Raw genomic sequence first — 57,671 nt, forward strand, 5'->3', positions numbered from 1 at the left:
GCAGGAGATATCTCTGCTTATATCGCAACCAACGTGATTTCAATCACAGATGGTCAAATCTTCCTTGGCGATGGTCTCTTCAATGCGGGTATTCGTCCAGCTATTGATGCGGGTTCATCTGTATCTCGTGTAGGTGGTTCTGCACAAATCAAAGCTATGAAGAAGGTTGCTGGTACACTTCGTATCGACCTTGCTTCATATCGTGAGTTGGAAGCCTTCACTAAGTTTGGTTCTGATTTGGATGCGGCTACTCAAGCTAAGTTAAATCGTGGACGTCGTACCGTTGAAGTTCTGAAACAACCAGTTCATAAACCATTACCTGTTGAGAAACAAGTAACCATTCTTTATGCTTTGACACATGGTTTCTTGGATACGATTCCTGTAGATGACATTGTTCGTTTTGAGGAAGAGTTTCATGATTTCTTTGATGCACAACATCCAGAGATTTTGGAAACTATTCGTGAAACAAAAGACTTGCCAGAAGAAGCAGTCTTGGATGCTGCGATTACAGAGTTTCTCAATCAATCCAGCTTCCAATAAGAATAGAGGTGTCAAATGGCAGTATCTCTAAATGATATTAAAACAAAAATCGCCTCAACAAAAAATACTAGTCAAATCACCAATGCCATGCAAATGGTATCGGCTGCCAAGTTAGGTCGCTCTGAAGAAGCAGCACGTAACTTTCAAGTTTATGCTCAGAAGGTTCGTAAGCTTTTGACGGATATTCTGCATGGTAACGGATCTGGTGGTTCTACCAATCCGATGCTCATTAGTCGCCCAGTTAAGAAAACAGGCTATATCGTTATTACTTCAGACCGTGGCTTGGTTGGAGGTTATAATGCTTCCATCCTTAAAGCTGTGATGGAGCTGAAAGAAGAATACCATCCAGATGGTACAGGTTTTGAGATAATCTGTATTGGTGGTATGGGAGCTGATTTCTTTAAGGCTCGTGGCATTCAACCAATCTATGAACTACGTGGCTTGGCCGACCAACCAAGTTTTGATGAAGTTCGTAAAATTATTTCAAAAACGATTGAAATGTATCAAAATGAACTTTTTGATGAACTCTATGTTTGTTACAACCATCATGTCAATACTCTCACAAGTCAAATGCGTGTGGAACAAATGTTGCCGATTGTTGACTTAGATCCAAATGAAGCGGATGAAGAGTATAGCTTGACCTTTGAGTTGGAAACGAGTCGTGATGAGATTCTAGAGCAGTTGTTACCTCAGTTTGCAGAAAGTATGATATACGGGGCTATCATCGATGCCAAGACAGCTGAGAATGCTGCAGGTATGACAGCCATGCAAACGGCGACTGATAATGCCAAGAAAGTCATCAATGATTTGACAATCCAGTATAACCGTGCCAGACAGGCGGCGATTACACAAGAAATTACAGAAATTGTAGCGGGGGCTAGTGCCTTAGAATAAGGCTTGCCTCCCTCGTATTAAAATGAACTTAGGCCCTAGGTGAACTAGGAACCGAAAGTATCTTATATAGAATAGGAGAAGGAGATGAGTTCAGGTAAAATTGCTCAGGTTATTGGACCCGTTGTCGACGTCTTGTTCGAAGCAGGGGAAACACTTCCTGAGATTAATAATGCACTTGTCGTCTACAAAAATGACGAAAGAAAAACAAAAATCGTCCTTGAAGTAGCCTTGGAGTTGGGTGATGGTATGGTTCGTACGATCGCCATGGAATCAACAGATGGTTTGACTCGTGGAATGGAAGTTTTGGACACAGGCCGTCCAATCTCTGTTCCAGTAGGTAAAGAAACTTTGGGACGTGTCTTCAACGTTTTGGGAGATACCATCGACTTGGATGCTCCTTTCGCTGAAGACGCTGAGCGTCAGCCAATTCATAAGAAAGCTCCAACTTTTGATGAATTGTCTACCTCATCTGAAATCTTGGAAACAGGGATCAAGGTTATCGACCTTCTTGCCCCTTACCTAAAAGGTGGTAAAGTTGGACTCTTCGGTGGTGCCGGAGTTGGTAAAACTGTCCTGATCCAAGAATTGATTCACAATATTGCCCAAGAACACGGTGGTATTTCCGTATTTACCGGTGTTGGGGAACGTACTCGTGAGGGGAACGACCTTTACTGGGAAATGAAAGAATCAGGCGTTATCGAGAAAACAGCCATGGTATTTGGTCAGATGAATGAACCACCTGGAGCACGTATGCGTGTTGCCCTTACTGGCTTGACAATCGCCGAATATTTCCGTGATGTAGAAGGCCAAGATGTGCTTCTCTTTATTGATAATATTTTCCGTTTCACTCAGGCTGGTTCTGAAGTATCTGCCCTTTTGGGTCGTATGCCATCAGCCGTTGGTTACCAACCAACACTTGCTACTGAAATGGGTCAATTGCAAGAGCGTATCACATCAACCAAGAAGGGTTCTGTAACCTCTATCCAGGCTATCTATGTGCCAGCGGATGACTACACTGACCCAGCGCCAGCAACAGCCTTCGCTCACTTGGATTCAACAACAAACTTGGAACGTAAGTTGGTACAATTGGGTATTTATCCAGCCGTTGATCCGTTGGCTTCAAGCTCTCGTGCCTTGGCACCTGAGATTGTTGGTGAGGAGCACTATGCAGTTGCTGCTGAAGTCAAACGTGTCCTTCAACGTTACCATGAATTGCAAGATATCATTGCTATCCTTGGTATGGATGAACTCTCTGATGAAGAAAAGACCTTGGTTGCCCGTGCCCGTCGTATCCAGTTCTTCTTGTCTCAAAACTTCAACGTTGCCGAACAATTTACTGGTCAACCTGGTTCTTATGTACCAGTAGCGGAAACAGTTCGCGGCTTTAAGGAAATCCTTGAAGGAAAACATGACCATCTACCGGAAGATGCCTTCCGTGGTGTCGGTTCAATCGAAGACGTCATTGCTAAGGCTGAGAAAATGGGATTTTAAGAGGTGATCTATGGCTCATTTAACTGTCCAGATCGTGACACCAGATGGCCTCGTCTATGATCACCATGCCAGCTTTGTATCGGTACGAACTCTGGATGGTGAGATGGGGATCTTGCCACGACATGAAAATATGATTGCGGTTTTAGCGGTTGATGAAGTAAAGGTAAAACGAATCGATGACGATACTCATGTGAACTGGATTGCAGTGAACGGAGGAATTATCGAGATTGCCAATGACATCATTACTATTGTAGCAGACTCAGCAGAACGTGCTCGTGATATCGATATTAGCCGTGCCCAACGTGCTAAACTTCGTGCTGAACGTGAGATTGAAGAAGCACAAGATAAACACTTGATTGACCAAGAACGGCGAGCTAAGGTTGCTTTGCAACGTGCCATTAACCGTATCAATGTCGGAAATAAATTGTAAAATAAAAATGAACTTGCTTAAGCAAGTTCATTTTTATTTTACATTAATGTTTAAATGTGATGCAAACGGCTTCGGGAACTCGGAAATCGTTAGAAAGCTCAGCTAATCGACCAGTTTTAGGATTACGTTTAAAGACGGTTGCATTATCTGAATCTTGGTGAACTGCAATTAGAAATTCTTGGTCAGGAGTTAGATCGAAATCACGTGGTGTTTTACCATGACTTGGAACAATCTCTAATAATTCCAAACTACCATCAGCTAGGATGCTAAATACAGCAATGGAATCATGACCTCGGTTGGATGCATAGAGGTATTTGCCGTCTTTTGAAAGACGAATGGCAGCAGTAGCATTAAATTCCTCATATCCATCTGGCAAAGTCGAAATGACTTGCATGCGTTCAAATTCACCAACACCATCGTAAATCAAGACTTCAATGGTACTGTTGAGTTCACAGATGAGGTAGGCAATCTTATAATGATGATGGAAAACGATGTGGCGAGCACCTGCTCCAGCTTGGCTGTGATAAGTGTAGAGTTTACTTAGTTTTCCTTCTGGGCTAACATCGTAGGTCGTTACTTCATCCGTTCCTAGATCACATGTGACGAGATACTGGTCAGGTGTTAGATCCGTAAAGTGTACATGTGGGGAAGATTGGTTTTCATGAGGACCTTGTCCGCTATGCTGATCTAGATCTGTTTGGATGAGTCTACCATCCGATTGACGTTTATAAACTAGAACTTGACCTTTATGATAGTTGGCCCCATAAACGAGACCACGTTTTTCATCTACTGTCACATAACAATGAGGAGCGCCTTCTTCCACCACATGATTTAACAAAGTGCCGTCGGTCTTGTAAGCAGCGATTCCACCCAAGCCATCCTGGCTCCCTACGGTGTATAAGTGTTGCTGTTGGTCAAAGGCAAGGTAGGTCGGACTTGGTTCAGCAGCAAAGAGTTCAAGATTTGCAAGCTGGCCTGTTTCTGTATTAAAATCAGCTTTGTAAATCCCTTTAGATAAGCGACGAGTGTAAGTTCCAAAATAAACAGTTTCTTTCATGTCCATACCTCTTAATAATGATAAGTTCATTATACCACAAAATGAAATTCTTAACTGACTTTCATCATTTTTTGAAAATTACAGAAAACATCTTAGGGAGATTTATTTAGTTTTTACCTTGCTTTCAAAAATCAAAGTGATATAATAATGATATATTTGATTTAAAGGAGTGTCTTATGAAAAAACGTATTTTTCTAATGGCTGCAGTAGCAGTGTTGTCATCAGCACTACTAGCAGCTTGTTCGTCTGGTGGTAAAAACGCCAACCAACCTGTGACTTATACTTATGTCTTCTCATCGGATCCTGCAACTTTGGACTATACAGTTTCTGGAAATTCCAGTACCAAACAGGTGACTGGGAATGTCATCGATGGTTTGCTTGAGAATGACCAATATGGAAATCTTGTGCCGTCTGTAGCAGAGGACTGGAGTGTTTCTAAAGATGGTTTGACTTACACCTATAAAATCCGGAAAGGGATTAAGTGGTACACTAATGAAGGCGAGGAATATGGTGAAGTAAAGGCTCAGGATTTCGTGACAGGTTTGAAACATGCTGTCGCTAAGAAATCACAAGCCCTCTATCTCGTACAGGATTCAATCAAAGGGTTAGATGATTATATTAACGGGAAAACAAATGATTTTTCTACTGTTGGAATTAAGGCGACAGATGATTATACTCTTGTTTATACGCTTAATAATCCTGAATCTTTCTGGAATTCCAAGACAACGATGGGTGTTTTGGCACCAATCAATGAAGACTTTTTAGCCTCTAAGGGGGATAATTTTGGTAAACCTACTGATGTTACAAGTATTCTATACAATGGTCCTTACCTTCTGAAAGGTCTCACATCGAAATCTTCAATCGAGATGACAAAAAACCAAAACTATTGGGATAAAGGAAATGTCTTTATTGATGATATAAAATTGACCTTCTTTGATGGTCAAGATGCAGACTCTCTTGGTCGTGGTTTTGATGAAGGCCACTACCCAGCAGCTCCCCTCTTTAAGAATTCTGCAAACTATGAGCGATTCAAAGAAAAATACAAAGACAACATTGTGTATGGTCAACAAAGAGGAGGTAGCTACTACATTTCAACTAATATTGACCGTGTAGCCTATAACCATACTTCTAAAACAACGGACGAAGAAAAGACATCTACTAAGAAAGCTTTGTTGAACAAAGATTTCCGCCAAGCTTTGGCTTTTGGAGCAGATCGTAAGGCTGCTGTCTCTCAAGTATTTGGTGATGAAGTTGCCCCTCGTAAATTACGTACTAGCTTTACACCTCCAACGTTTGTTCAAATTGGAGATCAATCTTTTGGTCAAGTAACAAAAGCAGAACTTGACAAGTTGGATACTGCTTGGAGCGATGTTAGCCTAGATGATGCACAAGATTCACTTCATAATGTAGAGAAAGCTAAAACCAAACTTGAAGCGGCTAAGAAAACTCTTCAAGCCGACGGTGTTCAGTTCCCTATTCATTTGGACTTGCCAGTTTCCTCTACTCAAACAGATTTTGTACGTCAAGCTCAATCGTATAAACAATCAATAGAGGAAGCTCTTGGAGTTGAAAATGTGGTGGTTGATATCCAACAAGTTTCTGATGATGAATTGGGAAGTATGACCGTTCTTGCAACTTCAAAAGACAATATCGACTGGGATATCAATCCTAACAGTGGATGGAGCCCAGACTATGCAGATCCATCAACCTATCTTGATGCATTTGATCCAACATCTGGACCAACTCTTCTTGGAGCACTTGGTATTGCACTAGGATCAGATAGTTCAGCCATTAAGGCAGTAGGATTGGATAAATACAAAGAATTACTTGATGATGCTAACAGTGAGAAAACAGATCTCGAAAAACGTTATTCAAAATATGCTAAAGCTCAAGCATGGTTGACAGATAGTGCTCTAGTTATTCCTGTACACTCAGACGGTGCCCAAATGCTTGTTACAAAGAAAGTTCCAGGAACAGGAGCAGATGGTTGGGTCGGTGATAAAACAGGCGAAAACAGTTATAAATATCTGAAGATTCAAGATAAGATTGTGACAAGTAAAGAAATGGAAGAATTTCGCAAGAAATTTGCTGAAGAAAAAGCAAAATCAAACGAAGAATACCAAAAACAACTATCAAGTCATATTAAAGATTAAATAAATCTCCTCAATTGAGGAGATTTTTCTTTTTGTCTATCTATGTAAGCACTTAAAAAAAGAGTTATTTTAGTCTAAAAATGGTATAATGAAAGAATGACAGAAAGGATGTATTTATGGAACATAAAGAGAAACATTTTAGCCTATCTTGGTTTTTTAAGTGGTTTTTAGATAATAAAGCTATTACTGTATTCTTAGTGACCTTGTTACTGGGCTTGAATCTTTTCATTCTAAGTAAGATTAGTTTTATCTTTTTACCGGTTTTGGATTTTCTAGGAGTTGTCATGTTGCCAGTTATTTTATCTGGTTTACTTTATTACCTCCTCAATCCGATTGTGGACTGGATGGAGAAGCACAAAATTAATCGTGTGCTTGCTATCAGTATTGTTTTTGTCATTATTGGAATTTTTATCATTTGGGGTCTGGCAGTCGCTATTCCAAATCTTCAACGCCAGGTCTTAAATTTTGCAAAGAATGTGCCTAGTTACCTCGAAGATGCTGACCGTGTTATCAATGATCTTGTAACCAAACGCTTGCCAGATGATTTTAGACCTCAGTTAGAGCAAGTACTTGCAAATGTTTCTACAGAAGCGACGATGTGGGCCAGCAAAATCTCTTCTCAAGCTGTTAACTGGGTTAGCGCCTTTATCAGTAGTGTTTCCCAGGTCATTGTAGCGGTTATTATCGTACCATTCATGCTCTTTTATCTTTTGAGAGATGGGAAAGGCTTGCGAGATTACCTAACTAAATTCATCCCAAACAAGTTAAAAGAACCTGTTGGACAAGTTTTGTCAGATGTCAATAAACAGTTGTCAAACTACGTTAGAGGACAGGTTACTGTTGCTATTATCGTGGCAATTATGTTTATTATCTTCTTTAAGATTATTGGTCTCAGATATGCTGTGACTCTTGGTATTACGGCTGGTATCCTCAATCTAGTACCTTACCTGGGTAGTTTTCTAGCGATGTTGCCTGCTTTGGTTTTGGGCTTGATTGCAGGACCTGTCATGCTTTTGAAAGTGATTATTGTCTTTATTGTTGAACAAACGATTGAAGGTCGCTTCGTTTCTCCGCTTATTTTAGGTAGTCAGCTAAACATCCATCCGATCAATGTCCTCTTTGTTCTCCTAACTTCAGGCTCCATGTTTGGTATTTGGGGAGTCTTGCTGGGAATTCCTGTCTATGCCTCTGCCAAGGTCGTTATCTCAGCTATCTTTAACTGGTATAAAAAAGTCAGCGGACTGTATGAAGAAGAAGGGGAGGAAATCAAGAGTGAACAATAGTCAACGCATGCTCCAGGCTCTGGATGAACAGGATTTAACCAAGGCGGATCAGTATTATCACAAAGCCCTCGAAACAGATTCAAGTGAAGTTCTTTACGAACTAGCAAGCTATCTAGAGGGAATTGGCTTTTATCCTCAAGCAAAAGAAATTTACCAACATATCGTTACAGAATTCCCAGAAGTGAATCTGAATTTAGCAAGCATTGCTAGTGAGGATGGCAATGTTGAGGAAGCCTTTGCTTACCTTGAGGAAATCACACCCGAAAGTGACTGGTACGTATCGGCCTTGGCCTTGAAGGCAGACCTCTATCAGTTGGAAGGATTGACAGATGTTTCGCGTGAAAAGTTACTGGAAGCCCTAAACTACTCAGACGATTCCTTATTAGTTTTTGGTTTGGCTGAGTTGGATAGCGAGTTAGGGAATTATCAGGAAGCCATTCAGGGCTATGCTCAGTTGGATAATCGCTCCATCTACGAACAAACAGGTGTATCAACCTACCAACGAATTGGCTACGCTTATGCCCAGTTAGGCAAGTTTGAAGCTGCAACTGAGTTCTTAGAAAAAGCCTTAGAACTAGAATACGATGACCAAACTGCCTTTGAACTGGCTAGTCTTTACTTTGATCAAGAAGAGTATCAAAAATCTGTTCTTTACTTTAAGCAGATTGATACCATTTCACCAGATTTTGAAGGATATGAGTATGGTTATAGTCAAGCCTTGCATAAGGAACATCAGGTGGAAGAGGCCCTTCGTACCGTTAAACAAGGTTTGGAGAAAAATCCATTTGAAACTCGGCTCTTACTAGCTGCTTCTCAGTTTTCGTATGAATTGCATGATCCTAGTGCTGCAGAGCAGTTTCTCCTTACTGCTAAAGAAGATGCAGAGGATACAGAAGAAATTTTTCTTCGCCTCGCAACCATTTATATGGAACAAGAGCGGTATGAAGATATCATCGCTCTCCAAAGTCAAGAACCTGAAAATCTTTTGACCAAGTGGATGATTGCACGCTCTTACCAGGAAATCGAGGATTTAGATAAGGCCCATGAGCTCTATCAGGAACTATCGCCTGACCTCAAGGATAATCCCGAGTTTTTGGAGCAGTATACTTATCTTTTGCGTGAATTGGGATATTTTGAAGAAGCAAAGGTACAAGCTGAAGCCTATTTAAAACTCGTTCCAGATGATGTTCAGATACAAGAACTCTTAGAAACACTTTAAAAGTTATCTCTCTAAAAATGTATCCGTCAATTTGGCAGATACGTTTTTTTGGAAGAAATAGAATTTTTTTTCAATTACTCTTGCTAAATTGTTTATTTATGCTATAATAGGAACAATTATTTTTAGGAGGTGCAGTATGTCTTATATGTTTGAGATATTACCAAGTTTGTTAAACGGTGCAAGTATGACACTTCAGGTCTTTGCTCTGGTTTTAATTTTTTCAATTCCCTTAGGTATTGTCGTTGCCTTTGCTTTACAAGTCCGCTGGAAACCCCTCCATTATCTCATTGACCTTTATATTTGGGTGATGCGAGGGACTCCTTTGCTCTTGCAATTAATCTTTATTTACTATGTTCTTCCTAGCATTGGGATACGTTTAGATCGTTTGCCTGCTGCTGTGATCGCTTTTGTATTGAACTATGCAGCCTACTTTGCAGAAATCTTTCGTGGTGGGATTGAAACCATTCCCAAAGGGCAGTATGAAGCCGCAAAAGTGTTAAAATTTAGCTCCTTTGATACAGTTCGCTATATCATCCTTCCTCAGGTTACAAAGATTGTCTTACCGAGTGTCTTTAATGAAATTATGAGTTTGGTCAAAGATACTTCTTTGGTCTATGCTTTGGGGATTTCAGATTTGATTTTGGCTAGTAGGACTGCAGCCAATCGAGATGCCAGTCTTGTTCCTATGTTTTTAGCTGGAGCTATTTATTTAATCATGATTGGTCTTGTAACCATTATAGCGAAAAAACTTGAGAAGAAGTACAGTTATTACAGATAGGAGGATTGCTATGTTAGAATTACGAAATATCAATAAAGCCTTTGGTGGCAAACAAATCTTAACCAATTTCAGCCTATCAATTCCTGAAAAGCAAATCCTCGCAATCGTAGGTCCTTCAGGAGGAGGCAAGACCACCTTGTTACGTATGCTAGCTGGACTGGAAACCATCGATTCTGGAGAAATCTACTATAACGGCGAATCGTTAGCTATAGACGAACTCGAAAAGCGCAATCTTCTGGGATTTGTTTTCCAAGATTTTCAACTCTTTCCGCATTTGTCAGTTCTAGAAAACTTAACTCTGTCGCCCATAAAAACCATGAGCATGGAGAAGGAAGTTGCTGAGAAGAAGGCGCGTGGTTTGTTAGAACAACTTGGGTTAGCTGGGCATGCAGATGCCTTTCCTTTCTCATTATCTGGTGGGCAAAAACAACGGGTGGCCTTAGCACGCGCCATGATGATAAAGCCAGAAATTATTGGATATGATGAACCTACATCGGCCTTAGACCCAGAATTGCGATTAGAAGTAGAAAAACTTATCCTTCAAAATAAAGAGCGTGGGATGACCCAGATTGTTGTGACGCACGACCTTCAGTTTGCAGAAAATATTGCTGATCAGATCCTTAAGGTTGATCCAAAGTAGGAGGTGTCTATGAAGAGAAAGAAAATTGCCCTTGCACTTGCTCTGTTCTTTAGCTTCTTCCTGACGGCTTGTACTCAGAAGGCAAGTGATCCAAATCAGGATAACTGGGCCAAATATCAAAAGCAGGGTAGCATTACTATTGGCTTTGACAATACCTTTGTTCCCATGGGATTTGAGGAAAAGAATGGCCAGTATGCGGGCTTTGATATTGACCTAGCCCAAGCTGTCTCTGAAAAGCTAGGGATTCAGATTAAATTTCAACCCATCGACTGGGATATGAAAGAAACCGAACTACAAAATGGTACCATTGATGCCATCTGGAATGGCTATACAGCTACAGATGAACGGAAAGAGAAGGTTGCATTTACTATTCCTTACATGGAAAATCAACAAGTTTTGGTCTCTAAAAAGTCTCAAAATATCCACTCAATTCAGGATATGACAGACAAAATTTTAGGGGCCCAGGCTGGATCTTCTGGCTATTTGAATTTTGAAGGACAACCAGAACTACTCAAGAACCGAGTGAAAGACCAGAAGGCTAATCAATACCAAAGTTTCAATGAAGCCTTAATTGATTTGAAAAATGACCGGATTGATGCCTTGTTGATTGACCGAGTATATGCCAATTATTATCTCCAGTCTGAAGGGATATTAAGCGACTACAATGTCTTTTCAGCTGGATTTGAAAGTGAAGCTTTTGCAGTGGGTGTTAGACCTGCTGATAAAACTTTGTTAGCCGCTTTGAACCAAGCCTTTATCTCACTATACCAAGAAGGAAAATTCCAGGAAATCAGCCAGAAATGGTTTGGGGAAGATGTAGCCACCAGTCAAGTTAAAAATCAAGAATAAGAAAAGAGATTGAGTTTTTCCTCAGTCTCTTTTTGTATCGAAAAATCCTCTGGCAAGTACCAGAGGATAAGGGTTTATACTCAATGAAAATCAAAGAGCAAACTAGGAAGCTAGCCGCAGGCTGCTCAAAACACTGTTTTGAGGTTGTAGATAAGACTGACAAAGTCAGGAACATATATCTACGGCAAGGTAACGCTGACGTGGTTTGAAGAGATTTTCGAAGAGTGTTATTTCATTGTTGGGAAGAGCAATACATCACGGATAGTGGTTGTATCAGTGAGGAGCATGCAGAGACGGTCGATACCGATACCCAAACCACCTGTTGGTGGCATACCGTATTCAAGAGCCTCGATGTAATCGTAGTCAATGCCAGTTGCTTCGTCGTCACCAAGTTCTTTAGCTTTCGCCTGGGCTTCAAAACGGCTAAGTTGGTCGATTGGGTCGTTCAACTCAGTAAAGGCGTTACCGTACTCCTTAGTCATGATGAAGAGCTCAAAACGGTCAGTAAAGCGTTCGTCTTCAGGATTTTTCTTCGCGAGTGGAGAGACAGCTACTGGATGTCCGTAGACAAAGGTTGGTTGGATCAAGGTTTCTTCGACAAATTCTTCAAAGAAGGCATTGATGATGTGACCAACTTCAGTGTAGTGTTTCTCAACTGGAACTTTCTTCTCAGCAGCGATAGCTTTAGCTTCCTCGAAAGTTAGATCTTGCCAGAAATCTACACCAGTAATTTCTTTGATAGCATCCACCATGTGAACGCGTTTGAATGGTTCGTTGATTTTGATTTCAGTTCCTTGATAGTTTACTGGACCATCACCTTTGACGGATTTAGCAGCGTGTTGGATAATACCTTCCGTCAAGTCCATAATATCTTGGAAATCTGCATAAGCTTGGTAAACTTCGATTGAAGTGAATTCAGGGTTATGAGTAGCATCCATTCCTTCATTACGGAAGATACGGCCAATTTCATAGACACGTTCCATACCACCAACGATAAGACGTTTTAAGTGAAGCTCAGTTGCGATACGAAGCACCATGTCAATGTTTTGGGCATTGTGGTGAGTGATAAATGGACGAGCAGCAGCACCACCAGCTTCATTATGAAGAACAGGTGTTTCTACTTCAAGAAAACCTTTTTGATCAAGAAAACGACGGATTTCAGAGATGATTTTTGAACGAGTGACAAAGCGCTCAAAGCTTTCACGGTTCGAAATCAAGTCCAGGTAACGTTTACGATAGATGGTTTCAACGTCTGTCAAACCGTGGAATTTCTCTGGAAGTGGGCGAAGTGCTTTAGACAAGTGTGTAATATGAGTTGCCTTGATAGAGAGCTCTCCCATATCTGTCCGCATGACTTCACCTTCGACACCGAGGAAGTCTCCTAGGTCAGCCTTCTTAAAGATTTCGTAGTTTTCTTCACCCACAGCATCTTTACGAACATAGATTTGGATTTGGCCATCACGGTCTTGTAAATGAGCAAAGCCGACTTTCCCTTTCCCACGTTTACTAACTAAACGTCCAGCGATAGTAGCAGTTTCGTTTAATTCATGTAATTGTTCTTTATCGAGTTCTGCAAATTTGTCTTTTAGTTCTTGAGAGTTAGCAGTACGTTCAAAACGTTTACCGAAAGGATCAATTCCTTGTTCACGGAGCGCAGCCATTTTTTCACGGCGAACGATCTGCTGGTCATTTAGTTCTTCCATATGTTCTGTAGACATGGGTTCCTCCTAATTTTTAATCAAATTTTGAAATAATAAATCAATTTTTCACGATACTCCCATTTTATCATAAATAGTCAAGAAATTCACGGATATTCTATAAAAACTAAAAAGAACTTGACCATTAAGATCAAGTTCTTTATTGATAAGAGGTATCATTCCAAGTATCAAGAGTGAATGTTTCAAAATCATGGGTTTCAAGAATTGTCAGGCTGGCATTTGCTAGACCGCCATCTTTACGAAGAAGAGGTTCTTTATAGCCTAGAAGAGTACGAAGACTGGCAGTGAGATTTGCACCATGACCAACAATTAGAACTCTCTCAGCCTGACTCTTCTTCAGAGATTTGATAAATTGAATGGTACGTTGAGTTGTACTGTAGAGGGATTCCGCTTCAAACATTCTTGTATCGAACTTAGCTAAGTTTGTACGGAAAGCCGTGATTTGTTGTGGGTAGATGGCATTGAGAGTTGCGATTTTTAAACCTTCAAGTTTCCCAAGATGCCATTCACGTAGGTCAGGAATAGTCTCTAAAGGACATTGCGTCTGGAGTTGGCTTTGGATAATTTCAGCAGATTTGACCGCTCTTGGTAAATCACTTGAATAAATCTCATCGAAAGGAATATTGCTGAGATATTGACCGAGAGCCTTTAAGGTATCAATAGACTCAGGAAGAAGAGGTGAGTCCCCTCCGGCACCTTGGAAACGTCCTTCAAGATTCCAGATAGTTCGGCCATGACGCACAAAATAGAGTTTCATCAGTTGTTTTCCTCCAAGATATCTGCAAAATCTGCTTTCACAAAGCTAGCCAAGTCTTGTGGAGCAATAATGATACTATGCCCGACTTCCCCAGCAGAGACGATCATTTTGTCTAAATCTAAAGCTGTTTTATCAATAAAAATAGGATAGTTGTGTTTTTGGCGAATGCCGACGGGGTTATTAGCTCCATGAATGTAGCCTGTCGTTTTTTCTAGGTCTTTTTGTGGAATCATACTCACTTTTTTATTACCAGAAACCTTTGCTAATTTTTTTTCAGCGAGGTGTTCTGTTATGGGGACGATTCCGATAATTGGGCCTGTCTTGTCCCCCAGCAGAGCCAAGGTTTTAAAGATATGTGTTCGATCATATTCCGAAGGAAGTTCACCCTCAAGCGCATTGATTTGAATCCCTGTATGCTCAATTCCTGCTTTGGTTAAGATTTGCTCGACAAGAGTTTTTTTAATTTTTACTTTTTTTGCCATTATTTATACTTATCCTCCAATTGACTCATCCAGATACCAAGCCAAATGCCAAGCGCAAAGAAGAAGGCGATGAGAACATAGCTCACGATAGAAAGTCCAGTGTAATGGATACTTTCAGCACTTCCAGCATTTGGAATCAAAATCAAGAGAGTGCTTGATAGCACAATCCCAATAATAAAGTGATAAACACGGGAGTGGTAATTGTTCAAGGCATGGTCCATTAATTTTGAAAAGATAATGAGAGTTGCTCCTGCACCAATCCCGATAGGAAGGAAGGTACCAAATAAATCAAAGGTCTTAAAGCCAGTTAGCATTGGAGCGTACAGTCCTAAAATCAAGAGTAGATTTGATGGACTTAAACCAGGCACCAAGACACCAAGAGCTAAAAGAACACCTGCCAAGATGAAACTAGCGAAACTGGCGCTGAGAGATCCAACAACAAAGTTTAGCGCGTAGAGCCCTAGACCTGAAAGGATAAAGGTAGTCCAGAACCAGACTAGGTCAATCTTGTCACGATCAGATTCTCGAGTAGATTCTCTAAGGAGGCTAGGAACTGTACCGATGATAGCTCCAGCAAAGCTCCATAAAACATAGACTTGGTAATTTTCTAGCAAATACTCAATCGGATAGGAAAACAAACCAATACCTAGCAACATCCCGATAGCTACTGGGATAAAGTATAGGACATTCTCTTTAAAATCCTTAAAGGGATGAGCCAGAAAACTAATCATTCGCTCGTAAATTCCCAAAATCGCTGCTAGAACACCACCAGAAATTCCGGGTAGGATAAATCCTAAGGCGATGACGATTCCTTTGATAACTCTTGCAATCCATGAAAACATATTAGACTCCTCAATTTCATAAATTTCTTTCTCTGTCTTATCAATTATAACACAGACAGCAAAAAAATGAAAAAGCAAGTGAAAAAGTTGCGATTTTCACTTGCTTTATGGTCTTAAAAATAGCTTTCGGAAGGTTTCTTCTTTTTCCTTATCAGTAGAAATGAGATTGATGTCTAGGTGATGTTCAAATCCTGCAATTTTTCCTTTAGAAGTATACTGATGGAGGTCATAGTCTAAATCAGTATTGGGTGTGGCCTCAAAGTAGCCTGAGTCTGTCCCATAAGAAGGAATCCAGACGGCAGAGAAATTTTCCGTATTGATGCTATGTTCTTGCATGAAATAAACACCAATGTAAATCCCGATATTTTTAGCGCCCAGCGATTCAAGTTTAGCCCGAAAAGCTTCGACTCCGTCATTCATATCGGCCATTGTTTTTTCCTCAACGTCAAGCCAGTAATAACTAGGATTGTATGGAGAAGCAGCGTTGTAGAAGACTTCAGCAGCTTTTTCCATTTCTTCTTTGTTCGTACCAGTTAGATAAGCATAAACGGCTACGGGGACATTGCGCTTTTGAAATTCTGAAATATGATTTTTATAGGATTTATCAACTCCGTTGATAAAGGCTGCATCATTTGCTTCCATGTGTTGAGTACCACTGTGCACGCGAACAATAGCTCCAGAAATATTTTGAGATAAAATATCGTAGTTTATCTCCTCCGGTCTTTGCCAACCAGAAATGTCAATAATGGGTTTATCAAGATTATGCAAGGCCTGGTTTTCAACTTGGACAGTGTTGCTTTTTGACTTGATCGAATGGTCTTCATAAGCTGGTTTATTAAAGATTAAAATAGCTATAACAATGGTGAATAGACTAAAAATAATAGCTGGATGAATCTCTTTTCTCATATCTAATTAGTTTAACGTAAATAGATAAAAAAATCAAAGAAAACGTTGAAAAGATGAATGAACTAGCATGTTTTCCCCTATTTCTCTGTTTGTTTACTCCTAAGGAAGTAAATTATGGTATAATATAAGGGAATTTTTACAGAAAAGAGAATAGTATGTCAAATTATGCCATTATCTTAGCAGCGGGTAAAGGTACTCGCATGAAATCAGATCTTCCAAAGGTACTTCATAAAGTAGCAGGAATTTCGATGTTGGAACATGTTTTTCGTAGTGTTAGTGCTATTCAACCTGAAAAAACAGTCACTGTTGTGGGACACAAGGCGGAGCTAGTTGAGCAAGTCTTGGCTGGACAGACAGACTTTGTCACTCAATCGGAACAACTGGGCACAGGGCATGCTGTCATGATGGCAGAACCTATTCTCCAAAACCGCTCTGGGCACACCTTGGTTATCGCTGGAGATACTCCTCTGATTACAGGTGAAAGCTTGAAAAGTCTCTTGGATTTCCATATCAATCACAAAAATGTGGCGACTATTTTAACAGCTGAAGCAGCTGATCCTTTTGGATATGGTCGTATCGTCCGTAACGATAATGCTGAAGTTCTTCGCATTGTGGAGCAGAAAGATGCCACAGATTTTGAAAAACAAATTAAGGAAATCAATACGGGAACGTATGTATTTGACAATGAACGTCTTTTTGAGGCCCTTAAAAACATCAACACCAACAATGCCCAAGGTGAGTACTATATTACTGACGTGATTGGTATTTTCCGTAATGCGGGTGAGAAGGTTGGGGCCTATACTCTCAAGGATTTTGATGAAAGTCTTGGAGTAAACGACCGTGTGGCACTTGCCACTGCGGAGGCAGTGATGCGCCGCCGTATCAATCAAAAGCACATGGTTAATGGTGTTAGCTTTGTCAATCCTGAAGCAACTTACATTGATATTGATGTCGAGATTGCACCTGAAGTCCAAATCGAAGCCAACGTTACCTTGAAAGGTCAAACGAAGATTGGGGCGGAAACTGTTTTAACAAATGGAACTTATATCGTGGATAGCGCTATCGGAGCTGGAGCTGTGATTACGAATTCCATGATTGAGGAAAGTACAGTTACAGATGGTGTGACAGTCGGTCCGTATGCTCATATTCGTCCAGGCTCAAGTCTTGCTTCTCAAGTTCACATTGGAAACTTTGTTGAAGTAAAAGGATCTTCAATCGGTGAAAATACTAAGGCAGGTCATTTGACCTATATCGGAAACTGTGAAGTGGGTAGCCATGTTAACTTTGGTGCAGGTACGATTACAGTTAACTACGACGGGAAGAATAAGTACAAGACTGTCATTGGCAATAATGTCTTTGTTGGATCAAACTCAACCATCATTGCTCCAGTGGAACTTGGTGATAATTCACTAGTTGGAGCTGGTTCAACGATTACAAAAGATGTTCCAGCTGACGCCATTGCTATTGGACGTGGACGTCAAGTTAATAAAGATGAATATGCACTACGTTTGCCTCATCATCCTAAGAATCAGTAGGAGTCTATCATGGAATTTGAAGAAAAAACGATTAGCCGGAAGGAAATCTATCAAGGTCCTATTTTTAAGCTAGTGCAAGACCAGGTGGAACTACCAGAAAGGAAGGGAACTGCCCAACGTGATCTGATTTTTCACAATGGAGGCGTATGTGTTCTAGCTGTAACAGCTGAGGACAAAATCGTCCTTGTTAAGCAATACCGAAAAGCTATTGAAGCTATCTCTTATGAAATTCCTGCTGGTAAACTAGAACTTGGTGAAAATGCAGATCCCATGTCGGCGGCCCTTCGTGAATTGGAGGAGGAAGTTGCCTATACGGGTAAGTTAGAGCTTCTATATGATTTCTACTCTGCTATTGGTTTTTGTAACGAAAAATTAAAACTCTACCTCGCTAGAGATTTAACTAAGGTGGAAAATCCTCGTCCGCAAGATGATGATGAAACCTTGGAAGTTCTAGAGGTCAGCCTTGAAGAAGCAAAAAACTTAATTCAGTCTGGCCATATCTGTGATGCCAAGACCATTATGGCAATCCAGTACTGGGAATTGCAAGAGAAATAGAGGAGTAGCCCATGGGAAAACCTTTGTTAACAGATGAAATAATCGAACGTGCCAATCGTGGGGAGAAAATCTCTGGGCCACCTCTTCAAGATGACGAGGAAACTAAAATTTTATCAACTTCTTCACAAAACTTTGGTTATTCACGTTCTAGAGACTATAATTCTATTCAAGATACTTTAACAATCAAAGTAGAGCCAACGATTCATAAGAGCCGTCGCATTGAGAATACCAAGAGAAATGTTTTTAACTCAAAATTAAATAGAATCTTATTTACAGTCATCCTACTCTTGATTTTACTTGTGTTGGCGATGAAACTTTTGTAATAGAAAAGGAAATAAAATGAAAATTGGAATCATTGCTGCCATGCCAGAAGAACTCCTATATTTGACTCAGAATTTGGACAAACCTAAAGAAGTCCAAGTCCTTGGAAATACTTACTACACTGGCTCTGTTGGCAATACAGAAGTCGTTCTAGTTCAGAGTGGGATTGGAAAGGTCATGTCGGCTATGAGTGTAGCTATTCTAGCTGACCATTTTCAGGTAGAAGCTATTATCAATACAGGATCAGCAGGTGCTCTTGCCGAAGGGATTGCTGTTGGAGATGTAGTGATTGCGGATAAGTTGGCTTACCATGATGTGGATGTGACTGCTTTTGGCTATGCTTATGGCCAAATGGCGCAACAACCTCTTTACTTTGAATCAGACAAAACCTTTGTAGCCAAAATCCAAGAGAGTCTATCTCAGTTGGACCAAAACTGGCACCTAGGCTTGATTGCTACAGGAGACAGTTTTATAGCTGGAGATGATAAAATTGCTAGTATCAAAACCCACTTTCCGGATGTTTTAGCAGTTGAAATGGAAGGGGCAGCCATTGCACAAGCGGCTCAGGCTCTTGGTCTACCTTTCCTAGTCATTCGTGCCATGAGTGACAATGCCAATCACGAAGCCTCTATCTCTTTTGATGAATTTATTATCGAAGCTGGACGTCGTTCTGCCCAAGTCTTACTAGCCTTTTTAAAAGCCTTAGATTAAGCGGAAATTTGACAGTTTATCTAGCTTATGATAAGATTTAAATAAAGAAAAGCTAGAAAACGTTTCAGAGGATATTATGAGTATTGAAATGACCGTCAGTGAGATTGCAGAGGTCTTAGGACTATCTCGTCAAGCAATCAACAATCGTGTCAAAGAACTTCCAGAAGAGGACACGAAAAAAAATGACAAAGGTGTAACTGTAGTTACTCGAAGTGGCTTGATCAAGCTAGAGGAAATCTACAAAAAAACGATTTTTGAAGATGAACCAGTCAGTGATGATGTCAAACAACGTGAACTGATGGAAATCTTGGTTGATGAGAAAAACGCTGAAATTCTTCGTTTGTACGAGCAGCTCAAGGCAAAAGACCGCCAGTTATCAGAAAAAGATGAACAGATGCGTATCAAAGACCGACAGATTGCTGAAAAGGACAAACAGTTGGACCAACAGCAACAGTTAACTCTTCAAGCCATGAAGGATCAAGAAACCTTGAAACTCGAGTTGGACCAAGCAAAAGAAGAAGTCCAAGCAACCAAAAAAGGCTTTTTTGCTCGCCTTTTTGGAGGAAAATAAAGAAGCTGTTTGGGTTACTCACTAACCTAATGGCTTCTTTTATTATTTATAGTTTAGTTTGGGTAGTAATTGAGGTAAATAATGGAAAAATTAAGAGATTATATCTCCTTTGATTTGGAATTCAATCAACACGAGGGGGTTACCCATTTAATTCAAGTATCGGCAGTCCGCTTTCAAAATGGTCAAGAAATAAGTGCCTTTGATTCTTATGTTCATACTACAGCACCTTTGAAGAGTTTTATCAATGGCTTAACTGGAATCACAGCTGAAACCTTGAAAGATGCGCCAAAGGTAGAACAAGTTTTAAGAGATTTTCAGACCTTTGCTGGTAATTTACCTATGGTTGGTTACAATGTGGCCAAGAGTGATCTGCCTATTCTCTTGGAGCACGGTATCGATTATCGTGACCAGTATAAGGTTGATCTATATGATGAGGCTTTTGAACGGCGTAGTTCTGACCTACACGGGATAGCTAATCTTAAATTACAAACTGTCGCGAATTTTTTAGGTTTTCACGGGAAGTCTCATAACAGTTTAGAGGATGCCCGCATGACGGCGCGTGTTTACGAAGCCTTTTTAGAATCGGATGAAGGAAAGCTATTAATAGAAGACCAGAGTAGTTTTTCTCTGAATAATCCTTTCGGTGGCTTAGATTTATCTCAATTTTTAGACTAGGAGTGCCTATGAAACCTGAAAAACCTAAAAAGCTAGGTTTTAGGAAGATATACTATAATCTAGATAAAATACTATTTCTATTTTTCTTGATATTTATGATGGTTGAGTTTGTCTGGCTACCATTGAATTCATGGATTGCTGGCATCCTTCTGAGACAAACAGGTTACTTGTTTATCTCCTACAATAACTTTTGGGCGATTATACAAGGCTCGCCTTTTATCAGTTTAGCCTTTCTCATCTTAATTGCAATCAATCTCCTGGTCGCCTATTTCCAGATTTGTCTTTTGTTTATCGGGGCTCGCCACCTTCTCTATCATGAAAAGAGAACCCTGATTGAATATAGTCGAAAAGTCTTTCACCAGAGCTTTCTATTTGTCAAACGATTGAGCTTTTGTAAGATGGCCTTTGTCTTCTTTTATGTAGCTCTACTTTTTCCTTTTATTAGGAAAATTTTAAAAATCTACTATCTCAATAAGATTATTATCCCTGATTTTATCGTTACATACCTAGAAGATAAGAACTGGCTGGTAGGGCTGTTGATCATAGCATCCGCTTGGATCTTTCTCTACATTTCTGTTCGTTTCATGTTTGCCCTTCCTAAGATTCTCTTTGAAAGAAAGACAGTAAGAGAAAGTGTGAAATATAGTCTCCAAAAGACGAAGAAAAACGTTCTTTTCTTCTCTTGGCATCTCCTACTCATTATCATTAAAACCTATCTCTTCTTCTTTGTCTTGTTAATTCCCTTGCTCTTTGCTCAGGCGGTAATGGATAACTTTACTCAAAAAGAATCCTTGATTCTTGGTGTGATTAATTTTATCTTGATTAAAAACCTCCATTACATGACTCTGACTTATTTCCTAGTGAAGTTTGTTTCCTTCCTGACGGGAGAAGAGTTGGAGATCATGCCAAGGCGAAAAAAAGATCATCTGATGAGATGGGGTGTCATGGGGTGTGCAAGTATCTTCTTTGCTTTAGAAGGTTACATCTATTTGGAGTCTCCGGATACCAATACACCTTTAGTGATTTCGCACAGAGGAGTAAGTAATAAAAATGGTGTTCAAAATACTGTGCAGTCTTTGGAAAAAACAGCTCAACTAAAACCAGATCTCATTGAAATGGATGTTCAGGAAACGAAAGACGGTCAGTTCGTGATGATGCACGATGCTAACCTTAAATCGCTAGCAAGAATTAATGCTACACCGCAAGACTTAACTCTGGATGAATTAACAAATACAGATATTTACGAGAATGGTTATCAAACAAAGATTTCAAGTTTTGATGCCTATTTAGAGCGAGCAAATGCTTTAAACCAAAAATTGCTGATTGAGATTAAAACCAGTAAAAAAGATAGCCCACAAATGATGGACCATTTCCTTGAAAAGTATGGAACGACGATTAAGAAATATGGCCACCAGATGCAGTCACTAGACTATCATGTGATTGATAAGGTCTTGGCTTACGATCCTGAAATTCCAGTGTACTTCATTCTGCCATATAATAGTGTGTTTCCGAGAACCAAGGCGACTGGTTATACCATGGAATATTCAACTTTGGATGAATACTTTGTCAATAAACTTTGGACAACAGATCAGAAACTATATGTTTGGACTGTGAATAGTTCTGAGTCCTTTGATAAGGCAGTCAGACTTGGAGCAGATGGAATGATAACGGATGATCTTGAAATGGTCCAGTCACAAGTCACAATGGCTCAAGATGATCCGGAATACACGGAATTACTCTTAAAGAAAGCAATGGAATTCTTTGATTTCTAAGAAAAAAAGAGAAACAGATGTTTCTCTTTTTTTGTGGATTAGAAAGGCAATTTTCCAGCGAAAGCACCGAGTTTCTTCTTAGTCGTTTCATCAATTTGTTCAAGTGCAGCGTTAATCGCTTGAACAGTCATGTCAGAAAGGGTTTCAAGATCTTCTGGATCTACAACTGCTGGATTAAAGTCAATGCTGACCACTTTCTTATCACCAGTTAGAGTTGCTTGGACAAGGTCTTGAGCTGATTTTCCAACAAATTCCATGGCAGCGAGTTCTGCTTGACTTTGTTCCATTTGTTTTTGAAGTTTTTGTGCTTGGCGCATCATGTTCTGCATGTTCATCATAGCGGTTTATAGTTTCCTTTTTCTATTATTTTCTTTTTTATTTTACCAATTTTAGGAGCAAAAGTCTAACAATAGTTTAAAACATCGTAGAGATTGCTTTCTTAAATTTACAAAAATGGATGCCACAATTTTCCTAGCTTTTTCTTGTATTTCTAAAAATATGTTTAAGTTTTATTTAAGGTTTCTATTATATTCTAAAGAACTATATATTAACCGAACGTTGAATGAGGGGTATAGAGAATAACCTAAATTTATTTCTTAATTTATTATAATTTTTCAGACTTTGTTGAATATTGTTCATTTTTCATCCTAATAATGAGCCGATTCACATGGTGGTTCTTTATCTTTTCTTCATGATAGGCATATATTGTGATATAATAGATAGTAATGAGTTTTTTAGAATAAACTAAAGGAGAATATAAATGATCTATGCAGGAATCCTAGCCGGAGGAACTGGCACACGCATGGGAATCAGTAATTTACCAAAACAATTCTTGGAGTTGGGTGATCGTCCTATTTTGATCCACACAATTGAAAAATTTGTTTTGGAACCAAGTATTGAAAAAATTGTAGTTGGAGTTCATGGAGATTGGGTATCTCATGCTGAGGACTTGGTTGACAAGTATCTTTCTCTTCACAAGGATCGCATCATCATTACAAAGGGTGGTGCTGATCGCAATACCAGTATCGAGAAGATTATAGAAGCTATTGATGCCTACCGTCCAATCACTCCAGAAGATATCGTGATTACGCATGACTCTGTTCGTCCTTTTATCACACTTCGCATGATTCAGGACAATATCAAACTGGCTCAAAATCATGATGCAGTTGACACAGTAGTAGAAGCAGTTGATACCATTGTTGAAAGTACTAATGGTCAGTTTATCACTGATATTCCAAATCGTGCTCACCTCTATCAAGGTCAAACACCTCAGACATTCCGCTGCAAGGATTTCATGGATTTGTATGGTTCCCTATCTGACCAAGAAAAGGAAATCCTGACAGATGCATGTAAGATTTTTGTTATCAAAGGAAAAGACGTTGCCCTAGCTAAAGGGGAATATTCAAATCTTAAAGTCACAACTGTGACAGACCTGAAAATCGCGAAAAGCATGATTGAGAAAGACTAAGGCTATGATTAATCAAATTTATCAACTGACCAAACCAAAGTTTATCAATGTAAAATACCAAGAAGAGGACATTGATCAGGAGAATCATATCCTTATTCGTCCAAATTATATGGCGGTTTGTCATGCAGATCAACGTTATTATCAAGGGAAACGCGATCCAAAGATTTTGGCTAAAAAGCTTCCAATGGCCATGATTCACGAGTCTTGTGGAACTGTTATTTCCGATCCAACTGGGACTTATGAAGTTGGTCAAAAGGTAGTTATGATTCCCAATCAACCGCCTATGCAGAGTGACAAGGAGTTCTACGAGAACTACATGACAGGGACCTACTTCCTATCTAGTGGTCACGATGGCTTTATGCGAGAATTTGTTTCTCTTCCCAAAGATCGTGTTGTGTCTTATAATGACATCGAGGACTCAGTTGCCGCCATTACCGAGTTTGTAAGTGTTGGTATGCATGCTATGGATCGATTCCTACATCTTGCTCATAGCAAACGAGAGCGCATTGCTGTTATCGGAGATGGTAGTTTGGCCTTTGTGGTTGCAAATATTATCAATTATACCTTGCCAGAAGCAGAGATTATCGTCATTGGTCGCCATTGGGAAAAACTAGAGCTCTTCTCTTTTGCTAAAGAGTGCTACATTACTGATAATATACCAGAAGATTTAACCTATGATCATGGATTTGAGTGCTGTGGTGGGGATGGTACAGGCCCAGCTATCAATGACTTGATTCGTTATATTCGCCCACAGGGAACGGTTCTCATGATGGGAGTGAGCGAATACAAGGTTAATATCAATACACGAGACGCTTTGGAAAAAGGATTGTTATTAGTGGGATCGTCTCGTTCAGGACGCGTCGATTTTGAAAAGGCCATTCAAATGATGGAAGTTAAAAAGTTTGCGAATCGTCTGAAGAATATCCTTTATGTTGAAGAGCCTGTGAGAGAAATCAAGGACATTCACCGTGTCTTTGCTACAGACCTGAATACTGCTTTTAAAACAGTATTCAAGTGGGAAGTGTAGGAGATGGAGGTTAATTGTGGAAAAACTCATCAAAGAAAAAATTTCTTCTTTACTATCTAATGAAGAGGAAGTACTCAGTGTCGAACAGCTGGGAGGCATGACCAACCAAAACTATTTGGTTAAAACAACCAACAAACAGTATATTGTGAAATTTTTTGGTAAAGGGACTGAAAAACTCATCAATCGTCAAAATGAAAAGTATAATCTTGAACTTTTAGAGGATTTAGATTTAGATGTTAAAAATTATCTCTTTGATATTGAGTCAGGGATTAAAGTAAATGAATACATCGAATCGGCAGTAACTATTGATTCAACATCTATCAAGTCCAAGTTTGAAAAGATTGCACCAATTTTACAAACCATCCATGCTTCAGGGAAAGAATTAAGAGGAGAATTTGCTCCCTTTGAGGAAATCAGAAAATATGAATCCTTGATTGAGGGACCTATCCCTTATGAAAACTATGAAGCTGTAAGAAAAGATGTATTTTCACTAGAAAAGAGATTGGCTGATTTGGGTGTTGATAGAAAGTCCTGTCATATTGATTTGGTACCAGAAAACTTTATTGAGTCACCACAAGGTCGTTTGTATTTGATTGACTGGGAATACTCTTCTATGAATGATCCGATGTGGGATTTGGCAGCTCTTTTCTTAGAGTCTGAATTTACAAAGCAAGAGGAAGATGATTTCCTTTCCTACTATGAAAGTGACAAAACACCTGTATCACGTGAGAAGATTCGTATCTATAAAATCTTGCAAGATACTATCTGGAGTTTGTGGACAGTGTACAAAGAAGCTCAAGGAGCTGATTTTGGAGATTATGGTATCAACCGTTACCAAAGAGCTGTCGAAGGTTTGACTTATTATGGAGGTTAGGATGAAGAATAAAAATGGTGTTTCCTTTGGTCTGCTCTCTGGTATCTTCTGGGGATTAGGTCTAACAATTAGTGCTTATATCTTTTCAATTTTTACAAATCTTTCACCTTTTGTGGTGGCTGCTGCTCATGATTTCTTGAGTATCTTTATCTTGTTAGCTTTTCTTTTGGTAAAAGAAAGAAAAGTTCGTCTCTCGATTTTCTTAAATATTCGAAATGTAAGTGTAATTATCGGTGCTTTACTAGCAGGACCTATTGGTATGCAGGCCAATCTTTATGCGGTTAAATATATCGGTAGTTCTCTAGCTTCATCTGTATCGGCTATTTACCCAGCAGTTTCAGTTTTGCTAGCCTTCTTCATTTTGAAACACAAGGTTTCAAAGAATACAGTATTTGGTGTTTTCTTGATTATTGCAGCGATCATTGCTCAAACCTACAAGGTTGAACAAGTTAACTCGTTTTACATTGGGATTCTTTGTGCCCTTATCTGTGCCATTGCCTGGGGGAGTGAAAGTGTTCTCAGCTCCTATGCTATGGAAAGTGATTTAAGTGAAATTGAAGCCTTGTTAATCCGACAAGTAACCTCATTCTTATCCTATCTTGTGATTGTGCTCTTTTCTCACCATTCATTTGCAGAAGTGGCAGATGGGCAATTATTCGGTCTCTTGATTGTCTTTGCGGCCTTTGATATGATTTCCTACTTAGCTTATTATATCGCCATTAATCGCTTACAACCTGCGAAAGCGACAGGTTTGAATGTGAGCTATGTAGTTTGGACTGTCTTATTTGCAGTTATTTTCTTGGGTGCACCGCTAGATATGCTGACAATCATCACTTCACTTATTGTTATGGCTGGTGTTTATATTATTATTAAAGAATAAAGGAGATTCGTGTGAAAGCGATTATTTTAGCAGCGGGCTTAGGAACTCGTCTGCGCCCTATGACTGAAAATACCCCAAAAGCTTTGGTTAAGGTTAATCAAAAACCCTTGGTAGAATACCAAATCGAGTTTTTGAAAGAGAGAGGAATTGATGAGATTATTATCGTTGTTGGTTACCTCAAGGAGCAATTTGACTACCTAAAAGAAAAATATGGTGTTCGTTTAGTCTTTAACGACAAGTACGCAGATTACAACAATTTTTACTCACTTTATCTAGTAAAAGAAGATTTGGCTAACAGCTACGTCATCGATGCAGATAACTATCTTTTCAAAAATATGTTTCGAAACGATCTTAAACGTTCTACCTATTTCAGTGTTTATCGTGAAGACTGTACGAACGAGTGGTTCTTGGTTTACGGTGATGACTACAAGGTTCAAGACATTATTGTTGATAGCAAGGCTGGTCGCATTCTGAGCGGAGTATCATTCTGGGATGCACCAACTGCTGAGAAGATTGTTGGCTTTATTGACAAAGCTTACGAAAGTGGTGAATTTGTTGATCTCTACTGGGATAACATGGTTAAGGATAATATCAAAAAATTGGATGTCTATGTCGAAGAATTAGAAGGAAATAGCATCTATGAAATTGATAGTGTAAAAGACTACCATAAATTAGAAGAGATTTTATCTACTATTAAGTAAGGAAAGAGAAGAAGGCTTGGGCCTTCTTTTTTTGTAGATATTATAACAAGAATGTTTGATATTGATTGTATTCTTCAAATGAAACAAAAATTATAAAAAAATGAACAAAATAAAACAAAAAAATATTGACAACGATTTCATATAGTGTTATACTTATTACACAAAAGATAATTGAAAGAAGGGAAAATGTTATGGGATTAGATCATTTCTTTGACAAAAACCTGGTGTTTTGCTTAGAAGCGGATAATCAAGAACAACTCTTTGATCAGGTAGCAAGCTTGTTGGAAGAACGAGAAATTGTCACTCCAACTTATCGTGAAGCCTTGATCACGCGTGAAAAGTCATTTCCAACTGGCTTAGATATGGAATTTCTAGGTAAGGACTTGCCAAATGTAGCGATTCCTCATACAGATATTGTTCATAATCTGGCTGAGAAAGTTGTGGTTGTTCGATTAGAAAAACCAGTAACTTTTCACAATATGATTGCTCCTGATAAGGAAGTAGAAGTATCCCTACTCTTCTTTATCATTAACAACTCAAGTTCAAGTCAAACAAATATTCTGGCTCAGTTGATGGACTTTTTCACAGGAAATGGACATCTGGAAGATTTATCAAAAATTTCTGAACCAGAAAAACTTTATGCTTACATTGCTGAAGCAACCGCTTAATCTTGTCTATTAAAAAATAAAATCGGAGGAAATCCAAATGATTAAAATTCTTGCTGCCTGCGGTGCAGGTGTTAACTCAAGTCACCAAATTAAAAGTGCTCTAGAAGAAGAACTTTCAAACCGTGGTTATGATGTTCACTGTGATGCCGTCATGGTGAAAGACGTAAACGAAGACCTTATCAAGGGCTACGATATCTTTACACCAATCGCTGCAACTGACCTTGGTTTTGAACCTGGTATTCCAGTAATTGAAGCTGGACCAATCTTGTTCCGTATTCCAGCGATGAGCGCTCCAGTATTTGACAATATTGAAGCAGCTATCAAAGAACACGGACTAAGCTAATTTATTCTTTATCTTGTCAACATTCATATAACTAAAAAAACGGGAGGAACTATTATGGATGTCATTATCGAACTAGCCAATAAGATTTTCAAGCCAGTCTTGGAAATGGGTGGTCCTATCATCATGCTGATCATCTTGACAGTATTGGCTTTACTATTTGGAGTGAAATTCTCCAAAGCGCTTGAAGGTGGTATCAAACTTGCCATCGCCCTTACTGGTATCGGTGCTATCATCGGTATGCTCAACGGAGCTTTCTCAGCATCACTTGCAAAATTCGTTGAAAATACTGGTATTCAATTGAACATCACTGACGTTGGTTGGGCACCACTTGCAACCATCACTTGGGGATCTGCATGGACACTTTACTTCTTGCTTGTAATGTTGATTGTCAACATTGTGATGCTTGCAATGAAGAAAACAGATACACTTGACGTCGATATCTTCGATATCTGGCACTTGTCAATCACTGGTCTTTTGATCAAATGGTACGCAGACAACAATGGAGTTAGCCAAGGGGTTTCACTCTTCATCGCAACTGCAGCAGTTGTCCTTGTAGGTATTTTGAAAATCATCAACTCTGATTTGATGAAACCAACTTTCGACGACCTTCTTAATGCACCAAGTTCATCACCAATGACTTCAACTCACATGAACTACATGATGAACCCAGTTATCATGGTCTTGGATAAAATCTTTGATAAAGTATTGCCTGGTCTCGATAAATATGACTTTGACGCTGCAAAATTGAACAAAAAAATCGGTTTCTGGGGATCTAAATTCTTTATCGGTTTCATCCTTGGTATTGTTATTGGTTTGATGGGGACTCCACACCCAGTTGCTGGAGTAGAAGGAGCTGATAAATGGGAACTTGTTATTAAAGGTTGGTTGAGCCTTGGTTTGACTGCCGGTGTAGCTTTGGAACTCTTCTCACTTATCGGATCATGGTTCATCGCAGCCGTAGAACCACTCTCACAAGGTATTACAAACGTTGCTACTAAACGTCTTCAAGGACGTAAATTCAACATCGGTCTTGACTGGCCTTTCATCGCTGGTCGCGCTGAAATCTGGGCTTGTGCTAACGTACTTGCTCCAATCATGCTAGTAGAAGCTGTGCTTCTTTCAAACGTCGGTAATGGTATCTTGCCACTTGCAGGTATCATCGCTATGGGTGTGACTCCAGCTCTCTTGGTTGTTACACGTGGTAAATTGCTCCGTATGATTATCTTCGGAACACTCTTGTTGCCTCTCTTCCTTCTTTCTGGTACTCTTATCGCTCCATTTGCAACTGAACTTGCTAAAGGTGTAGGTGCCTTCCCAGAAGGTGTGAGCCAAACTCAATTGATCACTCACTCAACTCTTGAAGGACCAATTGAAAAACTATTTGGTTGGGCAATCGGTAATGCTACAACAGGTGATATCAAAGCAATCCTTGGTGCAGCAGTCTTCCTTGTATTCTATGTAGGTATCTTTGCTTGGTATAGAAAACAAATGATCAAACGTAACGAAGAATACGCAGCAAATGCTAAATAATTCGCTCCTATAAAATGTAAATTGTGAAAACTAGGTTGTTAATTTCCTACATTGGGAGTGGCAACCTAGTTTTTATATAAAGATCTAAAAATAGTTGGAGAATATTATGGTAATTGAAATAAAATCAGATCAGTTAACGGTCCAGTTTAAAACCTTAGGTGGCGCCTTGTCGTCGATCAAGGATCGAGAAGGCATTGAGTATCTGTGGCAAGGAGATGCCACTTACTGGAGTGGACAAGCTCCAGTACTTTTTCCAATCTGTGGCTCTTTAAGAGAAGATACAGCCTTCTACAGTCACGCAGATGGAACAGAGACGAAAGGAAACATTCCTCGTCATGGTTTGGTCCGTAAAAAAGAATTTGACTTAGTTGCTCAAACAGAAAACAGCGTAACATTTGCTATCGAAGATGATGTGAATACTTATCAAAACTACCCTTATCATTTCCGTCTTGAAATCACTTATCTAGTGAATGGCAAGACTGTCCGTACTCAATACAAAGTCTTCAATAGAGAAACTAATAAAGTAATGCCATTCTTTATAGGAGGACATCCAGGATTTAATTGTCCTCTGTTAGATGGCGAAACTTATGAAGATTACTATTTAGAGTTTGAGAAAGAAGAGACTTGCTCTGTTCCCCGTCCTTTCCCAGAAACTGGCATGTTAGACTTTCAAGATAGAAGTCCATGGTTGGATTCGCAAAAGGAAGTGGATCTCAGTTACGATCTGTTTAGTGTTGATGCAGTGACTTTGGATGAGTTGCAATCCAGAACAATTGCCCTTCGTTCTCGTAAGCATGAGAAGGGATTAAAAGTACACTTCCAAGAGTTCTCAAATCTCATCATTTGGTCAACTTTGAATAAGGGACCATTCATTGCCTTTGAACCATGGTCTGGCTTGTCAACATCTCTTGAAGAAGGAGATCATTTAGAAGGTAAGAAAAACGTTCGTCTCTTAGAAGCTGGTCAAGTGGATCAAATTGGTTTTGATATTGAAATATTTTAGATAAAAAACCACAAAAACAAACATTTACTGTTGACTTTTTATAAAAATAGGAGTATATTATGTTTGTAAACAACAAATGATGTTTATAACAAACAAATAATCGCTTGTTATATTCTCTATCGCAGAGAAAGTTTCTTTCTAGGAACTTGATTTCCTGGACTTGGATAAGGTGTTATTCATCTCATTCAATCAAATTTGTCAATAAACTGCTAGAAAGTCTTTTGTAGGTAAACTGCTAGCTATAAAAGTCTTTACTAGCCTAGAAAAATAAAAAGGAGTAAACAATATGTCTATTGTTATCGGTGCAGATGCTGCAGGTTTGAGATTGAAAGAAGTTGTGAAAGACTTCTTGGAAAAAGAAAACTTCCACGTTGTGGATGTTACAGCTGAAGGTCAAGACTTTGTTGATGTGACTCTTGCTGTTGCTGCAGAAGTAAACAAAGAAGAACAAAATCTTGGTATCGTGATTGATGCTTATGGTGCTGGTCCATTCATGGTGGCAACTAAAATCAAAGGAATGGTTGCTGCAGAAGTTTCAGATGAACGTTCAGCCTATATGACTCGTGGACACAACAACTCACGTATGATCACTATGGGTGCACAACTTGTTGGTGATGAATTGGCTAAAAATATTGCTAAAGGTTTTGTTAACGGTAAATACGACGGTGGTCGTCACCAAATTCGGGTTGATATGTTGAACAAAATGTGCTAATTAGATTACAGTAAGAAAGGTAAATTAAAAATGAGAATTGCAATCGGATGTGACCACATCGTAACAGATGAAAAAATGGCGGTTTCAGAATTTTTGAAATCAAAAGGATATGAAGTCATCGACTTTGGTACCTATGACCACACACGTACTCACTACCCAATCTTTGGTAAAAAAGTTGGTGAAGCTGTAACTAGCGGTCAAGCTGATCTTGGGGTATGTATCTGTGGTACTGGTGTTGGTATCAACAACGCTGTCAACAAAGTTCCTGGTGTTCGTTCTGCCTTGGTTCGTGATATGACAACAGCTCTTTATGCAAAAGAACAATTGAACGCCAATGTTATTGGTTTTGGTGGTAAAATCACTGGTGAATTGCTTATGTGCGACATCATTGAAGCTTTCATCAATGCTGAATACAAACCATCAGAAGAAAACAAAAAATTGATTGCTAAAATTGAGCACGTTGAAACTCACAATGCTCATCAAGCAGATGCAAACTTCTTTACAGAATTCCTTGAAAAATGGGATCGCGGTGAATACCACGACTAAGAGGTGACACATGATTTTAACAGTCACAATGAATCCATCCATTGATATTTCTTATCCTTTGGATGAATTAAAAATTGACACTGTCAACCGTGTGGTGGACGTGACCAAGACAGCTGGTGGTAAAGGGCTCAATGTTACACGAGTTCTTTCAGAATTTGGTGATTCTGTTGCTGCTACTGGTTTGGTCGGTGGTAAACTTGGAGAGTTTTTAGTAGAACATATCGACGATAAAATAACGAAATGTTTCTTCTCAATTCAAGGAGAGACTCGTAACTGTATCGCTATTCTACATGGTGACAACCAAACAGAAATTCTTGAGAAAGGGCCTGAAGTTCTGGAGCAAGAAGGGCAAGATTTCTTGGCTCATTTCAAAAATCTCCTTGACACTGTGGAAGTAGTTGCTATCTCTGGTAGTCTTCCAGCTGGCCTTCCAGTTGATTATTATGCGAGATTGGTAGAACTTGCTAATAAAGCAGAGAAACCAGTTGTTCTGGATTGCTCAGGTGCTGCCCTTCAGGCGGTCCTTGAATCACCACACAAACCAACAGTAATCAAACCAAATAACGAAGAATTGTCTCAGCTTCTTGGAAAAGAAGTTTCTGAGGATTTGAATGAATTAAAAGAAGTTCTTCAAGAGCCTCTATTTGCAGGGATTGAGTGGATTATCGTTTCACTTGGTGCAAATGGTGCTTTTGCAAAACATGGTGATACTTTCTACAAGGTAGATATTCCAAGAATTCGGGTAGTCAATCCTGTCGGGTCTGGAGATTCTACTGTTGCAGGTATTTCATCAGGACTTCTTCATAAGGAATCGGATGCAGAACTCCTCATCAAGGCAAATGTCCTTGGTATGCTCAATGCTCAAGAAAAGATGACAGGTCATGTCAATATGGCTAACTATCAAGCTCTATATGATCAATTAACAGTAAAAGAGGTATAAAATGGCTTTAACAGAACAAAAACGTGCACGCTTAGAAAAACTTTCAGATGAAAATGGAATCATTTCAGCTCTTGCCTTTGACCAACGTGGCGCTTTGAAACGCCTCATGGCTCAATACCAAACAGAAGAGCCAACAGTGGCTCAAATGGAAAAACTCAAAGTCTTGGTTGCAGATGAATTGACTAAATACGCTTCTTCTATGCTTCTTGACCCTGAATATGGTCTTCCAGCTACAAAAGCGCTTGATCCAAATGCTGGCCTTCTCCTTGCTTATGAGAAAACTGGCTACGACACAACAAGCACCAAACGCTTGCCTGACTGTTTGGATGTTTGGTCTGCAAAACGCATCAAGGAACAAGGCGCTGACGCTGTGAAGTTCTTGCTTTACTATGACGTAGACAGCGCTGACGAACTCAACCAACAAAAACAAGCCTACATCGAACGCATCGGCTCTGAGTGTGTGGCAGAAGACATTCCTTTCTTCCTTGAAATCCTCGCTTACGATGAAAAAATCGCTGACGCAGGTTCTGCTGAATACGCTAAAGTGAAACCACACAAGGTTATTGGTGCTATGAAGGTCTTCTCAGACCCACGCTTTAACATCGATGTCTTGAAAGTAGAAGTTCCAGTCAATGTTAAATACGTTGAAGGCTTTGGTGATGGTGAAATCGTGCATACACGTGAAGAAGCGGCAGCCTTCTTCAAAGCACAAGATGAAGCAACTAACTTGCCATACATCTACTTGAGTGCTGGTGTATCAGCTAAACTCTTCCAAGATACTCTTGTATTTGCCCATGAATCAGGTGCAAATTTCAATGGTGTTCTTTGTGGCCGTGCTACATGGGCTGGATCAGTTGAAGCTTACATCAAAGATGGTGAAGCAGCAGCTCGCGAATGGCTTCGCACAACTGGTTTTGAAAACATTGACGAACTCAACAAGGTTCTTCAAACAACAGCGACTTCATGGAAAGAACGCGTGTAAAATCTTCCTCCTAGTTTAGGAACATGAATCTAAAAAAATTTTTAAAAAAAGTTACATGTAAAGGTTTACAAAATAACTTACTTGTGTTATACTTAAATCACAAGTTAATACAAGGTGAGTGTTACTAAGTAATATTAGGCATGATCACAGGTGGATTAGAAATCAAAGGATTTTCTAGTTCATTTGTGGTCATTTTTTGTACTCATATACCTTTAAGATACAAAAGGAGGTTGCCATGTATCGAATTCTAAATCCAATGAATCACAATGTCTCGCTTGTCAGAAACGACAAAGGAGAAGAAGTGATTGTGATTGGTAAAGGGATTACATTTGGAAAGAAGAAGGGGGATTTGATTGCTGAAAATCAGGTTGAGAAAATCTTTCGGATGAAGACAGAAGAGTCCAGAGAAAACTTTATGGCTCTCCTCAAAGATGTTCCGCTTGATTTTATCACAGTGACTTATGAAATCATTGATAAGTTATCGAAGAAATATCATTATCCGATTCAAGAGTATCTCTACGTAACCTTGACAGATCATATTTACTGTTCCTATCAAGCTCTAACACAAGGAAGGTACAAGGATAGTAATCTGCCAGATATTTCTGCCAAGTATCCTGTCGCTTTTCAAATCGCAAAGGAAGCCTTTGAAATCTATCGTCAGAAGTTGACAGATCATTTCCCTGAGGATGAAATTATTCGGATCGCTTATCATTTCATCAATGCCGAAGGGGAGAATGAAGTTCAAGTGGTTGAGTCGATTGATAAGAGGAAAGAAATTCTCAGGAATGTTGAAGAAGTGCTAAAGGGGTATGCGATTCAACGAACCAAAAAGAATAACCATTTCTATGATCGCTTTATGATTCATCTCAACTATTTTTTGGATTATTTAGACCGTTCCAGAGATGATAATCAATCGCTTCTAGATATGGAAGACCATATTAAACAATCCTATCCAAAAGCGTTCGAGATTGGTTCCAAAATCTATGATGTGATTACGCAACATACGGGTCTTGATTTGTATAAAAGTGAACGAGTTTATCTAGTTCTACATATCCAACGTTTATTGTCATAAAAATTTAATTAAAAATACATAAGGAGAATTCTATCATGAATAGAGAAGAAGTAACATTGTTAGGTTTTGAAATCGTAGCCTATGCTGGCGATGCTCGTTCAAAACTATTGGAAGCCTTGAAGGCTGCTGAAGCTGGCGATTTTGCGAAAGCAGATGCTCTCGTGGAGGAAGCTGGTGGCTGTATCGCCGAGGCTCATCACGCGCAAACAAGTCTATTGACGAAGGAAGCAGCTGGTGAGGATTTGGCCTATAGTGTAACCATGATGCATGGCCAAGACCACTTGATGACAACTATCTTGTTAAAAGATTTGATGCACCATTTAATCGAACTCTATAAGAGAGGAGTTAAGTAATGAATAAATTAATTGCATTTATTGAGAAAGGAAAACCTTTCTTTGAGAAATTATCTCGTAATATCTATCTTCGTGCTATTCGTGATGGTTTCATTGCAGGGATGCCTGTTATTCTCTTCTCAAGTATCTTTATCTTGATTGCTTTTGTACCAAACTCATGGGGCTTTAAATGGTCTGATGATGTTGTTAATCTCCTCATGAAACCTTATAGCTATTCAATGGGGATTCTAGCTCTCTTGGTAGCTGGTACAACAGCTAAGTCATTGACCGACTCAGTAAACCGTAGCATGGAGAAAACCAATCAAATCAACTATATGTCAACACTTTTGGCAGCAATTGTTGGTTTGTTGATGTTGGCAGCTGATCCTATCGAAAATGGCCTAGCTACTGGATTCTTGGGGACAAAAGGTTTGCTTTCAGCCTTCCTTGCTGCCTTTGTTACTGTAGCCATCTATAAGGTTTGTGTTAAGAACAACGTCACTATTCGTATGCCTGACGAAGTTCCACCAAATATCTCACAAGTATTTAAAGATGTGATTCCATTCACTCTATCAGTGGTTTCTCTTTATGCTCTTGATTTACTAGCTCGTCATTTTGTTGGTGCAAGCGTAGCTGAATCAATCGGTAAATTCTTTGCACCATTATTCTCTGCTGCTGATGGTTATCTAGGTATTACGATTATCTTTGGTGCCTTTGCCTTCTTCTGGTTTGTTGGTATCCACGGTCCTTCAATCGTCGAGCCAGCAATCGCAGCTATTACCTATGCAAATGCTGAAGTCAACTTGAACCTTCTCCAACAAGGGATGCACGCTGACAAGATCCTTACTTCTGGTACACAAATGTTTATCGTTACCATGGGTGGTACTGGTGCGACACTGGTTGTTCCATTCATGTTCATGTGGTTGACCAAATCGAAACGAAACCGTGCAATCGGACGTGCGTCAGTAGTACCAACCTTCTTCGGTGTGAACGAACCAATCCTGTTTGGTGCTCCGCTAGTCTTGAACCCAATCTTCTTTATTCCATTCATCTTTGCTCCAATCGCAAACGTATGGATCTTTAAATTCTTCATTGAAACGCTCGGCATGAACTCATTTACTGCCAACCTTCCTTGGACAACACCAGGTCCGCTCGGTATTGTTCTCGGTACAAACTTCCAAGTTCTATCGTTCATCCTTGCTGCCCTTCTAATCGTTGTTGACATTGTCATTTACTATCCATTCCTTAAAGTCTATGATGAACAAATCCTTGAAGAAGAGCGTTCTGGTAAAGTTAATGATGAATTAAAAGAAAAAGTAGCTGCAAACTTCAATACTGCCAAAGCAGATGCTATTCTTGAAAAAGCAGGTGTAGAAGCAGCGCAAAACACAATCACAGAAGAAACAAATGTTCTCGTTCTCTGTGCAGGAGGAGGTACAAGTGGTCTTCTTGCAAATGCTCTAAACAAGGCAGCTGCAGAGTACAAAGTTCCTGTTAAAGCAGCAGCTGGTGGCTATGGTGCTCACCGTGAAATGTTGCCTGAGTTTGATCTGGTCATCCTTGCTCCTCAAGTTGCTTCAAACTTTGAAGACATGAAGGCCGAAACCGACAAACTTGGTATCAAACTTGCCAAGACAGAAGGTGGCCAATACATTAAATTGACTCGCGATGGAAAAGGCGCTCTTGCCTTTGTTCAAGCGCAGTTCGAAGAATAAAATGTAAATAGCGAAGAAGTGAGATGGAGGAACTCCTCCCAACTATACCCCCATCTCATTTCTATTTCTTGAAAGGTGAATCAAATGACAAAAACACTTCCAAAAGACTTTATTTTTGGCGGAGCAACAGCAGCCTACCAAGCAGAAGGTGCTACACATACTGATGGTAAAGGGCCAGTCGCCTGGGACAAATACCTCAAAGATAACTACTGGTACACTGCTGAACCAGCCAGTGATTTCTATCACAAATACCCAGTTGACCTCAAACTTGCAGAAGAGTATGGTGTCAATGGTATCCGTATTTCAATCGCTTGGTCACGTATCTTTCCAACGGGTTATGGGAAGGTTAATGACAAGGGGGTTGAGTTCTATCATAATCTATTTGCAGAGTGCCACAAACGGCATGTTGAGCCCTTCGTGACTCTTCATCACTTTGACACGCCAGAAGCACTTCATTCAAACGGAGATTTCCTGAATAGAGAAAACATTAATCACTTTGTGGATTATGCGGCCTTCTGTTTTGAAGAATTTCCTGAAGTTAACTTTTGGACAACCTTTAATGAAATTGGGCCAATAGGAGATGGTCAATATTTGGTTGGGAAATTCCCTCCAGGTATTCAGTACGACCTTGCCAAAGTCTTCCAATCTCATCACAATATGATGGTGTCGCATGCGCGTGCAGTCAAGCTATATAAAGATAAAGGCTATAAAGGTGAAATTGGTGTGGTTCATGCCCTGCCTACTAAGTATCCTCTGGATCCAGATAATCCAGCAGATGTTCGTGCAGCCGAGTTAGAAGATATTATCCATAACAAGTTTATCCTAGATGCGACTTATCTAGGACGATATTCTGAAGAAACCATGGAAGGTGTCAACCATATCCTAGCAGTCAATGGTGGAAGTTTAGATCTGCGTGAAGAAGACTTCGCAGTCCTAGAAGCAGCAAAAGACCTGAATGACTTCCTTGGAATTAACTACTACATGAGTGATTGGATGCAAGCCTTTGATGGCGAAACAGAAATCATTCATAACGGTAAGGGTGAAAAAGGAAGCTCTAAGTATCAGATTAAGGGAGTTGGACGTCGAGTGGCGCCTGACTATGTCCCACGTACGGACTGGGACTGGATTATCTATCCTCAAGGTTTGTATGATCAAATCATGCGCGTGAAGAAAGATTACCCAAATTACAAGAAAATCTACATCACAGAGAATGGTCTCGGATACAAAGATGAGTTTGTGGATGGGACAGTCTACGATGATGGACGGATTGATTATGTTAAGAAACACATGGAAGTGATAGCAGATGCAATCTCCGATGGAGCCAATGTCAAAGGCTATTTTATCTGGTCGCTAATGGATGTCTTTTCTTGGTCAAATGGTTACGAAAAGCGTTACGGCCTCTTCTATGTTGATTTTGAAACCCAGGAGCGCTATCCAAAGAAATCAGCTCACTGGTACAAGAAACTAGCTGAGACACAACTTATTGATTAAAATTCAACAAAAATTCCCCGCCAAAAGGCAGGGGAATTTTTATGGTTTTGATAAAAGAATGGTTGTTTGTTTCGACAGATCTTCAAATGTCTCCTGACTCAGTTTGGAATCTGAAACGATGGTATCAATCTCTGAGATATTGTAAAAAGTGTAAAAATCAAACTTATTAAACTTACTGTGGTCTGCCAGTAAGTATTTTTTATTGGCATTGTTCAAGGCGATTCGTTGTACCTCGCCCTCTTCTTCACTGAAAGTAGCAATTGCTTTATCCTTAATACCATTACAGCTAACAAATGCCTTAGAAAACTGAAGATTTGTCAAATCCTGCAAGGTGAGTGTCCCCACAAAAGCACCAGTGATAGAGCGATAGTTTCCACCAATCAAGATCAAATCTGTTAGTTTTCGTTCGTTTAGGATGAGAAAAACTGGAAGACTGTTTGTTACAACACGAATATTATCAATTGGGAGCTCACGAGCAAAACATTCTAAGGTTGTTCCTGGCCCGATAAAAATGGTTTCCCCTTCCTCAATCAAGTGACCTGCAAAACGGCTAATTTCTTGTTTTTCAGCAATCTGCAAGCCTTGTTTTTCGACGTTTGAGCGTTCGTTGTTTAATAGAGAACCTGTACGAAGTTTTTCAGCGCCACCATGCACACGAACCAGCAAATCCTTGTCTGCTAGTTCTTGTAAATATCGGCGAGCTGTCATATCTGACACATCAAGGCTCTCCATAATCTCTTTTACAGTAATAGTGCCTTTTGTGTTTACTGCTTCTAGAATACTATCTAGTTTTTCTTGCTTTAGCATCCTTATCACCTCGATTTCTACTATTATTATCTTACCATAAAACGCTCAATATATCAAATAGAAAAAAACAAAATAAAACAAAAAACAAAAATATCATGGTTGTTTTAAACAAACCATGATATTTTGAATGATTGGCCAAATTAGTCTAAGCCGTAGTTGTAATCCTCGTCTTGCATGGCTTCAACTTCACCAAGGAGGTAACCATTTCCAACTTGAGAGAAGAAGTCGTGGTTGGAAGTTCCTGTTGAAATTCCGTTCATGACGATAGGATTGACATCATCAGCTGAATCTGGAAAGAGTGGATCTTGTCCTAGGTTCATAAGGGCCTTATTGGCATTGTAGCGAAGGAAGGTTTTAACTTCTTCGGTCCAACCAACACCGTCATAGAGACTTTCTGTATAGCCCTCTTCGTTCTCGTAGAGAGTGTAGAGCAGGTCGTACATCCATTCTTTAAGTTTTTCTTGCTCTTCTTCAGGCAATTCGTTAAAACCAAGCTGGAACTTGTAACCAATGTAAGTTCCGTGAACAGATTCATCACGGATAATCAACTTGATAATTTCCGCAACGTTGGCCAGTTTGTTGTTACCGAGATAGTAGAGTGGTGTAAAGAAACCAGAGTAGAAGAGGAAGGTTTCAAGGAAAACGCTGGCAACCTTCTTTTCAAGGGGGCTACCATTGAGGTAGATTTCATTGATAATTTCTGCTTTTCTTTGTAGGTAGGGATTAGTGTTGGTCCATTCAAAGATTTCTTCAATTTCAGCCTTAGTATTCAAGGTTGAAAAGATAGAAGAGTAAGATTTTGCGTGGACAGATTCCATAAATTGGATGTTGTTGAAAACAGCTTCCTCATGCGGTGTACGGATGTCTGAGCGAAGCGCTTGAACCCCTGTTTCAGATTGCATGGTATCCAAAAGGGTCAAACCACCAAAGACTTTTCCAACCAAGTCTTTTTCTTTGTTTGATAGTTTTCTCCAGTCGTCTAGGTCATTTGACAAGGGGATACGTGTATCGAGCCAGAATTGCTCCGTCAGCTTTTCCCAAGTTGATTTGTCGATGACATCTTCGATGGCATTCCAGTTAATGGCTTTGTAGTAAGTTTCCATTTGAAATCTCTTTCTGTATGTAATAATGCGATTGTCGAATCATCTCTATTTTATCATAGTCTGAGAAGAGTATCGCACAAAAAGTCGGAAGACCGACTTTTTGGTTTTTCATAGTATTTAAGATACTTATCAAGTTTTGTCTGGCGGGTAACTTAATCAGTAATCTGAGAAAATGTGGTTGCCTCAGATAAAAATTAAATCACACAGCTTTCACATTGGTTAGCACCAACTTCCCCACCGTCATCTGTAAAGGTACGGACGTAGTAGATAGACTTGATACCCTTGTTAAAGGCATAGTTACGAAGGATAGATAGGTCACGTGTCGTTTGTTTGTTTTCTTTCTTCCATTCGTAAAGACCTTTTGGAATGTCACTACGCATGAAGAGGGTGAGTGAAAGTCCTTGGTCCACGTGTTCAGTTGCAGCCGCGTATACATCGATTACCTTACGCATATCCATGTCGTAAGCAGAAGTGTAGTATGGAATGGTTTCTGTTGACAAACCAGCAGCTGGGTAGTAGATTTTACCAATTTTCTTCTCTTGGCGTTCTTCAATGCGTTGTGTAATCGGGTGGATAGAAGCAGAAACGTCGTTGATGTAGCTGATAGAACCATTTGGAGCTACAGCAAGGCGGTTTTGATGGTAAAGACCATCTGCTTGAACCTTTTCGCGAAGTTCAGCCCAGTCAGCAGCGCTTGGAATAAAGACATCTTTAAAGAGTTCTTTAACACAGTCTGATTTTGGAACAAATTCGCCTGTCACATACTTGTCGAAGTAGCTTCCGTTAGCATAGTCTGATTTTTCAAAGTTATGGAAGGTGATACCACGCTCGCGCGCTATATTGTTTGATTCCACCAAGGTCCAGTAGTTCATAAGCATAAAGTAGATGCTTGTGAATTCAACAGACTCAGCTGATCCATATTCGATCAGTTGTTGGGCAAGGTAACTATGAAGTCCCATGGCACCAAGACCAAAGGTGTGAGCCAAACTGTTTCCATGGTCGATAGTAGGGACAGCTACGATGTGTGAACTATCTGTAACGAAAGTAAGGGCACGAACCATAGCGCGAATAGAACGACCAAAGTCAGGTGAAGTCATCATGTTGACCACGTTGGTTGATCCAAGGTTACATGAAACGTCCGTTCCCATTTGAAGGAATTCTTGAGCATCGTTGATCAAACTTGGTTCTTGAACTTGAAGAATCTCAGAACACAAGTTACTCATGATAATCTTTCCATCAACAGGATTCGCACGATTAGCCGTATCAATATTGACTACATATGGATAGCCAGATTCTTGTTGCAATTTAGAGATTTCAGTTTCCAAGTCACGTGCCTTGATTTTTGTCTTGCGAATATTTGGATTTGCTACTAATTCATCGTATTTTTCTGTGATGTCGATGTAGTTGAACGGTACCCCGTATTCAAGCTCTACAGAGTATGGGCTAAAGAGATACATTTCTTCATTTTTACGGGCCAATTCGTAGAATTTATCGGGTACTACAACACCGAGTGAAAGGGTCTTTACACGTACTTTTTCATCAGCATTTTCTTTCTTAGTTGAAAGGAAAGCGATGATATCTGGGTGAAAGACGTTGAGGTAGACAACCCCAGCACCTTGACGTTGCCCGAGTTGGTTTGAGTAAGAGAAGCTGTCTTCAAAAAGCTTCATAACTGGTACGACACCAGAAGCTGCTCCTTCATAGCCTTTGATAGGAGCTCCAGCTTCACGAAGGTTGCTGAGGGAAATTCCCACACCACCACCGATACGTGAAAGTTGAAGGGCTGAGTTGATAGAACGTCCGATAGAGTTCATATCATCCGTCACTTGGATCAAGAAGCAAGATACCAACTCTCCACGACGAGCACGACCTGCGTTCAAAAAGGAAGGAGTAGCTGGTTGGTAGCGTTGGTGGATAATTTCATTGGCAATATCAATTGCAATCGCTTCATCCCCGTCAGCAAAATAAAGTGCATTAAAGAAGACACGGTCTTCCATGCTTTCAAGGTAATATTCCCCATCATTAGTCTTCAAGGCATATTGATTGTAAAACTTATAGGCTGCCATAAACGACTTGAATTGGAAGTTTTGGTCCTTGATAAATTGATGCAATTCTTCCAAAAACTCTGGACGGTATTTCTTGAGAAATGCAGTTTCGATGTAGTTATGTTCAATGAGGTAGTTGATTTTATCAGTGATTGAATCAAAAACCATGGTATTTGGAACCACATTTTCTTTAAAGAAAGCATCCAAGGCTTCCTTATCTTTATGAAGCATGATTTGTCCATTAACAGGACGGTTGATTTCGTTATTGAGACGGAAGTAAGTCACGTCTTCAAGATGTTTTAATCCCATAAAATTTTCCTTATCTAACCTGATTACAAAAGAAAGGCCTCTAAGTTAGCCCTAGAAGCAATTTCTTCTGGATGATGCACTAAAATTATGCTAACTGTTTTAGTTTTCCTGGTTGGAAACCTGAAAAGACTTCAGTTGGTGTTTGGATGACAGGAGCAGCGCTGAAACCGAGCTCTTTAACTTGATCGATGTACTCTGGTTGCTCGTCGAGATTGATCTCACGATAAGCGACATTGTTGCTGTCCAAGAAACGCTTGGTCATCTTACATTGGACACAGTTGTTTTTAGAATAAACGGTTACCATTTTCGTAACTCCTCTTTCAAAATAGATTACTTTCTTAGTATATCAGAAAAAAAAACTTTGTCAAACTTTTTAAACTAAATCTTGTGCCAAAAAGTTACGGTTTTGAAATCAAAACACAAGATATAGTGTTTTCGAAAACATAAATTTTGATTTCCGTTGAACTGTCAAACTTTCTCAAAATAAAAAAACTACATACTGTATATTGGCAATATAAATAGAAGATTTTCAGCAAGTTATCAGAAAGGAAAACGAAGAAAATAGCAAAAATCGTAAGAACAGTAATAAGTATAGCTGAGATAATACTTTAACAAAATAGAAACTGTAATATTTACGAAAAAAGAAATTTTCTACACAAGATGTCCCAATATTTGTATTAGAATATCTAAAATATAACCAAAGTGGAAATGACAGATTATGATGTATTCATAAAAATGGATCATTGGTTAATTTTATATAGGATACTTATGAGTTTCGTATCCTTTCATAAGGAGTATATAAATACAATGTTTGAAAAAGTTCATTTTATATGATACACTATCTGTGATTATAAGATTAAAAAATGGATATCTGGATACTTTTGTTTGATAGAGAATGTTATCAGATTATAATTAGATTAAATGAATGAAAGAATACAGAATTAGGAGGCGCGTGGTGAAAGAAAATGATGTTATTTTAAAACGGCAATCGACTCAAATATTTTTTAAGAATGGTGATACGGATTTTTTCTTCAATTGGTTGTTAGGAATCGGTGAAATTTTTGGTTTCTCTCATGGAGAGCTTTATTATCTTGCTCAAAGATTGGGGAACTCACCAAAGCCTGATGACTGGAAAAATGTATTTTTATCGCATGTAAACTACCTTGAACAAGAAGCAAGTAATTCAGGGTTGAGTGAACAAACAAAGGCGCAGTATTATCTTGCACAGACCTACTCACTTCGCTCGGCAATCCAATTTACCGATCCATTTTCTGAAGAGTATTTACCGACCGTTCGTCAAATGGAGAAGGTGTTTTCTAGTGCAATTCATTCACTAGGTGCACCGATTGAAAAATTAACTATTACCTATCAGGGTTCTTACTTGCCTGGTTATTATCTTCATAGCGGCGATAATTGCCCAACGCTAATCATGATTGGTGGAGGTGATACTTATCGCGAAGATTTATTTTACTTTGCAGGATATCCTGGATGGATACGAAATTATAATGTTTTAATGGTTGACCTTCCCGGTCAAGGGAGCAATCCTAGTAGAGGGCTGGTCTTTGATGTGGATGCCTCTATTCCAATTTCATTATGCATAGACTGGTTGGAAAATAGAAATCCTAAACTAAATTATTTAGCCATTTATGGTGTCAGCGGAGGGGGATATTTTACCGCACAAGCTGTTGAAAAGGATCCAAGAATTCATGCTTGGATTGCTAGTACCCCTATTTACGACGTTGCAGAACTTTTCAGAAAAGAATTTGGATCAAGTTTGAAAGCACCTAGTTGGTTAATAAATGCCATTTTAAAATTAGCTGGAAATTTGAATGAATCAGCAAATTTGAATCTTAAAAAGTATGCATGGCAGTTTGGTACTTCTGATTTTAAGAGTGCTATTGATGATGTATTTAACCACGCAAAGATTGTAGATTATCAAAAAATTCAATGTCCTTGCCTGTTTATAATGGGAAAGGGAGAAGGTACTGAGCTGCAACGACAAACTAAGGTAATTTATGAAGCGCTTAAATCTAAAAATCCGCAAACTAAACTTCAGGTTTTTGACTCCGAAAGCGGTGCAGATGCTCATTGTCAAGTCAATAATTTAAGACTCGCCCATAATATAGTTTTTGATTGGTTGGACACTTTATTTGAATGGAATAGATTGAATTTTTAGCCACGCTTACACTACTTAAGTATATCTATTTTAATGTGAGACATCAAAAGATTATTTTACGTTAAGTGGCTAACTAGATAATTCTATACTATTAATAATTAGTGCCCAAATTTCCCATAGTACCTGTATGATAGAAAAAGAAGCAAGTTCATTTTCAGTAAAAGTCCATAAAATACTTGAAAAATTATCTTGAAGGTGATATAATACACTATTGTAAGGGTTATCACTTATAACTCAAATAGAAAACACTTAAAGGAGAGTCAAACTATGGCTTCTAAAGATTTCCACGTAGTGGCAGAAACAGGTATCCACGCACGTCCAGCAACATTGTTGGTTCAAACAGCTAGCAAATTTGCTTCAGATATCACTCTTGAGTACAAAGGTAAATCAGTAAACCTTAAATCTATCATGGGTGTTATGAGTCTTGGTGTTGGCCAAGGTGCTGACGTTACAATTTCAGCTGAAGGTGCAGATGCTGACGACGCAATCGCTGCTATCTCTGAAACAATGGAAAAAGAAGGATTGGCATAAGGAAATGACAGAAATGCTTAAAGGAATCGCAGCGTCAGATGGTGTTGCAGTTGCTAAAGCATATCTACTCGTTCAACCGGATTTGTCATTCGAGACTGTTACAGTCGAAGATACAAACGCAGAAGAAGCTCGCCTTGATGCCGCTTTACAAGCATCACAAGACGAGCTTTCTGTTATCCGTGAGAAAGCAGTAGGTACGCTAGGGGAAGAAGCTGCTCAAGTTTTTGACGCTCACTTAATGGTGCTTGCTGATCCTGAAATGATCAGCCAAATTAAAGAAACTATCCGTGCGAAGAAAGTGAATGCAGAAGCAGGTCTGAAAGAAGTGACAGACATGTTTATCACTATCTTTGAAGGTATGGAAGACAACCCATACATGCAAGAACGTGCAGCGGATATCCGCGACGTAACAAAACGTGTATTGGCAAATCTTCTTGGTAAAAAATTGCCAAACCCAGCTTCTATCAATGAAGAAGTGATCGTGATTGCTCATGACTTGACTCCTTCTGATACAGCTCAATTGGACAAAAACTTTGTTAAAGCGTTTGTAACAAACATCGGTGGACGTACAAGCCACTCAGCTATCATGGCACGTACACTTGAAATTGCGGCAGTCTTGGGTACAAACAACATCACTGAAATCGTAAAAGACGGTGACATTCTTGCCGTTAACGGTATCACAGGTGAAGTGATTATCAACCCAACTGATGAGCAGGCGGCAGAATTCAAGGCTGCTGGTGAAGCTTATGCGAAGCAAAAAGCTGAATGGGCACTTTTGAAAGATGCTCAAACAGTGACTGCTGATGGTAAACACTTTGAATTGGCTGCTAATATCGGTACTCCAAAAGACGTTGAAGGTGTCAATGCCAACGGTGCCGAAGCTGTTGGTCTTTACCGTACAGAGTTCTTGTACATGGATTCTCAAGACTTCCCAACAGAAGACGAGCAGTATGAAGCATACAAAGCTGTACTTGAAGGAATGAATGGTAAACCTGTTGTCGTTCGTACAATGGATATCGGTGGAGATAAGGAACTTCCTTACTTCGATATGCCTCACGAAATGAACCCATTCCTTGGATTCCGTGCCCTTCGTATCTCTATCTCTGAGACTGGAGATGCTATGTTCCGCACACAAATCCGTGCCCTTCTTCGTGCGTCTGTACACGGTCAATTGCGTATCATGTTCCCAATGGTTGCACTCTTGAAAGAATTCCGTGCAGCGAAAGCAGTCTTTGACGAAGAAAAAGCAAACCTTCTTGCTGAAGGTGTTGCAGTTGCGGATAATATCCAAGTTGGTATTATGATTGAGATTCCTGCAGCGGCTATGCTTGCAGACCAATTTGCAAAAGAAGTTGACTTCTTCTCAATTGGTACAAACGACTTGATCCAATACACAATGGCAGCAGACCGTATGAACGAACAAGTTTCATACCTTTACCAACCATACAACCCATCAATCCTTCGTTTGATCAACAACGTTATTAAAGCAGCTCACGCTGAAGGTAAATGGGCTGGTATGTGTGGTGAGATGGCTGGTGACCAAAAGGCTGTTCCACTTCTTGTCGGAATGGGCTTGGATGAGTTCTCTATGTCAGCAACATCTGTCCTTCGTACACGTAGCCTGATGAAAAAACTCGACACAGCTAAGATGGAAGAGTACGCAAACCGTGCCCTTACAGAATGCTCAACAATGGAAGAAGTTCTTGAACTTCAAAAAGAATACGTTGACTTTGATTAATTGAAAGGTCCTTGCAACTCAGTTGCAGGGATTTTTTGCTTTAAAAATTTAGTGATTGATTTTCAATATAGGATTCTTAAATCAGACTGTTCAGATAGAAGGTAGTGTAGAAAACAAAAAAATTGTTAACTGGTTCATAAAATTCTTGACAAGTTGAAAATTTAGGAGTAAACTATTAACCAGTTAACTTTTAGAGAGGAGTTTCTGCAATTTAGAAATGAATTGCAACCAGAAATATCAAAAAGAAAGAGAGTTTCGATGAAAATTAATAAAAAATATCTAGCTGGTTCTGCGGCAGCCTTGATTTTAAGTGTTTGTTCTTATGAGTTGGGAATTTATCAAGCAAGAACGGTTAAGGAAAATAATCGTGTTTCCTATATAGATGGAAAACAAGCAGCGCAAAAAACGGAGGATCTCACTCCTGATGAGGTCAGTAAAAAAGAAGGCATCAATGCCGAACAAATCGTCATCAAGATAACAGACCAGGGATATGTCACTTCACACGGCGACCACTATCATTATTACAATGGTAAGGTTCCTTATGACGCTATCATCAGTGAAGAGTTGCTGATGAAGAATCCAAACTATACGCTAAAAGACGAAGATATTGTCAGTGAAATCAAGGGTGGTTACGTCATCAAGGTAGATGGAAAATACTATGTCTACCTTAAGGATGCAGCCCATGCGGATAATGTCCGTACAAAAGAAGAAATCAATCGACAAAAACAAGAGCATAGTCAGCATCGTGAAGGAGGAACTTCAGCAAATGATGGTGCGGTAGCCTTGGCACGTTCACAAGGACGCTACACCACAGATGATGGTTACATCTTTAATGCCTCTGATATCATTGAAGATACTGGTGATGCTTATATCGTTCCTCATGGCGACCATTACCATTATATTCCTAAGAGCGAGTTATCAGCCAGCGAATTGGCTGCCGCAGAAGCCTTCCTATCTGGTAGAAGTGGTCAATCAAATACGCCTACTTATCGCCGTACCAATAACAACAGTGCTAGTTACGATGTAGATAGATGGACCCCATCCTATAATAATCAAGGTAGTGGCTATACGAACACGAACACGGCTAACAACAGTAGCGACGATAGCCAAGCAAGTCAAAGTGATGAGGATATTGATAGCCTTCTGAAACAACTTTATGGCTTGCCACTCAGCCAGCGACATGTGGAATCTGATGGCCTTGTCTTTGACCCAGCGCAAATCACAAGTCGAACAGCTAGAGGTGTTGCAGTACCTCATGGAGACCATTACCACTTCATCCCTTACTCACAAATGTCTGAATTGGAAGAACGAATCGCTCGCGTCATCCCACTTCGCTATCGTTCAAATCATTGGGTGCCGGATTCAAGACCAGAACAACCAACTCCGGAACCTAGTCCAAGCCCGCAACCTGCACCAAGTCCTCAACCAGCTCCAAGCAATCCAATTGATGAAAAACTGGTCAAACAAGCGGTTCGAAAAGTAGCTGATGGCTATGTATTTGAGGAGAATGGAACCTCACGTTATATTTCTGCTAAGGAACTTTCAGCAGAAACAGCGGCAGCCATTGATAGTAAACTAGCCAAGCAGGAAAGTTTATCTCATAAGCTTGGATCTAAGAAAACCAACCTTCCATCTAGTGATCGAGAATTTTACAATAAGGCTTATGACTTACTAGCAAGAATTCATCAAGATTTACTTGATAATAAAGGTCGACAAGTTGATTTTGAGGCTTTTGATAAACTGTTGGAACGTCTCAATGATGCCTCAAGTGATAAAATTAAGTTAGTGGATGATATTCTTGCTTTCTTAGCACCGATTCGTCATCCAGAACGTTTAGGAAAACCAAATGCGCAAATTGCCTACACTGATGATGAGATTCAAGTAGCCAAGTTAGCAGGCAAGTATACAACAGAAGATGGCTATATCTTTGATCCTCGTGATATCACTAGTGATGAGGGGGATGCCTATGTAACTCCACATATGACCCATAGCCATTGGATTAAGAAAGATAGTTTGTCTGAAGCCGAAAGAGCGGCAGCCCAGGCTTATGCTAAAGAGAAAGGTTTAACGCCTCCTTCGACAGACCATCAGAATTCAGGAAATACTGAAGCTAAAGGAGCAGAAGCTATCTACAATCGTGTGAAAGCAGCCAAGAAGGTGCCACTTAATCGTATGCCTTACAATCTCCAACATACTGTGGAAGTCAAAAACGGAAGCTTGATTATACCTCATTATGACCATTACCATAACATCAAATTTGAGTGGTTTGACGAAGGTCTTTATGAGGCTCCTAAGGGGTATACTTTAGAGGATCTCTTTGCGACTGTGAAGTACTATGTAGAACATCCAAACGAACGTCCGCATTCAGATAGTGGATGGGGCAATGCAAGTGACCATGTTCAAAGAAACCAAAATGGTCAAGCTGATAATAATCATACTGAAAAACCATCAGTGGAGAAACCTCGGACAGAAAAACCTGAGGAAGAAAAAACGCGCGAAGAGAAAACGCAGAGTGAGAAACCAGAGTCTCCAAAACCAACTGAGGAACCTGAGGAAGAATCACCAGAGGAGCCAGAAGAAACTCAGGTTGAGACTGAAAAGGTTGAAGCGAAGTTGAGAGAGGCTGAAGATTTACTTGCAAAAATCCAGGATCCAATTATCAAGTCCAATGCCAAAGAAACTCTCACTGGGTTAAAAAATAACCTGCTATTTGGTGCTCAGGATAACAATACCATTATGGCAGAAGCTGAAAAGTTGTTGGCTTTATTAAAGGAGAGCAAGTAAAGGTAGTAGCATTTTCTAGATCCTAAAAACAGGATAGGAGAACTAGAAAAGTTAAAATCGAAAATGAGAACGGAATGTAAGTTCTAGTTCTCATTTTTTTCATGAAAATATGTAAAATATCTTGACATATAGTGTAAATAAAGATAAACTATTTACTAGTTAATTGAATGGTTAAATACTAGTTAAGGAGTAATGATGAAAAAAAGAACAATACTATTATTGATGGCCAGTGTGTTGGCTCTTGTCTTAGGAGCATGTGGTCAAAAAGAAAAACAAGAAGCAAAAGGGATGAAGATTGTAACAAGTTTTTACCCAATCTATGCCATGGTCAAAGAGGTATCGGGTGACTTGAATGATGTTCGGATGATTCAGTCAAGTAACGGGATTCACTCCTTTGAACCGTCAGCAAATGACATTGCTGCTATCTATGACGCGGATGTTTTTGTCTACCATTCTCATACGCTCGAATCTTGGGCGGGAAGTCTAGATCCTAACTTGAAAAAATCAAAAGTTAAGGTTTTAGAGGCCTCTGAAGGAATGACCTTGGAGCGTGTACCAGGTTTGGAAGATGTTGAAGCTGGTGACGGTATTGATGAAAAAACACTCTACGACCCGCACACTTGGTTAGATCCAGAAAAAGCAGGTGAAGAAGCTCAGATTATTGCGGACAAACTTTCGGAGATTGACAGTGCCAATAAGGAAGCGTATCAAAAGAATGCCAAAAACTTTATCGCTAAAGCCCAAGAATTGACTAAGAAATACCAGCCTATTTTTGAAAAAGCGAGCCAAAAGACCTTTGTTACGCAACACACAGCCTTTTCATACCTCGCTAAACGCTTTGGTTTGAAACAACTTGGTATAGCAGGGATTTCCCCTGAACAAGAGCCAAGTCCGAGACAACTAACAGAAATTCAGGAATTCGTTAAGACCTATAAGGTCAAAACCATCTTTACTGAGAGCAACGCTTCTTCTAAAGTCGCTGAGACCTTGGTCAAATCAACAGGAGTTAGTTTGAAAACACTGAATCCTTTGGAAGCAGATCCTGAAAATGACAAAACTTACTTAGAAAATCTAGAAGAAAATATGAATGTTCTTGCAGAAGAATTAAAATGAGGAGATTATGAAAATTAAGAAAAAGTATCTTGCGGCGGGTTCGGCTTTAGTCCTTTCCCTAAGTCTTTGCATCTATGCACTGAACCAACACCAGGTAGAAGACAAAAAAGATACAAATCGTGTATCTTATGTTGATGGGAAACAAGACTCTCAAAAAACAGAGACTCAGACACCAGATCAAGTTAGCAAAAAAGAAGATATTCAGGCTGAGCAAATTGTCGTGAAAATTACCGATCAAGGTTATGTTACATCACACGGTGATCATTTCCATTATTACAATGGGAAAGTCCCTTTTGATGCGATTTTCAGCGAAGAGCTTTTGATGAAAGATGCCAATTATCAACTGAAAGACGCTGATATTGTCAATGAAATCAAAGGTGGCTACATTATCAAGGTGGATGGTAAGTATTATGTTTACCTTAAGGATGTGGCGCATGCAGATAACGTTCGTACGAAGGACGAAATTGAACGCCAAAAACAAGGCCATACTCACGATGCACCAACTTCTAACAGTGCAGTGACACTTGCACGATCACAAGGACGCTATACTACCGATGATGGATACATCTTTAATCCATCTGATATTATAGAAGATACTGGTGATGCTTATATCGTTCCTCACGGTGGACATTACCACTACATTCCAAAGAGTTCCTTATCTGCTAGCGAATTAGCAGCTGCTCAAGCCTACCTATCTGGAACTAGAAAACAACCGAGTGTGACTGACTATCGTCCAAGTCAAAATGGAACCAGTCAAACCACTAATCCTAGTCAACAAACTGAAACACCAAGCAATCCAGAAGAGAGCTTACAGAGTCTATTGCAGCAACTCTATGCACTTCCAAGTAATCAACGTTATGCAGAATCTGATGGCTTGATTTTTGACCCTGCTAAGATTTCAAGCAGAACGCCAAGTGGCGTAGCGATTCCTCATGGAAATCACTATCATTTCATCCCATATACAAAGCTTTCTGCCTTGGAAGAAAAGATTGCGCGAATGATTCCTTTATCTAGCGACAGTGGGAAACCAACACCTTTGGAAAATCCAAGCAAACCAGCAGAGCATCCAGCTCAATCGGATCATCATCATGACCAAGACGGTGACCATGGAAGTCAGGATACCAACCATGAAGATCATGACCATGATGGAGAGGAGCATGACCACCATCACGGTGAAGAACATGATCATGGTTTTGCAGCTGACCGTGTCATCAGTGAGGATGAGCAAGGGTTTGTAGTTTCTCATGGAGATCACGCTCATTATTTCTTTAAGAAAGACTTGACTGCAGCTCAAATCAAAACTGCCCAAGATCACTTGAAAGAAAATCATCAGTCTGAGCCGGTTCAACCACTTGCAAAGACTGTGGAAAGTTTCTCAAGAGATGCTAGTGATGAAGAAAAAATCAAGTATATCTCACAGACCTATGGGGTTCCGCTCGAAGCGATTCGTATTTCAAATGGATTCTTTGTCTTTGGAAATCCGGATCAAGCCTATGATCCAACCCATATCCATCCCTATGCTGTTCGAAAAGAACATGTTCGTATTCCTCTCCAAACTGGGAATCCAGAACTGGATTTCCTAAATGAACTTTATACGACTGCCCTACGTGATGGGGTGTCTCCTTATAGTTTACAGGTAGAAAGTGGTAGTTTTGTGATTCCTCACGGAGACCACAATCACTACATCAAGGTTCAAACTAAGGGCTATGAAGTAGCTTTGAAAAACAAGATTCCAGCCCTACAATCGACCTATCAACCTGGAGCATTTGATGAACAAACTGTTCTATCTAAAGTGGATCAACTTTTAGCAGATAGCAGAAGTCTCTACAAAGACCAGCCAATCATGCAGAGACGTGTTGAACTTGCTTTGGGGCAGTTCACCGAAAATATGAAAAAACTGGCAACAAACTCAACTGCTGGATACCTAGCAGCCTTGGATCTCTTTGATAAGCAGTATATCCATGTGGATCAAAGTGTGGCACCAGTTGAAACTTCACCTTTAGATAAGAAGTACCAAGCCCTTGTAGATAAGATCAATACACTGGATACGGACACTTATGGCTTGTCTAAGAAAGATCTTTTGGTACATTTGCAGGAAGCAAAACTAGCACAAGATGAGACAGAGTTGGCTGCCATTGAAGCGAAACTTCAGGCCTTGCAAGATTTCCGTGATCGGACAGGGGTTACAACAGTAGAGTACATCAAGTATTTCTATGAACATGTATCTGATGGTCGTTTGAGAGAAGAACTTCGGAACCGTGTTGCCAAGTTGACATGGGAACTTTACCAGTCACAATCTTTCCTCAAAGCAACCGACTTGAACAAGCTATTCCCAACTATTTACCAAACTAAGCTAGAAGTAGAAGAAGCTCTCAAAGAAGAACCCGTTTCTACAAAAGCTGGTAAGACTATTCTAGATACGGAAAAAGTAGATAGTCAAACCGCTAAGACAGCCATCTATGAATTCCTAAAAGAACTCTACGGTGATTTTATGCCAGAAGAGCGGGTTAGCCATGTTAAGAAGGAAGAAGTGGATGCTCTCCTAACTAAAGTTGCCCAACTCCTAGCACGTGTTAAAGAGGATGGTGTCAAACAATCCCTAGCTGAAGAAGCTGCTAATATCAAAGCGGCTACTGAAAAGGAAAATGCAGACCTTGACGAAGCTAAAACACAACTTGAGGATCTTTTAAATCGTATTGCAGCGACTATCCAACGAGAGGAAAAAGAAGCAGAAAAAGATCCACAAACTGTGATCATCTACCAAAAACTCTATAATGTCTTGCTCTCTCTTCACAAGTACTTAGAGGATAACAAAGGATCCGATGCTGACTTTGAACGTGTTGATGCCCTATTTGATCAACTTGCAGCCAAAAGCAGTGATAAAGAAGGTCTCCTCACTCTAGCTAAAGAAATCATTAGATTGAACCAGGAACTCCGTTCAAAAGCAAGTGAAACTGATAGCCAATCTAAGTCTGAGAAAGACAGTGAAACAGTTGCTTCTCAACCAACAGAAAAGCAAGCGCAAAGTGAATCTGAGCTAAGTGCTCAATAAAATGAATAAAAAGAAAGGCGAAGTAGCTGAGCTACCTCGTCTTTTTTAGTCTTTATAAGCTACAATACCAATGATGGTATCCACCGCACGCTCCATAGTCTGAAGGCTGACGTATTCAAAACGTCCATGCATGTTTTCACCACCTGCAAAGATATTCGGTGTTGGAATACCCATGAAGGAAATCTTAGAGCCATCTGTTCCACCACGAATCGGTTCAATGATTGGCGTGATTCCAAGATCTTCCATAACGGCTTTGGCAATGGTAACGGGTGTCATGTCTTTCTCGATGACTTCTTTCATATTGTAGTACTGGTCTGTCAGAGTCAAGGTCACTCGATCATTTCCAAGCTCTTGATTCATTTTGTCAGCAATGTCCTGCATGGCTTTCTTACGAGCTTCAAAGGCATCTTTTTCAAAGTCGCGAATGATATAGCTTGCACGCGCCTCCTCGACACTACCTGAAACATCCATAAGATGATAGAAACCTTGGTAACCATCTGTCAGCTCTGGCCGGTCATTCTCAGGAAGTTGATTATGAAAATCAATCGCCAGCTGAAGGGAATTGACCATCTGTCCTTTAGCAGTACCAGGGTGGACATTGCGTCCTTGGAAATGAAGCTCAGCACCAGCTGCTGAAAAAGTCTCGTACTGCAGTTCCCCTAGTGGTCCTCCATCAACGGTGTAGGCAAAGTCAACATCAAAGTCATCTGCATCAAACTTATTAGCACCGACACCGATTTCTTCATCTGGTCCAAAACCAACACGAATTTCACAATGCTTGATTTCAGGATGAGCAGTCAAGTATTCGATAGCTGTCATAATCTCAGCAATACCTGATTTGTCATCAGCACCCAGCAAAGTTATTCCATCAGTTGTGATGAGCGTTTGTCCTGGATATTTCTCAAGACTCTTGAAGTCAGCTGGATCGAGTTTGAAACCAGAATTCCCTAGTTCAATCACACCACCATCGTAGTTTTCAATCACCTGAGGATTGACTCCTTCGGCATTAAAGTCAGCAGTATCCATGTGAGATATAAAGCCAATCTTTCGTGTTAAAGCTGAATCATTGGCTGGCAAGGTCCCAATTGCAAAACCATTTGGTAGATAATAAACATTTTGTAAACCAACACGTTTCATTTCAGGAATAAGAACATTGGTTGCGAAGTCAACCTGACTCTGCGTACTTGGAGTAGTAGTTGAGTGTTCATCAGAGCGCGTGTTGACCTTAACGTAGGTTAAGAAACGGTCTAAGAGATTTGGGTACGGCATAAAAAACTCCTTTTGAATTCATTTTTTCCATTGTATCATAGAAAAAAGAGAAAAACAAAAGACAGAAGTTAGGGGAATTTACTATGTTATCGTTTACTTATCAGTGGATAAATGATAAAATAAGCTTGATAAAAAAATCACAAGGATAAAGTTATGAAAAAAGCAATTTTAATGATGACCTTTGGTTCGCCAGAAGAGATTACCTTTGAAGGTGTAGCTGATTTTTTCACAAATATTCGTCGTGGAGTGAGACCTCAAGACCACGAGATTCAAACTCTCTATGATAATTATGTACGAATTGGAGGCACGCCTCTGCAAAAAATTACCCGTGAAGAGGTTGCCTTGGTAGAAGCTAGGATGGGGAATGAATATAGTGTTTATTTTGCTAATAAGTTTTCTAGACCCTTTATCCCAGATGTGATTGGTCAGATGGAAGCGGACGGAATCGAGCAGTGTATTTGTTTGATTTTGGAGCCTCATTATTCTTTTTACTCTGTCATGGGCTATGAGAAATTTTTAGAAAGCAAGCAAATTCAATTTTTAGTTATTAAGGACTGGTATCAAGAAGAAGCGCTCTTAAACTATTGGGCAGATGAAATTGCTAAGATTGTAAAAGAAGAAGTGAAGCAAGATAGCTTTAAAGTCATCTTTTCAGCCCATAGTGTGCCCATTTTTGCCTTGGATTTTGGTGACCCTTATATCGACCAAATTTTTGAAAATAGCAAGTTAGTTGCTGAAAAACTAGGTTTGAGTTCCGAGCAATATACCAACACTTGGCAGAGTGAGAGTGATATCGGGATTCCTTGGATTAAGCCAGATGTATTAGAATATCTCAGAGAACAGACAGAACAGCCAGATCATTATATTTTTGTACCTATTAGTTTTATTAGTGAGCACATTGAAGTCTTGTTTGACAACGATGTGGAATGTTATGAGTTATGTCAGGAATTGGGTGTAAACTATCATCGTCCACCAATGCCAAATACGGATTCTCGTTTGATTAATGCCTTAGTCAATACCATCAGAGTCAATGAACATCAAGAATTTAAGAAATTTCTCCCAGAAGAAGAAACCTTTGATGAGTTAGTTCCTTCAGACGATACTAAAAACATTTTGACCGAATCTCAAGATTTACAAATGCCTGAATTTGTGAAAAAATTGATTGAGAAAAAAGGTCGGGAAAATGTTAAGATGCCTTATCTTATCAAGAGAATGCTTGAAAAAGCAGGTAAGTTACCAAAAGAGTAAAGAAAAAGGATTTAGCTTTGTGCTAGATCCTTTTAATCGATTATTTTTTCTCAAGAAGAGCTTTGATTTCTTGAAGTACTTCAAGTTCAGTTGGCTTTTTCTCTTCTTCTTTTTCCTCTTCTTTCTTAGTAAGACTTTGTGCTTTTTCCATACCTTTAATAACGAAGAATAGAACAGTACCAACTACAAGGAAGTTGATAACAGCACTCAAGAAGTTACCGTACGCAACACCGTTCCATGAAAGTTCAGCAATACGTTCGATTTTTGCTGCTTTCAAAGCAGGATTCAATAGAAGTGGAGTGATGATATCATTAACAAATGAAGTAACGATTGCACCAAAAGCAGAGGCAATAATCACACCGACAGCAAGGTCAACAACATTACCACGAAGCAAAAATGCTTTAAGATCCTTTAACATTTTCATAAATTCCTTTCCAAAATTTCATTCTTATTATATCCTAAAACCGAACGAATTGCGAGATTAATGTTTTAGAGATGAATAGCCCTTTTTAAAAATGTAGATTTTGCTGATAATATAGTTTAAGATAATGATTAATATCTGCGCCAAGATAGTCTCAATAGTATTAATCCTATCTAAATTCTGTTCGACAAACTGACCAATAATATTAGGATAAGATGTAACGAAGATATAAGTTAAAAGTACGTCCAGCCCAAGGGTAGAGAGACGAGCTAAGAAAAATTTAGCCAAACGGATTGCCCAATTCTTTCTTTCTTGTTTAAATACAAAAGTATCATTAGTGATAAAGGCAAAAAGAATACCGATAATATTAGCTAGAGCCGTAGCTAGAAGCTCTTGATGAGTTATTTGATAGATAGCTAAACGTGATAGGATTGAGACTAAAGTAGTGGCTCCTCCAAAGAAGAGATAAGCTAGAATCTCATTGTCAAAAAAATTTTGAATCAATTTTCTCATGGTTTTAGTATAGCATAAAGTCATATATTGTGCTATACTGGTAAGGTTGATTCAATCAACCCTTGGTGCTTAGCTTCTTTCACCAAGCATATTTTACGC

General features: G+C 39.5%; 55 protein-coding genes and 1 riboswitch (2 of these 56 only partly in view). Of the genes, 41 read left to right on the forward strand and 14 right to left on the reverse strand.

All coding sequences use genetic code 11. The annotated features are described in order from the left end of the window. From atpA to HMPREF9188_RS04835, 4 genes are all read left to right on the forward strand, one after another. A protein-coding gene (gene atpA / locus HMPREF9188_RS04820) for a F0F1 ATP synthase subunit alpha (RefSeq protein WP_000996624.1) crosses the window boundary here: on the forward strand, positions 1 to 540 show its final stretch. Its footprint begins 966 nt before the window's first position; 540 of the gene's 1,506 nt are visible here — the last part of the coding sequence; its start codon lies off the left edge, out of view; the stop codon is at positions 538 to 540. Positions 541 to 555: 15 nt separating this feature from the next. After that, positions 556 to 1,434 carry a F0F1 ATP synthase subunit gamma gene (locus tag HMPREF9188_RS04825; protein WP_000301231.1) on the forward strand — a complete coding sequence of 293 codons (879 nt, stop codon included), beginning with the start codon at positions 556 to 558 and terminating at the stop codon, positions 1,432 to 1,434. An 84-nt stretch (positions 1,435 to 1,518) separates the two neighbouring features. Continuing rightward, the gene (atpD, locus tag HMPREF9188_RS04830) at positions 1,519 to 2,925 is read left to right on the forward strand and encodes a F0F1 ATP synthase subunit beta (RefSeq protein WP_009730080.1); all 1,407 of its coding nucleotides are present in this window, start codon (positions 1,519 to 1,521) and stop codon (positions 2,923 to 2,925) included. Positions 2,926 to 2,935: 10 nt separating this feature from the next. Next, a complete protein-coding gene (locus HMPREF9188_RS04835) occupies positions 2,936 to 3,355 on the forward strand; it encodes a F0F1 ATP synthase subunit epsilon (RefSeq protein ID WP_000940837.1) in 420 nt (139 codons plus the stop codon). A 43-nt stretch (positions 3,356 to 3,398) separates the two neighbouring features. Here HMPREF9188_RS04835 and HMPREF9188_RS04840 read toward each other — a convergent pair whose 3' ends face one another. Continuing rightward, entirely contained in the window at positions 3,399 to 4,412 is a 1,014-nt protein-coding gene (locus HMPREF9188_RS04840; protein ID WP_009730081.1) for a lactonase family protein, read from the reverse strand. Positions 4,413 to 4,588: 176 nt separating this feature from the next. On the opposite strand from HMPREF9188_RS04840, the gene HMPREF9188_RS04845 reads away from it, so the two are divergent. From HMPREF9188_RS04845 to HMPREF9188_RS04870, 6 genes are all read left to right on the forward strand, one after another. Continuing rightward, the gene (locus tag HMPREF9188_RS04845) at positions 4,589 to 6,565 is read left to right on the forward strand and encodes a peptide ABC transporter substrate-binding protein (protein ID WP_009730082.1); all 1,977 of its coding nucleotides are present in this window, start codon (positions 4,589 to 4,591) and stop codon (positions 6,563 to 6,565) included. 116 nt (positions 6,566 to 6,681) lie between these two features. After that, positions 6,682 to 7,848: an AI-2E family transporter gene (locus HMPREF9188_RS04850; RefSeq protein WP_000400299.1), complete on the forward strand. Its 1,167-nt coding sequence runs from the start codon at positions 6,682 to 6,684 to the stop codon at positions 7,846 to 7,848. Then, positions 7,838 to 9,067 carry a tetratricopeptide repeat protein gene (locus HMPREF9188_RS04855; protein WP_009730083.1) on the forward strand — a complete coding sequence of 410 codons (1,230 nt, stop codon included), beginning with the start codon at positions 7,838 to 7,840 and terminating at the stop codon, positions 9,065 to 9,067. Before HMPREF9188_RS04850 ends, HMPREF9188_RS04855 begins: the two co-directional genes overlap by 11 nt. Positions 9,068 to 9,203: 136 nt before the next feature. Next, positions 9,204 to 9,845 carry an amino acid ABC transporter permease gene (locus tag HMPREF9188_RS04860; protein ID WP_000121158.1) on the forward strand — a complete coding sequence of 214 codons (642 nt, stop codon included), beginning with the start codon at positions 9,204 to 9,206 and terminating at the stop codon, positions 9,843 to 9,845. Positions 9,846 to 9,855: 10 nt separating this feature from the next. Continuing rightward, entirely contained in the window at positions 9,856 to 10,485 is a 630-nt protein-coding gene (locus HMPREF9188_RS04865; protein WP_000891748.1) for an amino acid ABC transporter ATP-binding protein, read from the forward strand. Positions 10,486 to 10,494: 9 nt separating this feature from the next. Further along, positions 10,495 to 11,334, forward strand: coding sequence for an amino acid ABC transporter substrate-binding protein (locus HMPREF9188_RS04870; RefSeq protein WP_000823406.1), 840 nt, complete (start codon positions 10,495 to 10,497; stop codon positions 11,332 to 11,334). A 227-nt stretch (positions 11,335 to 11,561) separates the two neighbouring features. Here HMPREF9188_RS04870 and lysS read toward each other — a convergent pair whose 3' ends face one another. The 5 genes from lysS to HMPREF9188_RS04895 form a co-directional block, all read right to left on the reverse strand. Further along, the gene (gene lysS / locus HMPREF9188_RS04875; RefSeq protein WP_009730084.1) at positions 11,562 to 13,052 is read right to left on the reverse strand and encodes a lysine--tRNA ligase; all 1,491 of its coding nucleotides are present in this window, start codon (positions 13,050 to 13,052) and stop codon (positions 11,562 to 11,564) included. 139 nt (positions 13,053 to 13,191) lie between these two features. Further along, a complete protein-coding gene (locus HMPREF9188_RS04880; RefSeq protein ID WP_009730085.1) occupies positions 13,192 to 13,809 on the reverse strand; it encodes a histidine phosphatase family protein in 618 nt (205 codons plus the stop codon). Next, positions 13,809 to 14,291 carry an aminoacyl-tRNA deacylase gene (locus HMPREF9188_RS04885; RefSeq protein ID WP_001085914.1) on the reverse strand — a complete coding sequence of 161 codons (483 nt, stop codon included), beginning with the start codon at positions 14,289 to 14,291 and terminating at the stop codon, positions 13,809 to 13,811. The genes HMPREF9188_RS04880 and HMPREF9188_RS04885 overlap by 1 nt, the downstream gene beginning before the upstream one ends. Further along, positions 14,291 to 15,133 carry a DUF368 domain-containing protein gene (locus tag HMPREF9188_RS04890; protein ID WP_009730086.1) on the reverse strand — a complete coding sequence of 281 codons (843 nt, stop codon included), beginning with the start codon at positions 15,131 to 15,133 and terminating at the stop codon, positions 14,291 to 14,293. Before HMPREF9188_RS04890 ends, HMPREF9188_RS04885 begins: the two co-directional genes overlap by 1 nt. Before the next feature lie 105 nt (positions 15,134 to 15,238). Further along, positions 15,239 to 16,039, reverse strand: coding sequence for a glycoside hydrolase family 25 protein (locus HMPREF9188_RS04895; protein ID WP_009730087.1), 801 nt, complete (start codon positions 16,037 to 16,039; stop codon positions 15,239 to 15,241). A 155-nt stretch (positions 16,040 to 16,194) separates the two neighbouring features. Between HMPREF9188_RS04895 and glmU the strand changes: the two genes are divergently transcribed. The 7 genes from glmU (at position 16,195) to HMPREF9188_RS04930 (ending at position 22,179) form a co-directional block, all read left to right on the forward strand. Then, positions 16,195 to 17,574 (forward strand): bifunctional UDP-N-acetylglucosamine diphosphorylase/glucosamine-1-phosphate N-acetyltransferase GlmU, encoded by a 1,380-nt coding sequence (gene glmU / locus HMPREF9188_RS04900; protein WP_009730088.1) that lies wholly within the window; start codon positions 16,195 to 16,197, stop codon positions 17,572 to 17,574. A 9-nt stretch (positions 17,575 to 17,583) separates the two neighbouring features. Beyond that, on the forward strand, positions 17,584 to 18,129 hold the full coding sequence (locus HMPREF9188_RS04905) for an NUDIX hydrolase (RefSeq protein ID WP_009730089.1): 546 nt from the start codon (positions 17,584 to 17,586) through the stop codon (positions 18,127 to 18,129). A gap of 11 nt (positions 18,130 to 18,140) precedes the next feature. After that, positions 18,141 to 18,452, forward strand: coding sequence for a cell wall synthase accessory phosphoprotein MacP (gene macP / locus HMPREF9188_RS04910; protein ID WP_009730090.1), 312 nt, complete (start codon positions 18,141 to 18,143; stop codon positions 18,450 to 18,452). Positions 18,453 to 18,468: 16 nt separating this feature from the next. After that, complete coding sequence (locus HMPREF9188_RS04915; RefSeq protein WP_009730091.1) at positions 18,469 to 19,161, forward strand: 5'-methylthioadenosine/adenosylhomocysteine nucleosidase; 693 nt, start codon at positions 18,469 to 18,471, stop codon at positions 19,159 to 19,161. 76 nt (positions 19,162 to 19,237) lie between these two features. Continuing rightward, positions 19,238 to 19,732, forward strand: a complete 495-nt coding sequence (gene rocS, locus HMPREF9188_RS04920; protein ID WP_000021252.1) for a chromosome segregation protein RocS — start codon at positions 19,238 to 19,240, stop codon at positions 19,730 to 19,732. A gap of 81 nt (positions 19,733 to 19,813) precedes the next feature. After that, complete coding sequence (locus HMPREF9188_RS04925) at positions 19,814 to 20,407, forward strand: 3'-5' exonuclease (RefSeq protein WP_009730092.1); 594 nt, start codon at positions 19,814 to 19,816, stop codon at positions 20,405 to 20,407. A gap of 8 nt (positions 20,408 to 20,415) precedes the next feature. Next, a complete protein-coding gene (locus HMPREF9188_RS04930) occupies positions 20,416 to 22,179 on the forward strand; it encodes a glycerophosphoryl diester phosphodiesterase membrane domain-containing protein (protein ID WP_009730093.1) in 1,764 nt (587 codons plus the stop codon). A gap of 38 nt (positions 22,180 to 22,217) precedes the next feature. On the opposite strand, the gene HMPREF9188_RS04935 is transcribed toward HMPREF9188_RS04930, so the two are convergent. Next, positions 22,218 to 22,517, reverse strand: coding sequence for a YbaB/EbfC family nucleoid-associated protein (locus HMPREF9188_RS04935; protein WP_000981516.1), 300 nt, complete (start codon positions 22,515 to 22,517; stop codon positions 22,218 to 22,220). Between the two features lie 422 nt (positions 22,518 to 22,939). On the opposite strand from HMPREF9188_RS04935, the gene HMPREF9188_RS04940 reads away from it, so the two are divergent. The 17 genes from HMPREF9188_RS04940 (at position 22,940) to lacG (ending at position 38,463) form a co-directional block, all read left to right on the forward strand. Beyond that, positions 22,940 to 23,647, forward strand: a complete 708-nt coding sequence (locus HMPREF9188_RS04940) for an IspD/TarI family cytidylyltransferase (RefSeq protein ID WP_009730094.1) — start codon at positions 22,940 to 22,942, stop codon at positions 23,645 to 23,647. Between the two features lie 4 nt (positions 23,648 to 23,651). Continuing rightward, complete coding sequence (locus tag HMPREF9188_RS04945) at positions 23,652 to 24,674, forward strand: ribitol-5-phosphate dehydrogenase (protein WP_009730095.1); 1,023 nt, start codon at positions 23,652 to 23,654, stop codon at positions 24,672 to 24,674. 16 nt (positions 24,675 to 24,690) lie between these two features. Next, positions 24,691 to 25,548, forward strand: coding sequence for a phosphotransferase family protein (locus HMPREF9188_RS04950; RefSeq protein ID WP_009730096.1), 858 nt, complete (start codon positions 24,691 to 24,693; stop codon positions 25,546 to 25,548). A 1-nt stretch (position 25,549) separates the two neighbouring features. Further along, positions 25,550 to 26,428, forward strand: coding sequence for a DMT family transporter (locus HMPREF9188_RS04955; RefSeq protein ID WP_000791842.1), 879 nt, complete (start codon positions 25,550 to 25,552; stop codon positions 26,426 to 26,428). Positions 26,429 to 26,439: 11 nt separating this feature from the next. After that, positions 26,440 to 27,129, forward strand: coding sequence for a sugar phosphate nucleotidyltransferase (locus HMPREF9188_RS04960; protein ID WP_009730097.1), 690 nt, complete (start codon positions 26,440 to 26,442; stop codon positions 27,127 to 27,129). A gap of 191 nt (positions 27,130 to 27,320) precedes the next feature. After that, positions 27,321 to 27,797 (forward strand): PTS sugar transporter subunit IIA, encoded by a 477-nt coding sequence (locus HMPREF9188_RS04965; RefSeq protein ID WP_000521979.1) that lies wholly within the window; start codon positions 27,321 to 27,323, stop codon positions 27,795 to 27,797. Between the two features lie 37 nt (positions 27,798 to 27,834). Then, positions 27,835 to 28,140, forward strand: coding sequence for a PTS sugar transporter subunit IIB (locus HMPREF9188_RS04970; RefSeq protein ID WP_000590551.1), 306 nt, complete (start codon positions 27,835 to 27,837; stop codon positions 28,138 to 28,140). Between the two features lie 54 nt (positions 28,141 to 28,194). Continuing rightward, positions 28,195 to 29,670, forward strand: a complete 1,476-nt coding sequence (locus HMPREF9188_RS04975; protein ID WP_000382508.1) for a PTS galactitol transporter subunit IIC — start codon at positions 28,195 to 28,197, stop codon at positions 29,668 to 29,670. 106 nt (positions 29,671 to 29,776) lie between these two features. Continuing rightward, entirely contained in the window at positions 29,777 to 30,673 is an 897-nt protein-coding gene (locus HMPREF9188_RS10200; protein WP_009730098.1) for an aldose 1-epimerase family protein, read from the forward strand. A 286-nt stretch (positions 30,674 to 30,959) separates the two neighbouring features. Beyond that, entirely contained in the window at positions 30,960 to 31,385 is a 426-nt protein-coding gene (gene lacA, locus HMPREF9188_RS04985; RefSeq protein WP_000029277.1) for a galactose-6-phosphate isomerase subunit LacA, read from the forward strand. Between the two features lie 30 nt (positions 31,386 to 31,415). Continuing rightward, positions 31,416 to 31,931, forward strand: a complete 516-nt coding sequence (lacB, locus tag HMPREF9188_RS04990) for a galactose-6-phosphate isomerase subunit LacB (RefSeq protein WP_001216921.1) — start codon at positions 31,416 to 31,418, stop codon at positions 31,929 to 31,931. Between the two features lie 10 nt (positions 31,932 to 31,941). Continuing rightward, positions 31,942 to 32,871 carry a tagatose-6-phosphate kinase gene (locus HMPREF9188_RS04995; RefSeq protein WP_009730099.1) on the forward strand — a complete coding sequence of 310 codons (930 nt, stop codon included), beginning with the start codon at positions 31,942 to 31,944 and terminating at the stop codon, positions 32,869 to 32,871. Between the two features lies 1 nt (position 32,872). Then, complete coding sequence (lacD, locus tag HMPREF9188_RS05000; RefSeq protein WP_009730100.1) at positions 32,873 to 33,853, forward strand: tagatose-bisphosphate aldolase; 981 nt, start codon at positions 32,873 to 32,875, stop codon at positions 33,851 to 33,853. A 235-nt stretch (positions 33,854 to 34,088) separates the two neighbouring features. Then, positions 34,089 to 34,925, forward strand: a complete 837-nt coding sequence (locus tag HMPREF9188_RS05005) for a PRD domain-containing protein (protein ID WP_009730101.1) — start codon at positions 34,089 to 34,091, stop codon at positions 34,923 to 34,925. Between the two features lie 35 nt (positions 34,926 to 34,960). Continuing rightward, the gene (locus HMPREF9188_RS05010; protein ID WP_009730102.1) at positions 34,961 to 35,278 is read left to right on the forward strand and encodes a PTS lactose/cellobiose transporter subunit IIA; all 318 of its coding nucleotides are present in this window, start codon (positions 34,961 to 34,963) and stop codon (positions 35,276 to 35,278) included. Continuing rightward, entirely contained in the window at positions 35,278 to 36,972 is a 1,695-nt protein-coding gene (locus tag HMPREF9188_RS05015) for a lactose-specific PTS transporter subunit EIIC (RefSeq protein ID WP_001037312.1), read from the forward strand. The genes HMPREF9188_RS05010 and HMPREF9188_RS05015 overlap by 1 nt, the downstream gene beginning before the upstream one ends. A gap of 84 nt (positions 36,973 to 37,056) precedes the next feature. Beyond that, positions 37,057 to 38,463 carry a 6-phospho-beta-galactosidase gene (gene lacG / locus HMPREF9188_RS05020; protein ID WP_009730103.1) on the forward strand — a complete coding sequence of 469 codons (1,407 nt, stop codon included), beginning with the start codon at positions 37,057 to 37,059 and terminating at the stop codon, positions 38,461 to 38,463. A 39-nt stretch (positions 38,464 to 38,502) separates the two neighbouring features. Here the strand turns inward: lacG and HMPREF9188_RS05025 are convergent, their stop codons facing one another. The 4 genes from HMPREF9188_RS05025 to nrdH all read right to left on the reverse strand — a co-directional run bounded on the left by HMPREF9188_RS05025 (position 38,503) and on the right by nrdH (position 43,031). Next, on the reverse strand, positions 38,503 to 39,270 hold the full coding sequence (locus tag HMPREF9188_RS05025; protein WP_000917589.1) for a DeoR/GlpR family DNA-binding transcription regulator: 768 nt from the start codon (positions 39,268 to 39,270) through the stop codon (positions 38,503 to 38,505). A 140-nt stretch (positions 39,271 to 39,410) separates the two neighbouring features. Continuing rightward, positions 39,411 to 40,373 carry a class 1b ribonucleoside-diphosphate reductase subunit beta gene (gene nrdF / locus HMPREF9188_RS05030; RefSeq protein WP_000451378.1) on the reverse strand — a complete coding sequence of 321 codons (963 nt, stop codon included), beginning with the start codon at positions 40,371 to 40,373 and terminating at the stop codon, positions 39,411 to 39,413. Positions 40,374 to 40,567: 194 nt separating this feature from the next. Beyond that, the gene (gene nrdE / locus HMPREF9188_RS05035) at positions 40,568 to 42,727 is read right to left on the reverse strand and encodes a class 1b ribonucleoside-diphosphate reductase subunit alpha (RefSeq protein WP_009730104.1); all 2,160 of its coding nucleotides are present in this window, start codon (positions 42,725 to 42,727) and stop codon (positions 40,568 to 40,570) included. Between the two features lie 85 nt (positions 42,728 to 42,812). Beyond that, positions 42,813 to 43,031, reverse strand: coding sequence for a glutaredoxin-like protein NrdH (gene nrdH / locus HMPREF9188_RS05040; RefSeq protein WP_000259240.1), 219 nt, complete (start codon positions 43,029 to 43,031; stop codon positions 42,813 to 42,815). A 651-nt stretch (positions 43,032 to 43,682) separates the two neighbouring features. Between nrdH and HMPREF9188_RS05045 the strand changes: the two genes are divergently transcribed. From HMPREF9188_RS05045 to HMPREF9188_RS05070, 6 genes are all read left to right on the forward strand, one after another. Beyond that, on the forward strand, positions 43,683 to 44,903 hold the full coding sequence (locus HMPREF9188_RS05045; protein WP_009730105.1) for an alpha/beta hydrolase family protein: 1,221 nt from the start codon (positions 43,683 to 43,685) through the stop codon (positions 44,901 to 44,903). A gap of 267 nt (positions 44,904 to 45,170) precedes the next feature. Beyond that, the gene (locus tag HMPREF9188_RS05050; protein WP_000146947.1) at positions 45,171 to 45,434 is read left to right on the forward strand and encodes a phosphocarrier protein HPr; all 264 of its coding nucleotides are present in this window, start codon (positions 45,171 to 45,173) and stop codon (positions 45,432 to 45,434) included. 4 nt (positions 45,435 to 45,438) lie between these two features. Then, complete coding sequence (gene ptsP / locus HMPREF9188_RS05055) at positions 45,439 to 47,172, forward strand: phosphoenolpyruvate--protein phosphotransferase (RefSeq protein ID WP_033588903.1); 1,734 nt, start codon at positions 45,439 to 45,441, stop codon at positions 47,170 to 47,172. 258 nt (positions 47,173 to 47,430) lie between these two features. Then, the gene (locus HMPREF9188_RS05060; RefSeq protein ID WP_009730107.1) at positions 47,431 to 49,956 is read left to right on the forward strand and encodes a pneumococcal-type histidine triad protein; all 2,526 of its coding nucleotides are present in this window, start codon (positions 47,431 to 47,433) and stop codon (positions 49,954 to 49,956) included. A gap of 195 nt (positions 49,957 to 50,151) precedes the next feature. After that, positions 50,152 to 51,069, forward strand: a complete 918-nt coding sequence (locus HMPREF9188_RS05065) for a metal ABC transporter substrate-binding protein (protein WP_009730108.1) — start codon at positions 50,152 to 50,154, stop codon at positions 51,067 to 51,069. A gap of 7 nt (positions 51,070 to 51,076) precedes the next feature. Continuing rightward, a complete protein-coding gene (locus HMPREF9188_RS05070; protein ID WP_009730109.1) occupies positions 51,077 to 54,121 on the forward strand; it encodes a pneumococcal-type histidine triad protein in 3,045 nt (1,014 codons plus the stop codon). Between the two features lie 45 nt (positions 54,122 to 54,166). On the opposite strand, the gene pepT is transcribed toward HMPREF9188_RS05070, so the two are convergent. Further along, the gene (pepT, locus tag HMPREF9188_RS05075; RefSeq protein WP_009730110.1) at positions 54,167 to 55,390 is read right to left on the reverse strand and encodes a peptidase T; all 1,224 of its coding nucleotides are present in this window, start codon (positions 55,388 to 55,390) and stop codon (positions 54,167 to 54,169) included. 153 nt (positions 55,391 to 55,543) lie between these two features. On the opposite strand from pepT, the gene hemH reads away from it, so the two are divergent. Then, positions 55,544 to 56,638: a ferrochelatase gene (gene hemH / locus HMPREF9188_RS05080; RefSeq protein ID WP_009730111.1), complete on the forward strand. Its 1,095-nt coding sequence runs from the start codon at positions 55,544 to 55,546 to the stop codon at positions 56,636 to 56,638. 40 nt (positions 56,639 to 56,678) lie between these two features. On the opposite strand, the gene mscL is transcribed toward hemH, so the two are convergent. After that, on the reverse strand, positions 56,679 to 57,056 hold the full coding sequence (mscL, locus tag HMPREF9188_RS05085; RefSeq protein ID WP_009730112.1) for a large conductance mechanosensitive channel protein MscL: 378 nt from the start codon (positions 57,054 to 57,056) through the stop codon (positions 56,679 to 56,681). Between the two features lie 63 nt (positions 57,057 to 57,119). Further along, entirely contained in the window at positions 57,120 to 57,572 is a 453-nt protein-coding gene (locus HMPREF9188_RS05090) for a GtrA family protein (RefSeq protein WP_009730113.1), read from the reverse strand. Positions 57,573 to 57,600: 28 nt separating this feature from the next. Then, positions 57,601 to 57,671: riboswitch (PreQ1 riboswitch) on the forward strand; it runs 26 nt beyond the window's last position.

This window comes from Streptococcus sp. F0441, assembly GCF_000314775.2.
GTDB lineage: Bacteria > Bacillota > Bacilli > Lactobacillales > Streptococcaceae > Streptococcus.

What these genes read in the sequence shown, in the direction of transcription:
- HMPREF9188_RS05070 (WP_009730109.1), top strand. Translation starts at nt 51,077, where the DNA reads ATGAAAATTAAGAAAAAGTATCTTGCGGCGGGTTCGGCTTTAGTCCTT.
- HMPREF9188_RS04940 (WP_009730094.1), top strand. Translation starts at nt 22,940, where the DNA reads ATGATCTATGCAGGAATCCTAGCCGGAGGAACTGGCACACGCATGGGA.
- HMPREF9188_RS04885 (WP_001085914.1), bottom strand. Translation starts at nt 14,291, where the DNA reads ATGGCAAAAAAAGTAAAAATTAAAAAAACTCTTGTCGAGCAAATCTTA.
- mscL (WP_009730112.1), bottom strand. Translation starts at nt 57,056, where the DNA reads ATGTTAAAGGATCTTAAAGCATTTTTGCTTCGTGGTAATGTTGTTGAC.
- HMPREF9188_RS05005 (WP_009730101.1), top strand. Translation starts at nt 34,089, where the DNA reads ATGTATCGAATTCTAAATCCAATGAATCACAATGTCTCGCTTGTCAGA.
- HMPREF9188_RS05010 (WP_009730102.1), top strand. Translation starts at nt 34,961, where the DNA reads ATGAATAGAGAAGAAGTAACATTGTTAGGTTTTGAAATCGTAGCCTAT.
- ptsP (WP_033588903.1), top strand. Translation starts at nt 45,439, where the DNA reads ATGACAGAAATGCTTAAAGGAATCGCAGCGTCAGATGGTGTTGCAGTT.
- HMPREF9188_RS04965 (WP_000521979.1), top strand. Translation starts at nt 27,321, where the DNA reads ATGGGATTAGATCATTTCTTTGACAAAAACCTGGTGTTTTGCTTAGAA.
- HMPREF9188_RS04845 (WP_009730082.1), top strand. Translation starts at nt 4,589, where the DNA reads ATGAAAAAACGTATTTTTCTAATGGCTGCAGTAGCAGTGTTGTCATCA.
- HMPREF9188_RS04955 (WP_000791842.1), top strand. Translation starts at nt 25,550, where the DNA reads ATGAAGAATAAAAATGGTGTTTCCTTTGGTCTGCTCTCTGGTATCTTC.
- rocS (WP_000021252.1), top strand. Translation starts at nt 19,238, where the DNA reads ATGAGTATTGAAATGACCGTCAGTGAGATTGCAGAGGTCTTAGGACTA.
- HMPREF9188_RS04825 (WP_000301231.1), top strand. Translation starts at nt 556, where the DNA reads ATGGCAGTATCTCTAAATGATATTAAAACAAAAATCGCCTCAACAAAA.
- lacD (WP_009730100.1), top strand. Translation starts at nt 32,873, where the DNA reads ATGGCTTTAACAGAACAAAAACGTGCACGCTTAGAAAAACTTTCAGAT.
- HMPREF9188_RS04840 (WP_009730081.1), bottom strand. Translation starts at nt 4,412, where the DNA reads ATGAAAGAAACTGTTTATTTTGGAACTTACACTCGTCGCTTATCTAAA.
- HMPREF9188_RS04935 (WP_000981516.1), bottom strand. Translation starts at nt 22,517, where the DNA reads ATGATGAACATGCAGAACATGATGCGCCAAGCACAAAAACTTCAAAAA.
- HMPREF9188_RS04970 (WP_000590551.1), top strand. Translation starts at nt 27,835, where the DNA reads ATGATTAAAATTCTTGCTGCCTGCGGTGCAGGTGTTAACTCAAGTCAC.
- HMPREF9188_RS05025 (WP_000917589.1), bottom strand. Translation starts at nt 39,270, where the DNA reads ATGCTAAAGCAAGAAAAACTAGATAGTATTCTAGAAGCAGTAAACACA.
- HMPREF9188_RS04930 (WP_009730093.1), top strand. Translation starts at nt 20,416, where the DNA reads ATGAAACCTGAAAAACCTAAAAAGCTAGGTTTTAGGAAGATATACTAT.
- HMPREF9188_RS04865 (WP_000891748.1), top strand. Translation starts at nt 9,856, where the DNA reads ATGTTAGAATTACGAAATATCAATAAAGCCTTTGGTGGCAAACAAATC.
- HMPREF9188_RS04895 (WP_009730087.1), bottom strand. Translation starts at nt 16,039, where the DNA reads ATGAGAAAAGAGATTCATCCAGCTATTATTTTTAGTCTATTCACCATT.
- atpD (WP_009730080.1), top strand. Translation starts at nt 1,519, where the DNA reads ATGAGTTCAGGTAAAATTGCTCAGGTTATTGGACCCGTTGTCGACGTC.
- HMPREF9188_RS05090 (WP_009730113.1), bottom strand. Translation starts at nt 57,572, where the DNA reads ATGAGAAAATTGATTCAAAATTTTTTTGACAATGAGATTCTAGCTTAT.
- HMPREF9188_RS04870 (WP_000823406.1), top strand. Translation starts at nt 10,495, where the DNA reads ATGAAGAGAAAGAAAATTGCCCTTGCACTTGCTCTGTTCTTTAGCTTC.
- HMPREF9188_RS04995 (WP_009730099.1), top strand. Translation starts at nt 31,942, where the DNA reads ATGATTTTAACAGTCACAATGAATCCATCCATTGATATTTCTTATCCT.
- HMPREF9188_RS10200 (WP_009730098.1), top strand. Translation starts at nt 29,777, where the DNA reads ATGGTAATTGAAATAAAATCAGATCAGTTAACGGTCCAGTTTAAAACC.
- pepT (WP_009730110.1), bottom strand. Translation starts at nt 55,390, where the DNA reads ATGCCGTACCCAAATCTCTTAGACCGTTTCTTAACCTACGTTAAGGTC.
- glmU (WP_009730088.1), top strand. Translation starts at nt 16,195, where the DNA reads ATGTCAAATTATGCCATTATCTTAGCAGCGGGTAAAGGTACTCGCATG.
- nrdE (WP_009730104.1), bottom strand. Translation starts at nt 42,727, where the DNA reads ATGGGATTAAAACATCTTGAAGACGTGACTTACTTCCGTCTCAATAAC.
- HMPREF9188_RS04945 (WP_009730095.1), top strand. Translation starts at nt 23,652, where the DNA reads ATGATTAATCAAATTTATCAACTGACCAAACCAAAGTTTATCAATGTA.
- lysS (WP_009730084.1), bottom strand. Translation starts at nt 13,052, where the DNA reads ATGTCTACAGAACATATGGAAGAACTAAATGACCAGCAGATCGTTCGC.
- lacB (WP_001216921.1), top strand. Translation starts at nt 31,416, where the DNA reads ATGAGAATTGCAATCGGATGTGACCACATCGTAACAGATGAAAAAATG.
- HMPREF9188_RS04975 (WP_000382508.1), top strand. Translation starts at nt 28,195, where the DNA reads ATGGATGTCATTATCGAACTAGCCAATAAGATTTTCAAGCCAGTCTTG.
- macP (WP_009730090.1), top strand. Translation starts at nt 18,141, where the DNA reads ATGGGAAAACCTTTGTTAACAGATGAAATAATCGAACGTGCCAATCGT.
- HMPREF9188_RS05065 (WP_009730108.1), top strand. Translation starts at nt 50,152, where the DNA reads ATGAAAAAAAGAACAATACTATTATTGATGGCCAGTGTGTTGGCTCTT.
- HMPREF9188_RS04905 (WP_009730089.1), top strand. Translation starts at nt 17,584, where the DNA reads ATGGAATTTGAAGAAAAAACGATTAGCCGGAAGGAAATCTATCAAGGT.
- HMPREF9188_RS04850 (WP_000400299.1), top strand. Translation starts at nt 6,682, where the DNA reads ATGGAACATAAAGAGAAACATTTTAGCCTATCTTGGTTTTTTAAGTGG.
- HMPREF9188_RS04860 (WP_000121158.1), top strand. Translation starts at nt 9,204, where the DNA reads ATGTCTTATATGTTTGAGATATTACCAAGTTTGTTAAACGGTGCAAGT.
- HMPREF9188_RS05015 (WP_001037312.1), top strand. Translation starts at nt 35,278, where the DNA reads ATGAATAAATTAATTGCATTTATTGAGAAAGGAAAACCTTTCTTTGAG.
- HMPREF9188_RS04915 (WP_009730091.1), top strand. Translation starts at nt 18,469, where the DNA reads ATGAAAATTGGAATCATTGCTGCCATGCCAGAAGAACTCCTATATTTG.
- nrdF (WP_000451378.1), bottom strand. Translation starts at nt 40,373, where the DNA reads ATGGAAACTTACTACAAAGCCATTAACTGGAATGCCATCGAAGATGTC.
- lacG (WP_009730103.1), top strand. Translation starts at nt 37,057, where the DNA reads ATGACAAAAACACTTCCAAAAGACTTTATTTTTGGCGGAGCAACAGCA.
- HMPREF9188_RS04925 (WP_009730092.1), top strand. Translation starts at nt 19,814, where the DNA reads ATGGAAAAATTAAGAGATTATATCTCCTTTGATTTGGAATTCAATCAA.
- HMPREF9188_RS05060 (WP_009730107.1), top strand. Translation starts at nt 47,431, where the DNA reads ATGAAAATTAATAAAAAATATCTAGCTGGTTCTGCGGCAGCCTTGATT.
- HMPREF9188_RS04880 (WP_009730085.1), bottom strand. Translation starts at nt 13,809, where the DNA reads ATGAAACTCTATTTTGTGCGTCATGGCCGAACTATCTGGAATCTTGAA.
- HMPREF9188_RS04835 (WP_000940837.1), top strand. Translation starts at nt 2,936, where the DNA reads ATGGCTCATTTAACTGTCCAGATCGTGACACCAGATGGCCTCGTCTAT.
- HMPREF9188_RS04890 (WP_009730086.1), bottom strand. Translation starts at nt 15,133, where the DNA reads ATGTTTTCATGGATTGCAAGAGTTATCAAAGGAATCGTCATCGCCTTA.
- HMPREF9188_RS05050 (WP_000146947.1), top strand. Translation starts at nt 45,171, where the DNA reads ATGGCTTCTAAAGATTTCCACGTAGTGGCAGAAACAGGTATCCACGCA.
- nrdH (WP_000259240.1), bottom strand. Translation starts at nt 43,031, where the DNA reads ATGGTAACCGTTTATTCTAAAAACAACTGTGTCCAATGTAAGATGACC.
- hemH (WP_009730111.1), top strand. Translation starts at nt 55,544, where the DNA reads ATGAAAAAAGCAATTTTAATGATGACCTTTGGTTCGCCAGAAGAGATT.
- lacA (WP_000029277.1), top strand. Translation starts at nt 30,960, where the DNA reads ATGTCTATTGTTATCGGTGCAGATGCTGCAGGTTTGAGATTGAAAGAA.